Source organism: Streptomyces sp. NPDC030893, from assembly GCF_055571535.1.
In genome coordinates this window covers 168,169-225,061 of the sequence record NZ_JBVIFC010000002.1, presented here as the reverse complement: position 1 = coordinate 225,061, position 56,893 = coordinate 168,169, and the positions used below count along the sequence as shown (strand labels likewise).

The 56,893-nt window shown below is 72.8% G+C and carries 53 protein-coding genes (1 of these 53 cut by a window edge); 32 read left to right on the top strand and 21 right to left on the bottom strand.

Translation table 11 applies throughout. From position 1 onward, the window contains the following. A protein-coding gene (locus tag ACZ434_RS05745; RefSeq protein WP_468452196.1) for an ABC transporter substrate-binding protein crosses the window boundary here: on the top strand, positions 1-386 show its 3' end. Its footprint begins 580 nt before the window's first position; 386 of the gene's 966 nt are visible here — the last part of the coding sequence; the start codon falls outside the window, past its left edge; it ends in the stop codon at positions 384-386. Positions 387-421: 35 nt separating this feature from the next. On the opposite strand, the gene ACZ434_RS05740 is transcribed toward ACZ434_RS05745, so the two are convergent. After that, a complete protein-coding gene (locus tag ACZ434_RS05740; protein WP_468452194.1) occupies positions 422-934 on the bottom strand; it encodes a carboxymuconolactone decarboxylase family protein in 513 nt (170 codons plus the stop codon). Positions 935-980: 46 nt separating this feature from the next. Between ACZ434_RS05740 and pdxR the strand changes: the two genes are divergently transcribed. From pdxR to ACZ434_RS05720, 4 genes are all read left to right on the top strand, one after another. Continuing rightward, complete coding sequence (gene pdxR / locus ACZ434_RS05735; protein ID WP_468452192.1) at positions 981-2,366, top strand: MocR-like pyridoxine biosynthesis transcription factor PdxR; 1,386 nt, start codon at positions 981-983, stop codon at positions 2,364-2,366. Positions 2,367-2,533: 167 nt separating this feature from the next. Next, a complete protein-coding gene (locus ACZ434_RS05730) occupies positions 2,534-2,896 on the top strand; it encodes a hypothetical protein (RefSeq protein WP_468452190.1) in 363 nt (120 codons plus the stop codon). A 7-nt stretch (positions 2,897-2,903) separates the two neighbouring features. Continuing rightward, positions 2,904-4,088 (top strand): glutathionylspermidine synthase family protein, encoded by a 1,185-nt coding sequence (locus ACZ434_RS05725; protein ID WP_468452188.1) that lies wholly within the window; start codon positions 2,904-2,906, stop codon positions 4,086-4,088. Between the two features lie 261 nt (positions 4,089-4,349). After that, positions 4,350-5,795, top strand: a complete 1,446-nt coding sequence (locus ACZ434_RS05720; RefSeq protein ID WP_468452186.1) for a glycine hydroxymethyltransferase — start codon at positions 4,350-4,352, stop codon at positions 5,793-5,795. Between the two features lie 70 nt (positions 5,796-5,865). Here the strand turns inward: ACZ434_RS05720 and ACZ434_RS05715 are convergent, their stop codons facing one another. The 3 genes from ACZ434_RS05715 to ACZ434_RS05705 form a co-directional block, all read right to left on the bottom strand. After that, on the bottom strand, positions 5,866-6,537 hold the full coding sequence (locus ACZ434_RS05715) for a hypothetical protein (protein ID WP_468452917.1): 672 nt from the start codon (positions 6,535-6,537) through the stop codon (positions 5,866-5,868). A 199-nt stretch (positions 6,538-6,736) separates the two neighbouring features. Then, positions 6,737-7,645: a hypothetical protein gene (locus ACZ434_RS05710; RefSeq protein WP_468452184.1), complete on the bottom strand. Its 909-nt coding sequence runs from the start codon at positions 7,643-7,645 to the stop codon at positions 6,737-6,739. Continuing rightward, positions 7,642-8,199: an RNA polymerase sigma factor gene (locus ACZ434_RS05705; protein ID WP_468452182.1), complete on the bottom strand. Its 558-nt coding sequence runs from the start codon at positions 8,197-8,199 to the stop codon at positions 7,642-7,644. The genes ACZ434_RS05710 and ACZ434_RS05705 overlap by 4 nt, the downstream gene beginning before the upstream one ends. Positions 8,200-8,330: 131 nt before the next feature. On the opposite strand from ACZ434_RS05705, the gene trpS reads away from it, so the two are divergent. Continuing rightward, complete coding sequence (gene trpS / locus ACZ434_RS05700) at positions 8,331-9,344, top strand: tryptophan--tRNA ligase (RefSeq protein ID WP_468452180.1); 1,014 nt, start codon at positions 8,331-8,333, stop codon at positions 9,342-9,344. Between the two features lie 195 nt (positions 9,345-9,539). Continuing rightward, a complete protein-coding gene (locus ACZ434_RS05695) occupies positions 9,540-10,118 on the top strand; it encodes a 2'-5' RNA ligase family protein (RefSeq protein WP_468452178.1) in 579 nt (192 codons plus the stop codon). 25 nt (positions 10,119-10,143) lie between these two features. Here the strand turns inward: ACZ434_RS05695 and ACZ434_RS05690 are convergent, their stop codons facing one another. Both ACZ434_RS05690 and ACZ434_RS05685 read right to left on the bottom strand, forming a co-directional pair. Beyond that, on the bottom strand, positions 10,144-10,899 hold the full coding sequence (locus ACZ434_RS05690; RefSeq protein WP_468452176.1) for a decaprenylphospho-beta-D-erythro-pentofuranosid-2-ulose 2-reductase: 756 nt from the start codon (positions 10,897-10,899) through the stop codon (positions 10,144-10,146). Between the two features lie 19 nt (positions 10,900-10,918). Next, entirely contained in the window at positions 10,919-12,274 is a 1,356-nt protein-coding gene (locus ACZ434_RS05685; RefSeq protein WP_468452175.1) for an FAD-binding protein, read from the bottom strand. Between the two features lie 133 nt (positions 12,275-12,407). On the opposite strand from ACZ434_RS05685, the gene ACZ434_RS05680 reads away from it, so the two are divergent. Genes ACZ434_RS05680 through ACZ434_RS05665 form a run of 4 tightly spaced genes read left to right on the top strand, consistent with a single transcriptional unit; the run spans position 12,408 to position 15,242 of the window. After that, entirely contained in the window at positions 12,408-12,941 is a 534-nt protein-coding gene (locus ACZ434_RS05680; RefSeq protein ID WP_468452173.1) for a phosphatase PAP2 family protein, read from the top strand. Beyond that, on the top strand, positions 12,938-13,900 hold the full coding sequence (locus ACZ434_RS05675; RefSeq protein WP_468452171.1) for a decaprenyl-phosphate phosphoribosyltransferase: 963 nt from the start codon (positions 12,938-12,940) through the stop codon (positions 13,898-13,900). Before ACZ434_RS05680 ends, ACZ434_RS05675 begins: the two co-directional genes overlap by 4 nt. Further along, positions 13,897-14,334, top strand: a complete 438-nt coding sequence (locus ACZ434_RS05670; protein WP_468452168.1) for a GtrA family protein — start codon at positions 13,897-13,899, stop codon at positions 14,332-14,334. The genes ACZ434_RS05675 and ACZ434_RS05670 overlap by 4 nt, the downstream gene beginning before the upstream one ends. After that, complete coding sequence (locus tag ACZ434_RS05665) at positions 14,322-15,242, top strand: YihY/virulence factor BrkB family protein (protein WP_468452166.1); 921 nt, start codon at positions 14,322-14,324, stop codon at positions 15,240-15,242. The genes ACZ434_RS05670 and ACZ434_RS05665 overlap by 13 nt, the downstream gene beginning before the upstream one ends. Here ACZ434_RS05665 and ACZ434_RS05660 read toward each other — a convergent pair. After that, positions 15,190-16,464: a D-alanyl-D-alanine carboxypeptidase family protein gene (locus ACZ434_RS05660; RefSeq protein WP_468452164.1), complete on the bottom strand. Its 1,275-nt coding sequence runs from the start codon at positions 16,462-16,464 to the stop codon at positions 15,190-15,192. The genes ACZ434_RS05665 and ACZ434_RS05660 overlap by 53 nt on opposite strands. Before the next feature lie 172 nt (positions 16,465-16,636). Between ACZ434_RS05660 and ACZ434_RS05655 the strand changes: the two genes are divergently transcribed. The 3 genes from ACZ434_RS05655 to ACZ434_RS05645 are packed head-to-tail and all read left to right on the top strand — an operon-like array spanning position 16,637 to position 18,793. Then, entirely contained in the window at positions 16,637-16,888 is a 252-nt protein-coding gene (locus tag ACZ434_RS05655) for an SCO4848 family membrane protein (RefSeq protein WP_468452162.1), read from the top strand. A gap of 22 nt (positions 16,889-16,910) precedes the next feature. After that, positions 16,911-18,248 carry a metallophosphoesterase gene (locus ACZ434_RS05650; RefSeq protein ID WP_468452160.1) on the top strand — a complete coding sequence of 446 codons (1,338 nt, stop codon included), beginning with the start codon at positions 16,911-16,913 and terminating at the stop codon, positions 18,246-18,248. Between the two features lie 32 nt (positions 18,249-18,280). Beyond that, positions 18,281-18,793, top strand: a complete 513-nt coding sequence (locus ACZ434_RS05645; RefSeq protein WP_468452158.1) for a cysteine hydrolase family protein — start codon at positions 18,281-18,283, stop codon at positions 18,791-18,793. A 6-nt stretch (positions 18,794-18,799) separates the two neighbouring features. Here the strand turns inward: ACZ434_RS05645 and ACZ434_RS05640 are convergent, their stop codons facing one another. Both ACZ434_RS05640 and ACZ434_RS05635 read right to left on the bottom strand, forming a co-directional pair. Continuing rightward, a complete protein-coding gene (locus ACZ434_RS05640) occupies positions 18,800-20,218 on the bottom strand; it encodes a sensor histidine kinase (protein ID WP_468452156.1) in 1,419 nt (472 codons plus the stop codon). A gap of 71 nt (positions 20,219-20,289) precedes the next feature. Beyond that, positions 20,290-20,979, bottom strand: a complete 690-nt coding sequence (locus ACZ434_RS05635) for a response regulator transcription factor (protein WP_468452154.1) — start codon at positions 20,977-20,979, stop codon at positions 20,290-20,292. Positions 20,980-21,143: 164 nt separating this feature from the next. On the opposite strand from ACZ434_RS05635, the gene ACZ434_RS05630 reads away from it, so the two are divergent. Beyond that, the gene (locus ACZ434_RS05630) at positions 21,144-23,564 is read left to right on the top strand and encodes an MMPL family transporter (RefSeq protein ID WP_468452915.1); all 2,421 of its coding nucleotides are present in this window, start codon (positions 21,144-21,146) and stop codon (positions 23,562-23,564) included. Here the strand turns inward: ACZ434_RS05630 and ACZ434_RS05625 are convergent. From ACZ434_RS05625 to ACZ434_RS05595, 7 genes are all read right to left on the bottom strand, one after another. Next, a complete protein-coding gene (locus ACZ434_RS05625) occupies positions 23,557-24,345 on the bottom strand; it encodes a TetR/AcrR family transcriptional regulator (protein WP_468452152.1) in 789 nt (262 codons plus the stop codon). The two genes, ACZ434_RS05630 and ACZ434_RS05625, sit on opposite strands and share 8 nt — an antisense overlap. A gap of 145 nt (positions 24,346-24,490) precedes the next feature. Continuing rightward, positions 24,491-25,117: a Uma2 family endonuclease gene (locus tag ACZ434_RS05620; protein ID WP_468452150.1), complete on the bottom strand. Its 627-nt coding sequence runs from the start codon at positions 25,115-25,117 to the stop codon at positions 24,491-24,493. Between the two features lie 159 nt (positions 25,118-25,276). Next, positions 25,277-26,056, bottom strand: coding sequence for a succinate dehydrogenase iron-sulfur subunit (locus tag ACZ434_RS05615; RefSeq protein ID WP_006133444.1), 780 nt, complete (start codon positions 26,054-26,056; stop codon positions 25,277-25,279). Beyond that, a complete protein-coding gene (sdhA, locus tag ACZ434_RS05610; RefSeq protein ID WP_468452148.1) occupies positions 26,056-27,810 on the bottom strand; it encodes a succinate dehydrogenase flavoprotein subunit in 1,755 nt (584 codons plus the stop codon). Before sdhA ends, ACZ434_RS05615 begins: the two co-directional genes overlap by 1 nt. Before the next feature lie 19 nt (positions 27,811-27,829). Then, positions 27,830-28,312, bottom strand: a complete 483-nt coding sequence (locus tag ACZ434_RS05605; protein WP_468452146.1) for a succinate dehydrogenase hydrophobic membrane anchor subunit — start codon at positions 28,310-28,312, stop codon at positions 27,830-27,832. Positions 28,313-28,317: 5 nt separating this feature from the next. Further along, positions 28,318-28,698, bottom strand: a complete 381-nt coding sequence (sdhC, locus tag ACZ434_RS05600) for a succinate dehydrogenase, cytochrome b556 subunit (protein WP_189558301.1) — start codon at positions 28,696-28,698, stop codon at positions 28,318-28,320. 179 nt (positions 28,699-28,877) lie between these two features. Further along, positions 28,878-29,477, bottom strand: a complete 600-nt coding sequence (locus ACZ434_RS05595) for a 2-oxo-4-hydroxy-4-carboxy-5-ureidoimidazoline decarboxylase (RefSeq protein ID WP_468452913.1) — start codon at positions 29,475-29,477, stop codon at positions 28,878-28,880. 269 nt (positions 29,478-29,746) lie between these two features. Here ACZ434_RS05595 and ACZ434_RS05590 point away from each other — a divergent pair, with 269 nt between their 5' ends. From ACZ434_RS05590 to ACZ434_RS05555, 8 genes are all read left to right on the top strand, one after another. Then, positions 29,747-31,303, top strand: coding sequence for a beta-N-acetylhexosaminidase (locus ACZ434_RS05590; protein WP_468452911.1), 1,557 nt, complete (start codon positions 29,747-29,749; stop codon positions 31,301-31,303). 113 nt (positions 31,304-31,416) lie between these two features. Next, positions 31,417-31,923: a hypothetical protein gene (locus tag ACZ434_RS05585; RefSeq protein ID WP_468452143.1), complete on the top strand. Its 507-nt coding sequence runs from the start codon at positions 31,417-31,419 to the stop codon at positions 31,921-31,923. 107 nt (positions 31,924-32,030) lie between these two features. After that, positions 32,031-32,588 carry a hypothetical protein gene (locus ACZ434_RS05580; protein ID WP_468452141.1) on the top strand — a complete coding sequence of 186 codons (558 nt, stop codon included), beginning with the start codon at positions 32,031-32,033 and terminating at the stop codon, positions 32,586-32,588. Positions 32,589-32,705: 117 nt separating this feature from the next. Further along, positions 32,706-33,104, top strand: a complete 399-nt coding sequence (locus tag ACZ434_RS05575) for a hypothetical protein (RefSeq protein ID WP_468452139.1) — start codon at positions 32,706-32,708, stop codon at positions 33,102-33,104. A 713-nt stretch (positions 33,105-33,817) separates the two neighbouring features. Then, positions 33,818-34,435: an RNA polymerase sigma factor gene (locus tag ACZ434_RS05570; RefSeq protein ID WP_468452137.1), complete on the top strand. Its 618-nt coding sequence runs from the start codon at positions 33,818-33,820 to the stop codon at positions 34,433-34,435. A gap of 215 nt (positions 34,436-34,650) precedes the next feature. After that, on the top strand, positions 34,651-35,469 hold the full coding sequence (locus tag ACZ434_RS05565; RefSeq protein ID WP_468452135.1) for a hypothetical protein: 819 nt from the start codon (positions 34,651-34,653) through the stop codon (positions 35,467-35,469). 380 nt (positions 35,470-35,849) lie between these two features. Next, positions 35,850-36,524, top strand: a complete 675-nt coding sequence (locus tag ACZ434_RS05560; protein WP_468452133.1) for an RNA polymerase sigma factor — start codon at positions 35,850-35,852, stop codon at positions 36,522-36,524. Continuing rightward, positions 36,524-37,540: a hypothetical protein gene (locus tag ACZ434_RS05555; RefSeq protein ID WP_468452131.1), complete on the top strand. Its 1,017-nt coding sequence runs from the start codon at positions 36,524-36,526 to the stop codon at positions 37,538-37,540. Before ACZ434_RS05560 ends, ACZ434_RS05555 begins: the two co-directional genes overlap by 1 nt. 188 nt (positions 37,541-37,728) lie before the next feature. Here ACZ434_RS05555 and ACZ434_RS05550 read toward each other — a convergent pair whose 3' ends face one another. Continuing rightward, a complete protein-coding gene (locus tag ACZ434_RS05550) occupies positions 37,729-38,613 on the bottom strand; it encodes a L,D-transpeptidase family protein (protein WP_468452129.1) in 885 nt (294 codons plus the stop codon). 297 nt (positions 38,614-38,910) lie between these two features. Here ACZ434_RS05550 and ACZ434_RS05545 point away from each other — a divergent pair, with 297 nt between their 5' ends. Both ACZ434_RS05545 and leuE read left to right on the top strand, forming a co-directional pair. Then, complete coding sequence (locus ACZ434_RS05545; protein WP_468452127.1) at positions 38,911-40,509, top strand: acyl-CoA mutase large subunit family protein; 1,599 nt, start codon at positions 38,911-38,913, stop codon at positions 40,507-40,509. 63 nt (positions 40,510-40,572) lie between these two features. Next, the gene (leuE, locus tag ACZ434_RS05540; RefSeq protein WP_468452125.1) at positions 40,573-41,223 is read left to right on the top strand and encodes a leucine efflux protein LeuE; all 651 of its coding nucleotides are present in this window, start codon (positions 40,573-40,575) and stop codon (positions 41,221-41,223) included. On the opposite strand, the gene ACZ434_RS05535 is transcribed toward leuE, so the two are convergent. Beyond that, on the bottom strand, positions 41,206-42,342 hold the full coding sequence (locus ACZ434_RS05535) for an acyltransferase family protein (RefSeq protein WP_468452123.1): 1,137 nt from the start codon (positions 42,340-42,342) through the stop codon (positions 41,206-41,208). The two genes, leuE and ACZ434_RS05535, sit on opposite strands and share 18 nt — an antisense overlap. Before the next feature lie 221 nt (positions 42,343-42,563). Here ACZ434_RS05535 and ACZ434_RS05530 point away from each other — a divergent pair, with 221 nt between their 5' ends. Together ACZ434_RS05530 and ACZ434_RS05525 are read left to right on the top strand one after the other, a co-directional pair. Continuing rightward, a complete protein-coding gene (locus ACZ434_RS05530; protein WP_468452121.1) occupies positions 42,564-44,024 on the top strand; it encodes a glycosyltransferase family 29 protein in 1,461 nt (486 codons plus the stop codon). Further along, positions 44,021-46,354 (top strand): glycosyltransferase, encoded by a 2,334-nt coding sequence (locus ACZ434_RS05525; protein WP_468452119.1) that lies wholly within the window; start codon positions 44,021-44,023, stop codon positions 46,352-46,354. Before ACZ434_RS05530 ends, ACZ434_RS05525 begins: the two co-directional genes overlap by 4 nt. Before the next feature lie 68 nt (positions 46,355-46,422). Here the strand turns inward: ACZ434_RS05525 and ACZ434_RS05520 are convergent, their stop codons facing one another. From ACZ434_RS05520 to ACZ434_RS05510, 3 genes are all read right to left on the bottom strand, one after another. Further along, a complete protein-coding gene (locus tag ACZ434_RS05520; RefSeq protein ID WP_468452117.1) occupies positions 46,423-47,406 on the bottom strand; it encodes a class I SAM-dependent methyltransferase in 984 nt (327 codons plus the stop codon). A 130-nt stretch (positions 47,407-47,536) separates the two neighbouring features. After that, positions 47,537-48,937, bottom strand: coding sequence for a polysialyltransferase family glycosyltransferase (locus ACZ434_RS05515; RefSeq protein ID WP_468452115.1), 1,401 nt, complete (start codon positions 48,935-48,937; stop codon positions 47,537-47,539). Then, a complete protein-coding gene (locus ACZ434_RS05510; RefSeq protein WP_468452113.1) occupies positions 48,934-49,914 on the bottom strand; it encodes a glycosyltransferase family 2 protein in 981 nt (326 codons plus the stop codon). The genes ACZ434_RS05515 and ACZ434_RS05510 overlap by 4 nt, the downstream gene beginning before the upstream one ends. A 198-nt stretch (positions 49,915-50,112) precedes the next feature. On the opposite strand from ACZ434_RS05510, the gene ACZ434_RS05505 reads away from it, so the two are divergent. The 5 genes from ACZ434_RS05505 (at position 50,113) to ACZ434_RS05485 (ending at position 56,678) form a co-directional block, all read left to right on the top strand. Further along, entirely contained in the window at positions 50,113-51,420 is a 1,308-nt protein-coding gene (locus tag ACZ434_RS05505) for a DUF6716 putative glycosyltransferase (protein ID WP_468452111.1), read from the top strand. A 35-nt stretch (positions 51,421-51,455) separates the two neighbouring features. Continuing rightward, positions 51,456-53,081 carry a cytidylyltransferase domain-containing protein gene (locus ACZ434_RS05500; RefSeq protein ID WP_468452109.1) on the top strand — a complete coding sequence of 542 codons (1,626 nt, stop codon included), beginning with the start codon at positions 51,456-51,458 and terminating at the stop codon, positions 53,079-53,081. A 14-nt stretch (positions 53,082-53,095) separates the two neighbouring features. Beyond that, entirely contained in the window at positions 53,096-54,034 is a 939-nt protein-coding gene (locus ACZ434_RS05495) for an N-acetylneuraminate synthase family protein (protein WP_468452107.1), read from the top strand. A 46-nt stretch (positions 54,035-54,080) separates the two neighbouring features. Continuing rightward, a complete protein-coding gene (locus ACZ434_RS05490; protein WP_468452105.1) occupies positions 54,081-55,154 on the top strand; it encodes a hypothetical protein in 1,074 nt (357 codons plus the stop codon). Positions 55,155-55,448: 294 nt separating this feature from the next. Further along, complete coding sequence (locus ACZ434_RS05485; protein ID WP_468452909.1) at positions 55,449-56,678, top strand: M20 family metallopeptidase; 1,230 nt, start codon at positions 55,449-55,451, stop codon at positions 56,676-56,678. Positions 56,679-56,893 lie beyond the last annotated feature (215 nt).

Sequence of the window (56,893 nt, the reverse complement as noted above, 5' to 3'; positions counted from 1 at the left end):
CCGGCTCCGAGGCCGCGCAGATCACCCAGATCAGACAGTTCGCCAAGGAGAAGAAGCCCTTCCTCACCTACTGGTACACCCCCCAGTGGCTGTTCGAGCAGGTGCCGATGACCGAGGTGAAACTGCCCGCGTACGAAGAGGGCTGCGACGCCGACCCGGCGAAGGTCGCCTGCGCCTACCCGGTCACGCCGCTGCAGAAGTACCTCAACGCCGACTTCGCGAAGAACGGCGGCGAGGCGGCGGAGCTGCTCAAGAACTTCAAGTGGACGACCGAGGACCAGAACGAGGTCTCCCTGATGATCGCCGACCGGAAGCTGTCACCGCAGGAGGCGGCCGAGAAGTGGGTGGACAGCCACGAGTCCGTCTGGAAGGAGTGGCTGCCCTGACCCTCACGTAGGCGTGGAGGCGGTCCCGGCGGCCGTCATCCGTGCTGTCGCTGTCCCGGCTGGTAGTGCCCCGGCGTCATACGACACGTCACTCCGAACCGGTTCCACGCGTTGATCACCGTGATGGCGGCGATCAGCTGGGACAGCTCCGCCTCGTCGAACCGCGCGGCGGCCCGCTCGTACACCTCGTCGGGCACGAAGCCGGACGTCAGCTCGGTGACGGCGTCCGTCAGCTCGATCGCCGCGAGCTCCTTCTCCGTGTAGAAGTGCCGCGACTCCTCCCACGCGGCGAGCTGCACGATCCGCTCGACGCTCTCACCGGCCGCGAGGGCGTCCTTGGTGTGCATGTCCAGGCAGAAGGCGCAGTGGTTGATCTGGGAGGCGCGGATCTTCACCAGCTCGTACAGCGCGGGGTCGAGGCCCTTCTTGGCGGCCGAGTCCAGCCGGACCATCGCCTTGTAGACCTCGGGAGCGTGCCGGGCCCACTCCAGCCGGACGGGCGGCTCGGCGGCGAAGGGCTCCGCCGGGGTGGTTTCGGTGTTCGTCATGGATCGAGCCTAGGAGCGGGGCAGCCCAGGAGTATGGTCCAGTTCCATGGCGGACCGCTGGGCCACTTTCGGCATCGACCTTCATCTCGACCCGGCCGGGCCCGGCCTGCGCCGTGGTCTGACCGACGCCCTGCGGGAGGCCGTCCGCACCGGCCGTCTCGCACCGGGCACCCGGCTGCCCTCCTCCCGCTCCCTCGCCGCCGACCTGGGCATCGCCCGCAACACCGTCGCCGACGCCTACGCCGACCTGGTCGCCGAGGGCCGGCTCACCGCACGGCAGGGCTCCGGCACCCGCGTCGCCGACCGGGCGGTCCCCGGCCCGCCGCCCACCGCCCGCTCCCCCCGGCGGGCGCCCGGCCGCCTCCCGTACAGCCTCCTTCCCGGCACCCCCGACCTCGCGTCCTTCCCCCGGGCCGAATGGCTCAAGGCCACCCGCCGCGCCCTCGCCGCCGCTCCGCACGACGCCTTCGGCTACGGCGACGCACGCGGCCGTCCCGAACTGCGCGCCGCGCTCGCGGACTACCTGGCACGCGTCCGGGGCGTGCGCGCCGACCCCGAACGCCTCGTCGTCTGCTCGGGCTTCGCCCACGGCCTGCGCCTCCTCTGCGAGGTCCTGCACGACCGCGGCGCCCGCACCCTCGCCGTGGAGTCCCACGGCCTGGACGCCCACTGGAACCTCGCCACCCGCTCCGGCCTGGACACCGCCCCGCTGCCCCACGACACCCTCGGCACCCGCGCCCAGGACACGGGCGACGCCGACGCGGTCCTCCTCAGCCCCGCCCACCAGTTCCCCCTGGGCGGCGCCCTGCGCCCCGAGCGCCGGGCCGCGGTGGTCGACTGGGCCCGCCGCACCGGCGGACTGATCCTGGAGGACGACTACGACGGCGAGTTCCGCTACGACCGCCAGCCCGTCGGCGCACTCCAGGACCTCGACCCCGACCACGTCGTCTACCTCGGCACGGCCAGCAAGTCCCTCGCCCCGGGCCTCCGCCTGGGCTGGATGGTGGTGCCCCCGTCGCTGCTCCCCGCCGTCGAGGCCCACGGCGGCGGCCTCTCCGTCGGCGTCGTCGAACAGCTCACCCTCGCCGAATTCCTCACCTCCGGCGCCTACGACCGCCACGTCCGCGCCGCCCGGCTGCGCTACCGGCGCCGCCGCGACGCCCTCGTCCAGGCCCTCGCCGACCGGGCACCCGACGTCCGCGTCACCGGCATCGCGGCCGGCCTGCACGCCGTCCTCCGACTGCCGCCCGGCACCGAGCAGTCCGTCGTCCAGGCCGCCACCTGGCAGGGCCTCGCCGTCCTCGGCCTCTCCCGCTTCCGTCACCCCGCCGCCGGCACCACCGGGCACGACGCCCTGGTCGTCGGCTACGCCACACCACCGGACCACGCCTGGACGGCCACCCTGGAAGCCCTGTGCAGGGCACTGCCCTGACGCACCAAGGGCGCATTCCGCACCAAGCCCCCCAAACGGACGGTGCCGCGGGGGCGGCAGCCGGGGGCCTCCTGTGTGCGGTGGGCGGGTGGTCTCTAGGCTGTCCGCCGCGAGCCGGGAGCGGACAAGGCCCCGGCGGACGGTGACAGCGGCACACAGGGGGAATCATGGCGCAGACGCGACGGCGGTTGCGGTCCAGCACGGTGGTGCTCGGGGGCATGGGGGTGCTCGCGGCGGCACTGTCGGCCTGCGGATCGGACCCGGACCGGCGGTGTGTGGACCGGGACAGCTACGACTACCTCAACGGCTACAAGGTCGTCGCCGACAGGAACTGCAAGACCGGTTCCTCTTCCTCCGGTTCTTCCTCCTCCGGTTCCCTCGGCAAGGGCAAGTCCCGCGGCGGCGACGCCGACTGGTACTACGACGCCGACGTCAGCGGCGGTTACGCCGAGCACGGCACGTTCAGCCGCAGCGAGGCCGTCGACCGGGGCGGCTTCGGCTGCTCGGGCTCCGGCAGCGGCGGCGGCTGAGCGGCTCATGGAACGGCGCACCATCGAGCCCCGCCCCGGCTGGCAGGAGACCGTCGAGGAGCAGGGGCTCATCTATCCGCTCACCCGCTATCCCGACGGGTCGCTGCGCCCCTACTGGGACGAGAGCGCCTACTACGTCTTCTCCCTGGAGGAGGTCGAGGCGCTGGAGGAGGTCGTCGAGGAGCTGCACCACCTCTGCCTCGCGGCGGCCGAACACATCGTCACCGCCGACCGCTTCGCCGACCTCGGCATCACCGACCCGCGGATCGCCCGCGCCGTCACCGAGGCCTGGCACCGTCGCGCCGAACTTCCGACGGTCTACGGCCGCTTCGACCTCCGCTACGACGGCACGGGCCCCGCGAAGCTGCTGGAGTACAACGCCGACACCCCCACCTCCCTGGTGGAGGCCGCCTCGCCCCAGTGGTTCTGGATGGAGGAACGCTTCCCCGGCGCCGACCAGTGGAACTCCCTCCACGAACGCCTCGTCGACGCCTGGCGGAAGCAGGCCGGTCTCCTCCCGCCGGGCAGCCCCCTGTACTTCGCCCACTCCTCCGCCGACGAGCTCGGCGAGGACCTCATGACGGTCGCCTACCTCAAGGAGACCGCCGAGCAGGCCGGCCTCGACACCGACTGGCTCTCCATGGAGGAGATCGGCTGGGACCGCCTCTCCCGGCGCTTCGTCGACAACGGGCTCCGCTTCATCCGCAGCATCTTCAAGCTGTACCCCTGGGAGTGGCTGACCACCGACCGCTTCGCCGACCACGTCCTCGACACCCTCGACAACGGCGGCGGCACCGGCTCCACCCTCTGGATCGAGCCCGCCTGGAAGATGCTCCTCAGCAACAAGGCACTGCTCGCGATCCTCTGGGAGCTCCACCCCGGCCACCCCAACCTCCTTCCCGCCTACCTCGACGGCCCGCGCGAACTCGCGGACACCACCGGCTGGGTCGCCAAGCCCCTCCTGGGCCGCGAGGGTGCCGGAGTGACCGTCCACGAGCCCGGCACGGACCCCGTGCTCCGCGACGAACCCTGCTGCTACCAGCAACTGGCCCCCCTGCCCACCTTCGACGACCACCACGTCGTCCTCGGCACCTGGATTGTCGAGAACGAACCGGCAGGTCTCGGCATCCGGGAATCCTCCGGCCTCATCACAGACGAATACGCCCGCTTCCTGCCCCACGTGATCCTGTAAATCCTCGCCGCGTGGGCGCGACCAGCCCCCACGCACCCCCAGCCGCCACCGGCGTCAACAACGCGGACGCCGTCGCCCGCATGATGGACGCCTCCCCGTGACACTCCGTGCCACCCGGTACCCTGACGTCGGGCCGTGACTGGCGCGCAGAGATGGAGCCCACCATCGGGAAGCGGCCCCCGACCCCGCGACCCCCGGGGACCGGACCTGTGCCGTGCGCCTGGGCCGACCCGAACGCCACACCCACGTCCGGAGGTCCTCGTGTCCGCAGACATCACCCCCGCTTCCACCGCCTTCCGCTCCGCCCTCGACGTGATCCGCGCCGTCGAGCCGCGGGTCGCCGACGCCATCGGCCAGGAGGTCGCCGACCAGCGCGAGATGCTCAAGCTGATCGCCTCGGAGAACTACGCCTCCCCGGCCACCCTCCTCGCGATGGGCAACTGGTTCAGCGACAAGTACGCCGAGGGCACCGTCGGCCGCCGCTTCTACGCCGGCTGCCGCAACGTCGACACCGTCGAGTCGCTCGCCGCCGAGCACGCCAAGGAGCTCTTCGGCGCCCGCCACGCCTACGTCCAGCCGCACTCCGGCATCGACGCCAACCTGGTCGCCTTCTGGTCCGTCCTCGCCCAGCGGGTCGAACTGCCCGCCCTGGAGAAGGCCGGGGTCCGCCAGGTCAACGACCTCTCCGAGGCCGACTGGGCCGAGCTGCGCCGCGCCTTCGGCAACCAGCGCATGCTCGGCATGTCCCTGGACGCCGGCGGCCACCTCACCCACGGCTTCCGTCCCAACATCTCCGGCAAGATGTTCGACCAGCGTTCCTACGGCACCGACCCGGCGACCGGCCTGATCGACTACGAGGCGCTGCGCACCTCCGCCCGCGAGTTCAAGCCGCTGATCATCGTCGCCGGCTACTCCGCCTACCCCCGTCTGGTGAACTTCCGGATCATGCGCGAGATCGCCGACGAGGTCGGCGCCACGCTCATGGTCGACATGGCGCACTTCGCCGGTCTCGTCGCCGGCAAGGTCCTCACCGGCGACTTCGACCCCGTGCCGCACGCCCAGATCGTCACCACCACCACCCACAAGTCGCTGCGCGGCCCGCGCGGCGGCATGGTGCTGTGCGACGACTCCCTGAAGGACCAGGTCGACCGCGGCTGCCCGATGGTCCTCGGCGGCCCGCTCCCGCACGTCATGGCCGCCAAGGCCGTCGCCCTCGCCGAGGCCCGGCAGCCCGCCTTCCAGGACTACGCCCAGCGCATCGTCGACAACTCCCGCGCCCTCGCCGAGGGCCTGATGCGCCGCGGCGCGACCCTGGTCACCGGCGGCACCGACAACCACCTCAACCTGATCGACGTCGCCACCTCCTACGGCCTCACCGGCCGCCAGGCCGAGGCCGCCCTGCTCGACTCGGGCATCGTCACCAACCGCAACGCCATCCCCGCCGACCCCAACGGCGCCTGGTACACCTCCGGCATCCGCATCGGCACCCCCGCGCTGACCACCCGCGGTCTGGGCACCACCGAGATGGACGAGGTCGCCGGCCTGATCGACCGCGTCCTCACCTCCACCGAACCCGGCACCACCAAGTCCGGCGCTCCCTCCAAGGCCTCCCACGTCCTCGACGGCAAGGTCGCCGACGAGATCTCCCGCCGCGCCACCGACCTGGTCGCCGGCTTCCCGCTGTACCCGGAGATCGACCTCGGCTGAGGCGTCGCGCCCGCTCCCGACCCGTCCCACGGCGGTCCGGTCCCGTACCGGGCCGCCGTGCGCGCCGTCGTCAGACGTCCAGCAGCTCCTGCCGCGGACCGGGGTCGTCCTTCCGCCGCTGGACCAGCCGTGCCCCATACGGGCGCAGCACCAGGGCCAGTGCCGCTCCGGCCGCCAGGCCCGGTATCGCCCACCACCAGTCGGTGTCGTCGCGCGGCACCGTCGCGGCGCGGGTCTCCGGGGCCTCCTGGGCCGCCGCGGCCGTACCCTCGTCCGATTCCGGGTCGGCCTGCGCCGTTTCCCACGGCGCCGGGTAGACATCGGAGACCGGCCCGGTGCCTCTCGCCTCGCCCATCACCCCCAGCTCGGACAGGAACTTGTACACATCCGAGGAGTTCCCGGCACGGTGCCAGGAGCCGTTCGGCGACTCGGGGACGTGCGCGGCGGTGTGTATCCATACGTCTTCGTCCGGGAGCCCCACGAAGACCCGGTCCACGCGCCACGGCGTCACGTCGTGCACCATCCAGGTCACGTTGATCAGCCGGGCCGAGGGGGAGATGGCCCCGGGCGGCCTCTCCCGGGTGCCCTTGCCCGCCGGGCCGAGCAGCCGCTCCAGCTCGCCGTATCCCTTGTCGGAGTGGTACAGCGACGCCGTCTCCTCGCTCCCCGGTGAGGTCACCAGCACGCTCGTCGGCCCTCCGGCGGAGGCCGGCGAGGCACCCCACACCGTCAGGGCCAGCACGACCGTCAAAGCCGCCGCACTCGCCGTCAGTCGGCGAACACTGCCCTTCCACCCGCTCCATCCGCGCATCCGGACCCCCACTCGGCCGGTCGATCCCCGTGCGGCCCGCCCACGAGCCGCCTGTCACTTCTGGTACACCGCCCGGCCCGCCGGGGTTCCCATCCGGTCCGCCACAGATTCCCGGACCCCGCCCGCCCGGCTACCGGCCCGCACCTTCCCCCGCCGCCGCCGCCCCCGCCGCCCCTTCGACCGCCTTCGCGATCTCCAGCGCCCGCGCCTTCGACGCCACCCCCTCCAGCCGCAGCGTCACCCCGTGTGCGGCCACCCCCTCGCCGTCCGCGCCCCCGTGGGACCACAGCAGCGTCGGCCCCGCCGTGCGCTCCGCCCGGGTGAACCGGTGACCGTCCGTGCCGACGATCCAGAAGCTCAGCACATGCGGCCGCGAGAACCACAGGACCGGATCCCCGCCCCCGTCCCCGTCCCCGTCCCCGTCCCCGCCGAGGGACAGCCACTCCGGCTGCTCCCGGACGCTCTTGACGAAGGTGACGTCCAGGCGCCCCGGGAACTCGTCCAGCCGGATCGTCCGCCCCCGCTCCCGCCAGCACAGGCTCACCAGGGTCCGCCCCCGCGGCAGCCCGCTCACCGTCACCGCGTCCGGAGTGCCCAGCGCCTTGGGCACCAACGGCGCGAACCCGGCCCGCCGCTCCGCCTCACCGAGCGACACCGACCGGCCGCAGCCCGGCACCTCCGCCCCCGGGGAGGGCACCGCCGACGGGTCGTACCGCACCTCGACGCCGCCGAACCCGAACCAGTCGGTCACCGCCGCCCGCACCGGGGGCGTCAGCGCCAGCACCGTCAGCAGCCCGCACAGCGCGGCGACCAGCGACCGCCACCGCGCCCGCGCCCAGCGCCGCACCGTCCGCCACCGCGCCCCCGCACCCGCCGGCTCCGCCGCGGGCACCGGCAGCTCCTCGGCGAGTATCTGCCCCAGTACCCGCTCCACCATCGACTCGGACCCCGCGGCCCCGCCCGGCCCGTCCAGGGACCGGCCGAAGGCCCGCAGCTCCTCACGCAGCCGCTCCGCCTCGCCGTCGTACCGCTCGCTCATGCCGTCCCGCCCCCTTCCCGGGGCCGGAAGTCCGGCAGCAGGCGCTCCAGCTTGCGCAGGGCGCGGTTCAGCCGGGACTTCACCGTGCCCCGGGGCCAGCCCAGGGCCAGGGAGGTCTCCCGCTCGTCCATCTCCAGCAGATAGCGGTAGGTGACGACCAGCCGGTGCTCCTCGCTCAGCTTCCCCAACGCGGCCGCGAGCGCCCCGCGGCGCTCCGTCTCCAGCGTCGCCACCGCCGGATCGGCCGATTCCGGTATCACGGGCTCCGCCTCCACGAATGCCGCCTCACGGCCGGCGAGCGTGTTCCGCCGCACCGCCGCGCGCACTGTGTTCCTCGTCTCGTTGGCCACGATCGACAGCAGCCACGGCCGGAACGCCATGCCGTCCCGGAACCGGCCCAGCGCGCAGTACGCCTTCACGAAGGCCTGCTGCACCACGTCCTCCGCGTCCGACCCCGCCCCGAGCGCGGCGGCCGCCCTGAGCGCGATGCCCGTATGGGCCCGCACCAGCTCCGCGTACGCCTCCGGCTCTCCGGCGCGTACGCGTGCGATCACCGCGGCCTCATCGACGATGCGGCCCCCCTCCCGCGTCCTCACACTCTTGTTACACCGCCGGGCACGGTTCGGTTCCCATCTGTTTCCGGTCGGTTCCCGACCGCCCCCGGGGAACTGAGAGAATGGTGAGCATGGCGACTGACCGACCCCGCGTGCTCTCCGGAATCCAGCCCACCGCAGGCTCGTTCCACCTAGGCAACTACCTCGGCGCCGTCCGCCAGTGGGTGGCCCTGCAGGAGACCCACGACGCGTTCTACATGGTCGTCGACCTGCACGCGATCACGCTTCCGCAGGACCCGGACGTGCTGCGCGCCAACACCCGGCTCGCCGCCGCCCAGCTGCTGGCCGCCGGACTGGACCCGGACCGCTGCACCCTGTTCGTCCAGAGCCATGTGCCCGAGCACGCCCAGCTCGCCTGGGTCATGAACTGCCTCACCGGCTTCGGCGAGGCCTCCCGCATGACCCAGTTCAAGGACAAGTCCGCCAAGCAGGGCGCCGACCGGGCCTCCGTCGGACTGTTCACCTACCCGATCCTCCAGGTCGCGGACATCCTGCTCTACCAGGCCGACGAGGTGCCGGTGGGCGAGGACCAGCGCCAGCACATCGAGCTCACCCGCGACCTCGCCGACCGTTTCAACGGCCGGTTCGGCGAGACCTTCCGGATGCCGAAGCCGTACATCCTCAAGGAGACGGCGAAGATCTACGACCTCCAGGACCCGTCGATCAAGATGAGCAAGTCGGCGTCCACGCCGAAGGGCCTCATCAACCTCCTGGACGAGCCGAGGACGACCGCCAAGAAGGTGAAGAGCGCGGTCACCGACACCGACACGGTGATCCGCTACGACGTCGTGGAGAAGCCCGGGGTGAGCAACCTGCTCACGATCTACTCGACCCTCACCGGAGCGGACATCCCCGAACTGGAGGAGAAGTACGCCGGCAAGGGCTACGGTGCGCTCAAGACGGACCTCGCCGAGGTCATGGTCGAGTTCGTGACCCCGTTCAAGGAGCGCACCCAGCAGTACCTCGACGACACCGAGACCCTCGACTCGATCCTGGCCAAGGGCGCGGAGAAGGCGCGTGCCGTCGCCGCGGAGACCCTCGCGCGGGCGTACGAGCGGGTCGGCTTCCTTCCCGCCAAGCACTGAACCGGCGCTGAACCGGCCCACGGCGGCGATCCGTACCACCGCACAGCGCCGCACATCACTCCGGTTGCGCCTGCCCGCATCCGGGTCGTGGCCGTACAGTCGATGACAGGGTGACCGTTCCGGCGGTCACCCCGCACCACGCCTCACCGCCAAGCTTCACCACCGCGCTTCACCACCACAACGACAGGAGACGACGTGGGGACCGTAACGATCGGCGTGTCGATCGCGGTCCCGGAGCCTCACGGCAGCCGGCTTCAGCAGCTGCGCGCGGGCTTCGGCGACGCCGCGGCTCACGGCATCCCCACGCACGTCACCCTGCTGCCGCCGACGGAGGTCGGCGACACCGACCTGGCGGCCGTCGAGTCGCATCTGAGCGAGGTCGCCGCGGCCGCCCGCCCGTTCCCCATGCGGCTGTCCGGCACCGGCACCTTCCGGCCGCTGACGCCGGTGGTGTACGTCCAGGTCGTCGAGGGCGGCGCGGCGTGCACCTGGCTGCAGAAGCAGGTCCGTGACGCCTCCGGCCCGATGGCGCGCGAGCTGCAGTTCCCGTACCACCCGCACGTCACCGTGGCGCACGGGATCGACGAGGCGGCCATGGACCGGGCCTACGAGGAGCTCGCCGACTACGAGGCCCAGTGGCCCTGCACCGGCTTCGCGCTCTACGAGCAGGGCGCGGACGGGGTGTGGCGCAAGCTGCGCGAGTTCCCCTTCGGCTCCCTCGTGGTGCCCCCGCAGGCCGGGCGGGCGGACCTGGGCTCCGTCTCCGCCCACTGACCCCGCCGCCGCCGCCCGCCGGCAGTCACACCGGCAGCCGCCGGAACACCCCGCGCGGCAGGTGCCGCAGCGCCGACATCACCATCCGCAGCGCTCCCGGCACCCACACCGTCTCCGCGCGGCGCCGCAGTCCCAGCTCCACGGCCGCCGCGACCGCCTCCGGGGTGGTGGCCAGCGGCGCCTCGGGCAGCCCGGCCGTCATCCGCGTCCGCACGAAACCGGGGCGGACGACCATGACGTGCACGCCCGTGCCGTACAGCGCGTCCCCGAGGCCCTGGGCGAAGGCGTCCAGACCGGCCTTGCTGGAGCCGTAGATGAAGTTCGCGCGGCGGGCCCGCTCGCCCGCGACGGACGACAGCACCACCAGGGAGCCGTGGCCCTGTGCCTGGAGCGCGCCCGCGCACACCAGGCCCGCCGAGACCGCGCCGGTGTAGTTGGTCTGCGCGACCCGTACCGCGGCCTCGGGGTCCCGTTCGTCGTGGGCCTGGTCGCCGAGGGTGCCGAAGGCGAGCAGCACCACGTCGATGTCGCCCTCGGCGAAGACCTTGCCGAGCGCGTCCCCGTGGGCGGCGGGGTCGAGCGCGTCGAAGGCGACGGTGCGCACCTCGGCGCCGAGACCGCGCAGCTGTCCGGCGGCCTCGTCCAGGCCGGGGGAGGGGCGGCCGGCCAGCCACACCGTGCGGGTGCGGCGGGCGATCAGCCGCCGCGCGGTGGCGAGCGCGATCTCGGAGGTGCCACCGAGGACGAGCAGGGACTGGGGGAGGCCGAAGGCGTCCTTCACGACAGCTCCTAGAGGGTGCCTAGAGATGGAGGCGGCGGGACAGGTCGGAGGTGAACACACCGCGCGGGTCCAGTGCGGCGCGCAGCGCGCGGAAGTCGTCCAGACGGGGGTACATCGCGGCGAGCAGTTCCGGACGCAGCCGGGAGTCCTTGGCGAGGTAGACGCGCCCGCCCGCACCGGCCACCTCCTCGTCGAGTTCGTCGAGGAAACCGCCGAGTCCGGGCAGTGAGGCCGGGATGTCGAGGGCCAGGGTCCAGCCCGGCACGGGGAAGGACAGCCAGCCCGGGTCGGCCTCGCCGAAGCGCTTGAGGACCGCGAGGAAGGACGGGCAGCGCCGCTCGGAGATCCGGCGCACGATCCGGCGCAGGGCGTCCTCCCGGCCGTGCCCGACGACGAACTGGTACTGCACGAAGCCGCCCCGGCCGTAGACCCGGTTCCAGTGCGGCACGCCGTCCAGGGGGTGGAAGAAGGCGGGGATCCGCTGGAGCTGCCCGGTCCGCGCGCGGGGCGCCTTGCGGTACCAGAGCTCGTTGAACAGCCCCACCGTGGTCCGGCTGAGCAGGCCCTCGGGGACGAAGGAGGGGGCGGCCGGGAGGCGGGAGGTGCGGAAGGCCAGGGGTTCCCTGTGCACACGTGTGCCGCGCGGCAGCGCGTCCAGGGGCGCGTGGTCGCCGCGCGTGAGCACCGCGCGGCCGGTGGCCCGGCCCCGGGCCAGCAGATCGATCCAGGCGACCGAGTAGCGGTAGCGGTGATCGGTGTCGGCGAGACGGGCCATCAGGTCGTCGAGGTCGTCCGCGCGTTCGGTGTCGACCGACATCAGGGACGTCTCGACCGGCTGGAGCCGGATCGTCGCGGTGAGGATCACCCCGGTCAGGCCCATGCCGCCGGCGGTCGCCTCGAACAGCGGCGTGCTCGGTACGGCCGTGACGACCTCGCCGTCGGCGGTGAGCAGGTCCAGGGAGAGCACGTGGCGGGAGAAGGAGCCGGAGACATGGTGGTTCTTGCCGTGGATGTCGGCGCCGACCGCCCCGCCGACCGTCACATAGCGCGTGCCCGGCGTCACCGGCACGAACCAGCCGAGCGGCAGCAGCACCTCCATCAGCCGGTGCAAGGAGACGCCCGCGTCGCACACCACGGTGCCGTCGTCGGCGTCGATCGCGTGCACCCGGTCCAGGCCCGTCATGTCCAGCACCGCGCCGCCCGCGTTCTGCGCCGCGTCCCCGTACGCCCGCCCCAGGCCCCGCGCGATGCCGCCGCGGGCGCCGCACTCCCGGACGGCCAGGGCGGCCTCCTCGTACGTCCGTGGGCGGATCAGCCGGGCGGCGGTGGGAGCGGTGCGGCCCCACCCCGTGACGGGAACGGTGTCGGCAGGCATGACGGCGACCGTATCGCCCGTATGTGACTCATTGGTTTTGAAACGTCATCCCCGTCCCCGAAACGGGTGATTAATGGGATGTCGCTCAATAGTGGCGGAATTCCGGACCGTCAAGGGTGAACAGTGGGTCCACATGGACGACCACCACGACCTCCCGCGCCCCCGCGGTCTGCACGGCATGGACCACCGGATCGTCGCCGCGCTCAGAGCGTGCGGCACGGACCCGCGCGTGGCCGGTGCCGCGCGTGCCCTGTCCTGGGCGGGGGAGCACGGGGCGCTGTGGCTCGCGGCGGGCCTCACCGGCGCCGTCCTGGACCGCCCCCGGCGCGCCGCCTGGCTGCGCGGCACCGCCCTCACCGCGGGCGCCCACGCCGTCAGCATGGGGGTGAAACGGGTCGTGCGCCGACCCCGCCCCGCCCATGTCGAACCCCTCGTCGGCACCGTCGGCCGGCATTCCTTCCCCAGTTCGCACGCCACCTCCGCCGCGGCCGCCGCCGTGGCCTTCGGCGCGCTCGGCGCCCGCGCGGTGCCTCCGCTGGCCGCCGCCGTGTGCGTCTCCCGGCTGGTGGCCGGTGTCCACTACCCCTCGGACGTGGCGGCCGGGGCCGCCCTGGGCGCGCTCACGGCCCGGCTCGGCGCCCGCTGGATGGCGGGAGGCCCCGCGTGACCGACACCGCCCTCCTCCACGACCACGACCACGGCCAGGACCGCACCGACCGGCAGCAGGCGCCACCGCCCCGCGCGGGCGGCCTCCTCACGGGGCTGCTCAGAACCGCGCGCCCCAAGCAGTGGGTCAAGAACGTCCTGGTGATCGCCGCCCCCGCCGCCGCCGGTGAACTGTTCTCCGCCGGCGCCCCGGCCCGGCTCGCCCTGGTCTTCGTCCTGTTCACCGCCTGCGCCTCGGCCGTCTACCTCGTCAACGACGCCCGCGACGCGGCGGCCGACCGCGCCCACCCCACCAAGTGCCGACGCCCGGTCGCCGCGGGCCAGGTCCCCGTACCCGCCGCCTACGCCGCCGGGGCCGTCCTCGGCGTCCTCGCGCCGCTCGCCGCGGCCCGGCTGTGCGGGCCGGAGGTCGCCGCGCTGCTGACCGCGTACCTCGCCATGCAACTGGCGTACTGCGTCAGCCTCAAGCACGTCCTCGTCGTCGATCTCGCCGTCGTCACCACCGGCTTCGTGATGCGCGCGGTGGCCGGCGGGCTCGCCCTCGGCATCCCGCTGTCGCGCTGGTTCCTGATCACCACCGGGTTCGGCGCGCTGTTCATGGTCGCGGCCAAGCGCTACTCGGAGGCCGTGCAGCTGGCCGGCAAGGAGGGCGCCACGCGCGCGCTGCTCACGGAGTACACCACCGGCTACCTGCGCTTCGTGTGGCAGCTCGCCGCCGCCGTCGCCGTCCTCGGCTACTGCCTGTGGGCCCTGGAGGACGGCGGGGGACCGCACACCGGGACGCTGCCGTGGCAGGAGTTGTCCGTGGTCGCCTTCGTCCTCGCCGTCCTGCGCTACGCCGTCTTCGCCGACCGCGGGACCGCCGGCGAGCCGGAGGAGGTGGTCCTCGGCGACCGCGCGCTGGCCCTCATCGGCGTGGTGTGGGCGGCGATGTACGCCCTGGCGGTGGCCGACTGGTGAGGGACCGTCTGCTCCGGCACCGGCGGGAGCTCATCGGGTTCGCCACCGCCGGTCTGCTCGCCTACGCCGTCGACCTCGCGCTCTTCCTGTACCTGCGCGGCCCCGCCGGACTCGACCCGCTCACCGCCAAGGCCCTCTCCTTCGTCGCCGGCTGCTCGGTCGCCTACGTGGGCAACGCGCACGGCACGTACCGCGGCACACGTGTGCGCGGCGCGCGCCCCTACGCGATGTTCTTCGCGGTCAACCTCGCGGGCGCCGCCGTACAGCTGCTCTGCCTCGCCGTCAGCCACTACGGGCTCGGTCTCACCTCCCGGCGCGCGGACGTCCTGTCCGGGGCGGTGGTCGGCATGGCGCTGGCCACCGGTGTCCGGTTCTGGGGCACGCGAACATTGGTCTTCCGCAATGCGGGCAGAGTCCGCTCATGGACTGGCTGAAAAAGCTCCCCGGTGTGGGGCCGTGGGTGACCAGGGCGATGCTCACCCACGCGTGGCGGTCGTACGAGCGTCTGGACCGCGTGCACTGGACCCGGCTGGCCGCGGCGATGACGTTCCGCAGTTTCGTCGCCCTGTTCCCGCTGCTCACCGTGGCCGCCGCGATCGGCGCCGCCACCCTCGGCCAGGACCAGCAGGACGCCCTCCAGGACAGGATCACCGAACAGGTGCCCGGCATCTCCGACCAGATCGGGGATCTGGTGCAGAACGCCGGCACCGTCGGCCTCATCGCCGGCGCCGTTCTGCTGTTCACCGGCGTCAGCTGGGCCGGTGCCATGCGCGACTGCCTCCGCGCGGTGTGGGAACTGCCCGACGAGGAGGAGAACCCCTTCCTGCGCAAGGGCAAGGACACGGGGGTCCTCGTCGGGCTCGGCGGCGCGCTCCTGCTCACCCTCGCCGCCTCCGCCGTCGCCTCCGCGCTGGTCGGCCGGATCAGCGACGCGATCGGCCTGGAGAAGGGCGGCTGGGGCGGCATCGTCCTGCAGCTGGCGGCGTTCGCCGTCGCCGTGGGCGCCGACTTCCTGCTGCTGCTGTACGTCCTCACCCTGCTGCCCGGCGTCGAACCCACCCGGCACCGGCTGTTCGTCGCCGCGCTCACCGGCGCGGTCGGCTTCGAACTGCTGAAGCTGCTGCTCAGCGGCTATCTGCAGGGGGTGGCCGCGAAGAGCATGTACGGGGCGTTCGGCGTCCCCGTGGCCCTGCTGCTGTGGATCAACTTCACCACGAAACTGGTTCTGTTCTGCGCCGCCTGGACGGCGACACCGAGCAAGCAGGACGAGGCGGAGGGGACGGCCGGCGTCACGGACGGGGGCGGCGGCGCACCAGGTCCGGCAGCGGCCAGCGCCGGTTGACCAGGAACGCGCCGCCCGCGAGCAGCGCGAGCACCCCGCCGGTGATGCCCAGGGCGACCCCGACGCCGTCGGTGCCGCCGCCCGCCGGGGCGCTCGCCACCGGCTTCGAACCGGCCCCGGCACCCCCGGCCTCACCGGGGGAGGCGGACGGACCCGGCCGCGCACCGGCCTGGACGGCGCTCTTCGGGGGCACCAGCTCACCGACCGGCTCGACCTTGCCGGCCGCCTTGAACCCCCAGTCCAGGAGTCGCGCGGTCTCCTTGTAGACCCCGTTGGACTCGTCCTTCTCCGGGTTCATCACGGTGACCAGGAGCACCTTGCCGCCCTGCTCGGCGACACCGGTGAAGGTGGCGCCGGCGTTGGTGGTGTTGCCGTTCTTCACACCGGCTATGCCCTGGTAGACGGGCACGTCGGAGTCGCCGCTCAGCAGCCGGTTGGTGTTCTGGATCTCGAAGGACCCGCGGGCCTTCTTGCCCTTCTTGTTCTTCTTCGTCTCGCCCGGGAACTTCGCCCGGACCGTCGAGGCGTACTCCCGGAAGTCCTTCTTCTGCAGCCCCGAGCGGGCGATCAGCGTCAGGTCGTACGCCGACGACACCTGCCCCTCGGCGTCGTAGCCGTCGGGGCTGACCACGTGCGTGTCGAGGGCCTGGAGCTCCTCGGCCTGCTCGTTCATCTCCCTGACGGTGTTCTCGACGCCCCCGTTCATCGCCGACAGCACGTGCACCGCGTCGTTGCCGGAGCGCAGGAACACCCCCAGCCACAGGTCGTGGACCGTGTAGGTCTCCTCCTCCTTGATCCCGACCATGCTGGAACCGGACCCGACCCCGGCCAGGTCGGAGAGCTCCACCTTGTGCTGTGTGGTCTTGGGCCACTTGGGCAGCAGCGTGTCCGCGAACAGCATCTTCAGCGTGCTCGCCGGGGCCAGCCGCCAGTGCGCGTTGTGCGCGGCGAGCACCTCGCCGGACTCGGCGTCGGCGACGATCCAGGACCGGGCCGACAGTTCCTTCGGCAGGACCGGCACCCCGCTCGCCGGATTGACCTGGGTGCCCGGCTGCCCGAGCCGTGAGCCTCCCACCGTGGACATCGTCGCCGGGGGAGTGGCCGACGGGGTGGTGGTCGGCTTGGGGGCCGCCAGGGCGACGGGCGCGGTCAGCGCGGTGGACAGCAGGACCGTGGAGGCGATCAGCAGTGAACGCCGGACGGTGTTCTCGGGTGCGGGCACGAGCGGAAACGTACATGCCACATCCGAGGATGTCCCGCCCCGGTCCCCACCCCGGGCAGGGATCCGGACAGCGGCCGGTGATACTGGAGCCATGCCGCGCTCGTCCGGGGGACAACCTCCGGACCCCCGGCCGACCGCGGGAGCCCGGTGCCGCGATGAAAGGTCTGTTTCGGTGAAGCTCAGCCGCCCCGTCTCCTGGTTCCTGCTCGCCTTCGGGGTGTGGAGCTGGTTCATCTGGATCACTTTCGTCAGGAACCTGGTCAAGGACGGCAGCGGTCTCGCCTTCGAGGACGGGAATCCCACGGCGTACTTCTTCGTTCATCTGACGCTCGCCGTCGTCTCCTTCGTATTGGGGACGATCATCGGGGGCATCGGGTTGCGCGGACTGCGCGCACTGAGCCGGACGTCACGGACGACGTCGTAACGGAAAGCAGGAACACCGCACCGTGGTCATCGTCTTCGTACTCATCGCGCTGCTGGTCCTGGCCGTCCTGGTGACGGCCAACTGGTACGTGTGGCGGCGCCTGTTCCGGGACACCACGCGGGGCCCGGGGGCGGTGCGCCGGGCGGGTGCGGTGGTGCTCGCCGGCGGCTGGGTGCTGACCGTCGGCGCGTTCGTCGTCGGCCGGTCGGAGGCGCCCTTCTGGCTCCAGCAGACGCTGGCCTGGCCCGGGTACCTGTGGCTGGCGGTGTCCCTGTACCTGCTGCTGGCGGTGGTCGCGGGCGAGCTGGTGCGGCCGGTGCTGCGCCGGGTTCTGGAGCGCCGGGACCGGGCGGCGGCGGCGACGGCCGTACCGGCGGAGGTACCTGCGAAGCCCGAGGCGATACCGGCGGGCCAGGGAACGGGCCCCGCACAGGGCACCGGGCCGGCCGACGCGCCGGAAGCATCCGGAGCGGCGGGAGCGTCCGAAGCCCCTGACACGCCGGCGGCCCCGGAAGCTGCTGCTCCGGCGGCCGGTCCCTCGCGCCGGCTCTTCGTCTCCCGTGTCGTCGGAGGGGCCGCCGCCGCGGCGGCCCTGGGAACGGTCGGCTACGGGACGTACGGGGTGCTGCGCGGGCCGAGCGTGAAGCGGGTCACCGTTCCGCTGGCCAAGCTGCCCCGCGCGGCGCACGGTTACCGCATCGCCGTGGTCAGCGACGTCCACCTGGGACCGGTGCTCGGGCGGGGGTTCGCGCAGAAGGTCGTCGACACGATCAACTCGACCCAGCCGGATCTGATCGCGGTCGTCGGGGACCTGGTGGACGGCAGCGTGAAGGACCTCGGGCCGGCCGCGGCGCCGCTCGCGCAGCTGAGGGCCCGGCACGGTTCGTTCTTCGTCACCGGCAACCACGAGTACTTCTCGGGCGCCGAGCAGTGGGTCGAGGAGGTACGGCGGCTCGGGCTGAACCCGCTGGAGAACGCGCGGACGGAGTTGCCGCACTTCGACCTCGCGGGCGTCAACGACGTGGCCGGCGAGACCGAGGGGCAGGGCCCGGACTACGCCCGGGCGTTGGGGGACCGGGACCGGGAGCGCGCGTGTGTGTTGCTGGCACATCAGCCCGTGCAGATCCATGAGGCCGTGGACCATGGGGTGGATCTCCAGCTGTCCGGCCACACGCATGGGGGCCAGCTGTGGCCCGCGAACCTGGTCGCGGGTGCGGCGAATCCGACCCTGGCGGGACTGGACCGGTACGGGGACACCCAGCTGTACGTCAGCCGGGGCGCGGGGGCCTGGGGCCCGCCGACCCGGGTGGGGGCGCCGTCGGACGTCACGGTGATCGAGCTGGCGTCGCGGCAGGCGTGAGCTGCCCGCCGGGGGAGGGGGGAAGGACGCCTGTGCGTACGGCACTCGTACGGGTCGATCTCCAGCGGTGGATCGTCGACATGGAGTGGGAGCCGGCCGGCGGCGAGGAGGTCGTCGCGGCGTGCGGCAGGCTCCGGGAGCACTTCACCCCCGTCGTGCTCGTGCGGTACGTGCGTGCCGACGGGGCGGACGGCGGAATCTCGGCGGACGCCAACCGGCTGGTCCCCGGTGCCGGGCCACGGGCCGGTGACCATGTGGTGACCAAGCACGGCCTCGACGCCTTCGAGGGCACCGAACTGGCCGGCGTACTGCGCCGGGAGCGGATCACCGAGGTGGTGGTCGCCGGTCTGTCCACCGCGCACGGTGTCGCCGCGACGGCCACGACGGCGCTGCGGCTGGGCCACGGTGTGGTGGTCGTCGAGGACGCCACCGCGAGCCCGGACACGGCCCGGCACCGGGAGGCCCTGGACCGGCTCACCGCCCTCGGCGCGCGCACCGCGCGGGTCGCCGAGCTCACGGCACCGCGCCCGCACGGCCCCGCGTGACCCGGTTCAGCCGGCCCCGACGCCCTCGGCGGCCCGTGCCGCCGTCCCGTCCCGGGCCGCGTGGTCGGGCAGCGTCACCGTGACGGTCAGGCCCTCGCCCGGAGCCGTGTCCACCGCCACCTCACCCCCGTGCGCCCGCACGACGCCCTGCACGATCGCCATGCCCAGACCGCTCCCCGCGCCCCCGCCGGCCCGGAAGAAGCGGTCGAAGACGCGGGCCGCGTCCTCCGGCGCGAGCCCCGGCCCCTCGTCCGCCACGGACAGCCGCACCTCCCCGTCCCCGCGGACCACCGCCAGCCGCACCGGCACGTCCGCCGGGGTGTGGGTGCGCACGTTGCCCAGCAGATTGCCCAGCACCTGCCGCAGCCCCGCCTCGTCCGCGCGCACCGGCACCGAACCGCCGGCGTCCACGTCCACCGGACGCTCCGGCTGCTGCATCCGCAGATCCTCCGCCGCGTCCCGCACCAGCCGGCACACGTCCACGTTCCGCAGCCGCAGTTCGGGACGCTGGTCCAGCCGGGCCAGCATCAGCAGCTCGTCGACCAGCCGGGCCATCCGCTCGGACTCCGCCGTCATCCTGTCCCACGCCCGCTTGCGCTCCGTGGGCTCGCGCAGCATTCCCCGGTCGTACAGCTGGAGGTAGCCGCGTATCGCGGCCAGCGGTGTGCGCAGCTCGTGCGAGGCGTCGGCGACGAACCGACGCAGCTGGGCGGCGCTGCGCTCGCGCGTGCGGTACGCCGACTCCACCTGCTGGAGCATCGAGTTGAGCGCGAGCCGCAGCTGCTCCACCTCGAGGATCGGGTCCCGGCTGGAGGGCACCCGCCGGGTCAGGTCGCCCTCCGCGATCGCGGAGGACGTCTCCACCATGTCCTCCAGCGGCCGCATCCGGCGCCCCACGCTGAACATGGTCAGACAGGCCAGCACCGCCAGCAGCAGCGTGCCGATCGCCAGGTCGAGCTTGACCGCCTTGGTGACGCCCTCGTGCACGGACTCGGTGGAGCCGGCGATCACGATGCGGGTGCCGTCCGCGAGCTGTGCGGCGGTGACCCGGTAGGCGGTGCCGCGCACGGTGACGTCGCGCGGCTCCGGGTCCCGGATCAGCGCCCGCGCGTCGCCCACCGCGTCCGCCAGGGCGCGCTGGGCGTCGGTCGGCGCGAAGCCGAGGATCCCGACGGGCTCGCCCCGGGCGTCCACGGCGGCGAAGATCGAGTCCGGGTCGGCCTCCAGGTTCCAGTCCGGGTCCACCCGGTCACGGACGAAGCTCAGCGCCCTCAGCGAGTCGATCTGCCGCAGCGTCAGCTCCGAGCCGCCCAGCGAGTCCCGGGTCCCGGTCAGTTCGGCGTCGATCTGGTCGAGCAGGTAGTACCGCATGCCCAGCACGCTCACCACGGTGGCCGCGACGATGCCGAGCGCCAGCAGGACCACGTTGGCCAGGGTCAGCCGGCCGCGCAGCGAGTGAACGCCCCGACCGCAGCGCGGCCTTCGCGGAGGGAGCCTCACGTCAGCCCGTACCCGACGCCGCGCCGGGTGGTGATCAGCGGGGGGCCCAGTGTGTCGAGTTTGCGCCGCAGGTAGCTGATGTAGGTCTCGACGACGGTCGATTCGGCCGGGGCGTGCTCGTACTGCCAGACATGGCGCAGGAGTTGTTCCTTGGGCACGATCCGGCCGCCGTTGCGCACCAGGAACCGCAGCAGGGCGTACTCGGTGGGGGTGAGCTCGACCGTGCGTCCCGCGCGGCGCACCGAGTACGTCGTCTCGTCGAGCTCCAGGTCGCCGTGGCGCAGCGGAGCCCGCTGCGGCAGTACGTCGGCGGGGCGGGTACGGCGCAGTACGGCGGTGATCCGGGCGACGACCTCGTCGATGTTGAACGGTTTGGTGATGTAGTCGTCGCCGAAGCCGAGCGCGCCGACGACCTCGGCGGGTGCGTCCCGCGCGGTGAGGAACACCAGCGCCAGCTCCGGCCGCCGGGCACGCAGTTGACGCCCCAGGGCCCGTCCGTCCCCGTCCGGCAGCATCACGTCGAGCAGGGCCGCGTCGGGACGTGTGTGTTCGGTCAGCGCGAGCGCCTCGCGGACCGTGCCCGCGGTCATGACCTCGAAGCGGTGGTAGCGCAGGGCGATGGCGAGGACGTCCGCGATGCTCTCCTCGTCCTCCACGACCAGCACGGTGCCGGGAGCTGTCGTCATGCCCCCAGTATCGGCGTGCACGGCCCCTGCCGTACGGGTTGCCGCCTTGGAGTTCCTTGAGAGTCCCGCCCGAGTCGTGTCGCCGCGCGGGCCCCGCCGTCGATTCTGCTGCCCAGGACCTGGGGGACCGACCGATTCGACGAAGGAGCTGGAACGTGGCGGCATTGGCACGCTGGTGCTATCGGCATCGGCTGGTGGTCCTGTTGCTGTGGGTGGGGGCGCTGCTCGGACTGGGGGTCTCGGCGAGCAGCGCGGGCACGAACTACGCGGAGGTCTTCTCGCTCCCGGACACCGACTCCAAGCGGGCGTACGACCTGATGGAGCGGGCCTTCCCGGAACGCGCGGGCGACACCGACACCGTGGTGTGGAAGGTCGACGAGGGTTCCGTGCGCGACGACTCCGTACGGTCCCGGATCGAGCCGGCGCTGGCGGAGATCGGGCGGATGGAGGGCGTCGGCGACGTCACCGGCCCGTACGGCGAACGGGGCGCGGCGCAGATCAGTGAGGACGGACGGATCGCCTACGCGCAGGTCACGTTCGCCGAGCAGGCGGACGCGGTGCCGAAGGACCTGGTCCAGGACGTCGTCGACACGGCGCGGGGCGCCGGGGGCGACGGGGTGCGGGTGGAGCTGGGCGGCCAGGCCATCACGCGCATCCAGGCGCCGCCGACGGGCACGGCCGAACTGGTCGGCATCCTGGCGGCCGCCGTCGTCCTGTTCGTGGCGTTCGGCTCGCTCTTCGCGATGCTGCTGCCGATCGTGGTCGCCGTCTTCGGCGTCGGCACCGGCATGTTCGGCACCCAGCTGCTCAGCCATGTCACCGACGTCCCCGAACTCGCCACGCTGCTCTCCACGTTGATCGGGCTCGGCGTCGGCATCGACTACGCGCTGTTCATCGTCACCCGCCACCGGCGGGGCATCCTGCGCGGCGCCGACCCGGAGGAGGCGGCGGTCACCGCCCTCAACACCTCCGGCCGCGCGGTGCTGTTCGCCGGCGGCACGGTGTGCATCGCGCTCGCCGGGATGCTGGTGACGAACCTGCGCTTCCTGGACGGCGTGGTCATCGGCACCTCGCTGACCGTCGTGCTGAGCGTGCTCGCCGCCGTCACCCTGCTGCCCGCGCTGCTCGGGCTGCTCGGGCACCGGGTGCTCAGCCGCCGCCAGCGCCGCGGGCTCGCGGCCACCGGCCCGCGGACCGAGGCGGTGAGCGGTCTCGCCGCGCGCTGGTCCGCCACCGTGGAGCGCCGCCCGCGTTCCGTCGCCGTGCTGGCCGTCGTGCTGATGGCCGCGCTCGCGGTCCCGCTGCTCTCCCTGCGGCTGGGCACCGTGGACCAGGGCAACGACGACACCTCCATGACCACCCGGCAGGCCTACGACCTGCTCGCCGAGGGCTTCGGGCCCGGCTTCAACGGGCCGCTCCAGGTGGTCGTGGACGGCGAGGCGTCCGAGGGCCTGGTGACGGCCGTGCGGGAGACCGAGGGCGTCGCCCAGGTCGCGGCGGTGCCGCCCGCGAACGGCGTGAGCGTCCTCCAGGTCGTCCCCACCACCTCACCGCAGGACGTGGAGACCGACCGGCTCATCGACACCCTGCGCGAGGAGGTCATTCCCCGGGCGGGTGCCGAGGCCCATGTCGGCGGGGTGACCGCGGTGTCGAAGGACTTCGCGACGGTGACGGGGGAACGGCTGCCGCTGTTCGTCGCCACCATCATCGGCCTGGGCTTCCTGCTCCTGCTGCTGGCGTTCCGCTCCGTGGTGGTGCCGCTGACGGCCGCCGTGATGAACCTGCTCGCGGCGGCGGCCTCCTTCGGTGTCCTCGTGGCGGTCTTCCAGTGGGGCATCGGCCTGGACGTGCTGGGGCTCGGCCAGGAGGGCCCGATCGCGTCGTTCCTGCCGATCATCATGCTGTCGCTGCTGTTCGGCCTCTCCATGGACTACCAGGTGTTCCTGGTGAGCCGGATGCACGAGGAGTGGGTGCACACCCGGGACAACGCCCGCGCGGTGCGCGTCGGCCTCGCGGAGACCAGCCGGGTCATCAACTCCGCCGCCCTCATCATGGTCTGCGTCTTCCTCGCCTTCGTGCTCAGCGGCGACTACGGCGCCGCCATGGCGGGTGTGGGCCTGGCCGCGGCGGTCGCACTGGACGCGTTCATCCTGCGCACCGCGCTGGTCCCGGCCGTGATGCACCTGCTCGGGAAGTCCAACTGGTGGCTGCCGGCCGGACTGGACGAGCGGCTGCCGCATCTGGCGGTCGAGCCGAAGGAGGAGGAGACCGAGGTGCCCGCGCCCTCCGGCGTCCCGGGCGGCGGCGGCCCCTCCACGGTCGTCCACGGTTTCGTGCGCACCGTCGACGGTGAGCCCGTCGGGGGCGCTGCCGTCACCCTGACGACCTCCGGGGGCCGCCGGGTGGACGGGGTCGTCTCGCTCGCCGACGGCGCGTACATCGTCTCCGTACCGGCGCCGGGCACCTATCTGCTCGCGGTCACGGCGACCGCGCACGGCTCCCGTGCGGCACACGTGACCGTGGCGGAGGGGCCGCTGGTGCACGACGTGGAACTGCTGCCGGGTGAGGTGGACGCCGTCAACTGACGGTGCCGGGGCGCCCGTCGTCGTCGGCGGGCGCCCCCTGCTCCGTGGGGGCCGCCTTCCTCGCGGGATCGGGAAGCGCCTTCGTCATCCCGGGCAGGAACTCCGTGAACAGCTCGTGCACCTCGCGGACCAGGGGCCGCAGCACCCGGAAGCGGGCCAGGGCGACACCCCGCGCGGTGAGCCGGGCGCCCCGCTCGGCGAGCCGGTAGCTGCGCTCCCGGCCCTCCGTACGGTCGAAGATCCAGTACAGGCAGAGCCCCATCTGGGAGAGCCACATCAGCTCGGGCAGGATGTCGCGCAGCTCCGCCGGCACCTTGGTCCTCGTCCCGGCCAGCACCGCCCGGTGCACGCTGATCGCCTCCACGCGCGCGTGCTCCGACTCGGGGGAGAAGGGGCTGAGCGGGCTGTCCGGGTCGGCCGCGTTCTTGAAGAACTGCACCGCGAACTCGTGGTACGGCGTGGCGATGTCCAGCCACGCCTTCAGCACGCCCGCGAGCCGCGCCTCCAGGTCGGTCTCCCGGGCCAGGACCTCCCGGGTCGCCACCTGGTGCTCGGCGGCGATCCGGTCGTAGAAGCCCTGGATCAGGTGTTCCTTGCCCTCGAAGTAGTAGTACGCGTTGCCGACGGAGACGCCGGCCTCCTTGGCGATGGCCCGCATGGTCGTCTTGTCGTACCCGCGCTCCTGGAACAGCCGCATGGCCGTCTGGAGGATCAGGGCTCGGGTCTGCTCGGACTTGCTGAGGGTGGCGCCGTCGTCGGGGCCGTCGTTCTTCGCGGGCACGGGAACAGAGCCTAACGCCAGGGCCCGGCACCCCACGGCGCGGTGCGGGTACCGGCGTCGCAGCTCGGCGGGGGAGCTCCGGCCGCCGGCGGTCGCGCGGCGCCCCCAGGGTGACGATCCAGGTGGCCCCGCCCCGGCTTACGCCTCAGTCAGCCTTACGGGGCTGCCCGGCCCGGAGGATCTCGGCCACGTCCAGGGTGACCTTGGCGCCGATGGAATCGGGGAGGGTGACCTGCTGGCCGGGGGAGTGGAAGCGGTGGGTGGCGTACTCGCTTCCGGTGGGGTCCGTCAGGACGTGGATGCGCTGATGCTTGCGGTCGACGACGACATAGACGGGGACCTTCGCCTCGGCGTAGGCGGCGACCTTGGTCCTCAGGTCGGTCTTCCAGTTGCTGGAGGTGACCTCCAGGACGAGGCGGAAGCAGACCGGGTCGTAGGAGTTGCTCTCGACGAGGTGGTCGTGGAGGTCCGCGTCCACCACCGCAAGGTCAGGAATTGCGTAGTCTTCGGTGCCGGTCGGCAGCCAGAGACCGACGCCCTGGACCACTTTGGAATCCGCGCCGTGCAGGCCGGCGGTCACGAACGGCAACATGAGGTCGGTCAGGACTACGGCGTGCGGGCCGTCCGGTGGCGGGGTCACGAGGAGCTGGTCTCCGATGATCTCGACGCGGTAGCCCGGAAGGCGGTCCATGAGAAGGTTCGCCTCCGCGATCAGCGGACGTTCGTCGTGGGACCGCTCGTAGTGGGGCCGCTCGACGGATGCTGCGGACATCGCGTGCCTCCTGGGGGCTGGTGTCGAGACCATCATCGTAGGGCGGTGGACGCCCTCACGTCCGTCTCATGCACGTTCACCCAAACGTGTGGCATATGCCAGAAGGCCCCGTCTCCAGCGGAAACGGGGCCCTCGTGGGCGTACGGCGAACGGCGTGTCTCAGTAGCGACGGGTGATCAGCGCGCGCTTCACTTCCGCGATCGCCTTGGTGACCTCGATGCCGCGCGGGCAGGCGTCCGTGCAGTTGAAGGTCGTGCGGCAGCGCCAGACGCCGTCGCGGTCGTTGAGGATCTCCAGGCGCTGCTCGCCGGCCTCGTCACGCGAGTCGAAGATGAAGCGGTGCGCGTTGACGATGGCCGCCGGGCCGAAGTACTGCCCGTCGTTCCAGAACACCGGGCACGAGGACGTGCACGCGGCGCACAGGATGCACTTGGTCGTGTCGTCGAAGCGCTCGCGGTCCTCGGCGGACTGCAGCCGCTCACGCGTCGGCTCGTTGGTGTCCTTCGTGATCAGGAAGGGCATCACGTCCCGGTACGCCTGGAAGAACGGCTCCATGTCCACGACCAGGTCCTTGAGGACCGTCAGGCCCTTGATGGCCTCGATCGTGATCGGCTTCTCGGGGTTGATGTCCTTGATCAGCGTCTTGCACGCCAGGCGGTTCTTGCCGTTGATCCGCATGGCGTCGGAGCCGCAGATGCCGTGGGCGCAGGAACGGCGGAAGGTCAGCGTGCCGTCGAGATCCCACTTGATCTTGTGCAGACCGTCGAGGACGCGCTCCTTGGGGTCGATCTCCAGCTGGAAGTCTTCCCAGGTCGCCTCCGCCGAGACCTCCGGGTTGAACCGGCGGATCCGGAAGGTGACGGTGATGTAGGGGGAGTCGGCGAAACCGGGCTCGGGGGAACCGGCCGCGTCCGCCTTGTCCAGAACGGGGGTAGCCATCAGTACTTACGCTCCATCGGCTGGTAGCGGGTCTGGACGACCGGCTTGTAGTCCAGACGGACGGTCTCGGTGCCGTCGGCGCCGACCTCGCGGTACGCCATCGTGTGACGCATGAAGTTGACGTCGTCGCGGTTCGGGTAGTCCTCGCGGTAGTGACCGCCGCGGGACTCCTTGCGGGCCAGTGCCGAGACGGCCATGACCTCGGCCAGGTCGAGCAGGTTGCCCAGCTCGACGGCCTCCAGCAGGTCGGTGTTGAACCGCTTGCCCTTGTCCTGGATGGCGACGTTCTTGTAGCGCTCGCGCAGCTCGGCGATCTTCTCGACCGCCGTCTTGATCGTCTGCTCGGTGCGGAACACCATCACGTTGGCGTCCATGGTGTCCTGCAGCTCACGGCGGAGCTCGGCCACCCGCTCGTTGCCGGTGGAGGAGCGCAGCCGCTCGATCTGCTCGACGACGAGGGACTCCGGGTTCTCCGGCAGCTCGACGAACTCGGCCGTCTGCGCGTACTCGGCCGCCGCGATACCGGCCCGCTTGCCGAACACGTTGATGTCCAGCAGCGAGTTGGTGCCCAGCCGGTTGGCGCCGTGCACCGACACGCAGGCGACCTCGCCGGCCGCGTACAGGCCCGGCACGACGGTGGTGTTGTCCGCCAGCACCTCGCCCTGGACGTTGGTCGGGATGCCGCCCATCGCGTAGTGCGCGGTGGGCTGGATCGGGATCGGGTCCGTGTACGGCTCGATGCCGAGGTAGGTCCGCGCGAACTCCGTGATGTCGGGCAGCTTGGCGTCCAGCTGCTCCGGCGGGAGGTGGGTGAGGTCCAGGAAGACGTGGTCGCCCTCGGGACCGCAGCCGCGGCCCTCGCGGATCTCCGTGTAGATGGAGCGCGAGACGACGTCACGCGAGGCGAGGTCCTTCATGACCGGCGCGTACTTCTCCATGAAGCGCTCGCCGTCCTTGTTGCGCAGGATGCCGCCCTCACCGCGGGCGCCCTCCGTCAGCAGGATGCCCATGCGCCAGATGCCGGTCGGGTGGAACTGGAAGAACTCCATGTCCTCCAGCGGCAGCCCGCGCCGGTACACGGCCGCCTGGCCGTCACCGGTCAGCGTGTGCGCGTTCGACGTCACCTTGAAGAACTTGCCGGTGCCGCCGGACGCGTAGATCACGGACTTCGCCTGGAAGACGTGGATCTCGCCGGTGGCCAGCTCGTAGGCGACCACACCGGCGGACTTCTTGACGCCGTCGACCTCGGTGATCAGCTGGTCCAGGACGTAGAACTCGTTGAAGAACTCCACGCCCTCCTTGACGCAGTTCTGGTACAGCGTCTGGAGGATCATGTGACCGGTGCGGTCGGCCGCGTAGCAGGACCGGCGGACCGGCGCCTCGCCGTGGTTGCGGGAGTGACCGCCGAAGCGGCGCTGGTCGATCGTCCCGTTGGGCGTCCGGTTGAACGGCAGGCCCATCTTCTCCAGGTCGAGGACGGAGTCGATGGCCTCCTTCGCCAGGATCTCGGCGGCGTCTTGGTCGACCAGGTAGTCACCGCCCTTGACCGTGTCGAAGGTGTGCCACTCCCAGTTGTCCTCCTCCACGTTGGCCAGCGCGGCGGCCATGCCGCCCTGCGCGGCGCCCGTGTGGGAGCGGGTGGGGTACAGCTTGGTCAGGACGGCGGTGCGGCTGCGCTTCGTCGACTCGATGGCCGCGCGCATGCCCGCGCCGCCGGCGCCGACGATGACGGTGTCGTACTTGTGGATCTTCATATCTCTCGCAGCCCCGTGCCTAGCGGATGTTCGGGTCGAAGGTGAAGATCACCAGCGTGCCCAGCAGGATGGTGAACACCGTGGCGGTGTAGAGCAGGCCCTTGAGCCACAGCCGGGTGTTCGGCCGCTCCGCGTAGTCGTTGATGACCGTACGCAGGCCGTTGGCGCCGTGCAGCATCGCCAGCCACAGCATCAGCAGGTCCCAGACCTGCCAGAACGGCGAGGCCCAGCGGCCGGCCACGAAGGCGAAGCCGATCTTGGAGACGCCGCCGTCCAGCACCAGCTGGATCAGCAGGTGGCCGATGACCAGGACGACCAGGACGACGCCGGACAGGCGCATGAACAGCCAGGCGGCCAGCTCGAAGTTGCCCCGGGTGCTCTTCGGGGTCTTCTTGGTCCGCTTGCGGGGCGGCTCGATGACCGGCGCCGGGTTGTCGACGGAGTAGAGCGGGGCGCCCTCGACGGGGCCGACGCCCGAGGCGGAGGTGTCAATGGTGGACATGGGCGTCAGCTCCCGAACAGTTCACGAGCGGCGTGGCCGAGGACGGGGTAGATCGCCCCGAGCATCAGCACGGCCCACAGGGCGACGACGGTCCAGAGCATCTGCTTCTGGTAGCGGGCGCCCTTGACCCAGAAGTCGACGGCGATGACACGCAGACCGTTGAGCGCGTGGAAGAGGATGGCGGCGACGAGGCCGTACTCCAGCAGCGCGACGATCGGCGTCTTGTACGTGGCCACGACGGTGTCGTAGGCCTCAGGGGACACGCGCACGAGGGCGGTGTCCAGCACGTGAACGAACAGGAAGAAGAAAATGAGGACGCCGGTGACTCGGTGAGCCACCCAGGACCACATTCCTTCCCGGCCGCGGTACAGCGTTCCAGCCGGCACGGAAATTTCCTCCGGGAGCGGGGTTCGGGGCCGCGCCGGCTTTCCTTGTCGGTCGGGCCCGGCCGGGTACGGTCCACCGGCCCCCAGCATGGTAGCGATGAGTGCCTGCGGCGCTTACGGGGGGCCTGCCGGTGTGATCAAACTTGCACTCGAAGGGGTGCGAGCCCCGTCGCCGGCGGCTACCGGGGTGGCGCTTTGTCGCACATGCCGGGTGCGGGTCCTTCCGTGGCCGGTCGCGCAGTTCCCCGCGCCCCCAGGGCGTCGACCAACCGTTCTCTTGCCAGGCGGCGGAGTTGCTCCGCGGCTACGGCGCGTTCCTCGTCCGGATCGTTCGCCAATCGTGACCGGATGTCCGTCAGGACGCGGTCCAGGGCCTCTTCCTCGGGGACCCCGTCCAGGGCGATGACGAATACGTGTCCGAATTTGGCCTCGTAGGCCGCGTGCGCGGCGTTCAGGGCCGTGTGGGCGGCCGTGTAGGTGTCCTCGGGGAGGGCCGGCAGCGACTCCGCCGTCAGGGCCTCCGCCAGTTCCTTCGCGGAGAGGTCGTACGTCGCCTCGTCGGAGGCCGCCAGGAGGGAGGCCACATCCGGATACGGGCGGTGGCCGGCGACGCGCAGGGCCCAGCGCAGGCTGCGCAGGCAGCCCAGAAGGGCGCGCTCGGCGTCCTGGGCGGGGGCGGTGTTGAACCGCTCCAGCGGGGACGGGGTGCCGGGCGCGCCGCGGGACTGCGCGGGTATGGCGACTCGGCCGGGGAGGTCTGGGAGACGGTGCGCAGGCAGCGTGGGTCCTCGTGGGCGTCGCGTGTGTGTCGATGGAAGATGCTGTGAGAGTTGTGACGTCACGTTACCGAGTGCGCCCGGGAGGTGTCCGTTCGGTACCCCGAATTCACCCGGACGGCAGAGTTTGAAGTCGGCTCGTGGACGCGTCTCACCCGAACGGGTCGTACGTTGGCGGGGTGAGTCGGCACAGGCAGCGCAGGCAGCAGGGACAGCACGGGCGTCGTTCGGTGGCGGGGCTGCCGCGGGAGCGGCGGGTACTGGTCGCGGCGGTGGCCGCGGGCGCGCTGGTGGCCGCGGGCGGTGTGGGCGTCGGGCTGTGGGCGGCCTCGGGCGACGACGGCTCGTCCGCCGGCTCGACGGCGGCGTCCACCACGGAGAGCCCCGGCCCCACCCGGTCCTACCCGCTGTCGGAGGCGCCGCGCACCATACCGGCCGTCCGCGAGCACACCGCGGAGCGCGGCCCGGGCTGGCGCCCCGCGCGTGAGCACCGGGTGGTCGTGGCGGATCCGGCGCTGGCCGACGAGGGCCGGCTGACCGCCGGCGAGCTGGGGCTGACGTACGCGGGCGAGCGGGACGACGAGCGGGCCGGGGACCTGCGGCTGGAGCTGAACCGCGACGCCGGCGCCAACCCCGAGTCGTACACGATGACCGTGCGGGACGGACGCGTCACCGTGGCCGCCCCCGCCGAGGCGGGCGTCTTCTACGGCACCCGCACCCTCAAGCAGGAGATAGCGGGGGCCGGCACCGCCCCCGAGGGCGTGGTGCGCGACGAGCCGGCCAAGCAGCGCCGCGGGATGATGCTGGACATCGCGCGCAAGCACTACAGCGCCGACTGGATCGAGGACCGGATCCGTGAACTCGGCGACCTGAAGTTCAACGAGATCGGCCTGCACTTCTCGGACGACCAGGGCTTCCGCATCGAGTCCGACTCGCACCCGGAGATCGTCTCCGAGCAGCACCTGACCAAGGCGCAGGTCAAGAAGATCGTCGACCTGGCGGCGAGCCGGCACATCACCGTCGTCCCGGAGATCGACTCGCCCGGACACCTCGGCGCGGTCCTCGCCGCCCACCCGGACCTCCAGCTGCGCAGCGCGAGCGGCCGGGCGGTGCGCGGCGCCATCGACATCTCCGAGCCCGGGGCCGCCGAGATCGTCGACGATCTGCTCGACGAGTACGCCGGACTCTTCCCCGGCGGCCAGTGGCACCTCGGCGGTGACGAGTACCAGGCGCTGGTGGTGTCCGACCCCGAGGCGTCCTTCCCGGACCTCGCCGCCGCCGCGCGGGAGAAGTACGGCCCCGGCGCGAGCGTCGAGGACCTGACCACCGGCTGGCTGAACGACCGGGCCGCCACCGTCCGCGCCCACGACCGCACGCCCCGCGCCTGGAACGACGGGTTCTTCCGGGACGGCTCGGTGCGGGCCGACGAGGACATCCAGGTCGCCTACTGGACCGGCAAGGAGATCGGCGCCCGGCAGCCGGCCGAGTACCTGCGCGAGGGCCGCGAGGTCATCAACTACAACGACGAGTTCCTCTACTACGTGCTCGGGGAGCCGCTGACCTTCGTCTACCCGACGGGGGAGCGGATCTACGAGCAGTGGACGCCGCTGGTGCTGCGCGGCACCAGCCCCGTCCCGGAGCGGTACGACGACCAGATCCTCGGCGGATCCTTCGCCATCTGGGGGGACCTGCCCCGCTCCCAGACCCAGGAGCAGGTCGCGGCCGGCATCCGCATGCCGCTGCGGGCGACCGTGCAGAAGCTGTGGAACCCGGGCGAACCCGAGCTGTCCTGGACGGAGTTCCGGAAGCTGGCGGACGAACTGGGCTGACCTCCGCCTCCCCGCGGCCGGTGGCGAATTGCCGCATAAGCCTGCGAACCCCCGTGCGACTGTGGTGGTGTTTTCGGTGATCCGAACCGACGCACCGGGGGGAACACCAGCACATGGGCTACTGGGGGTATTTCGTCGTGGGCCGCGGGGAGCGGCCGCTCGCCGAACTGGAAGCGCTGGCCGGCGCCGCCGACGGCCTGACCCTGCGCACCTCGGCACCGGACGGATGGCAGGTGTGGGAGTACCCGGGCGGCGAGGGCGACATCGGGAACATGAACGACCTGGCCCGGGAGACGGGGGCGCCCGCGCTGTTCGGCTACGTCATGGACAGCGACTGCGTGGTGGTGGAGGCCGCGTCGCCGGAGAGCGGGGCGTGGACGACGTGCCTGGCGCGGACCGCCATGGCCGGCTACCTGGACGGGCAGCAGGAGGGGCTCACGGTCGACGACTACTTCCTGGAGCCCGCCGACGCCGCCGAGCGCGCCGTCTTCTGGGCCGAGGAGGCGGGGCACACCGTGTCCGCCGGGGAAGTGGCCGAGGTGCTGACCGCCGACCCCGACCCGGTGGCCGAAAACCTTTTCTTCCGTCTCCTCGACCGGCTCGGTGTGGTGCCCGAGTGACACTCCCGGCCCACTGCACGCAGTAAGGGGAGATGCGGGCTCCGTGAGGGATGAGGCCCGTACAGGGCCTCAAAGGGGCCTGTGACGACCCGCAGAGGGAGGCGTGGATGAGCCTGGTGGAACTGATCGCGCAGGCCGACGAGCGCGGGCTGGCCGTGAGCGGGTTGGCTTGTTTGGATCGGTGCGTGCCGCTGCTCGGCGGCGACGACGAGGTGGTGCGGCCGCTGTGGGCGAGCCTCGCGGAGGACGCCGCCCCCGGCGACTGGGCCGAACGGCTGGAGCAGACGCGCGGCAAGCTGGACGCGGTGGCCGACGGCGCGCGGGAGTGCGAGGTGCTCGCCCGGCGGATGCTCGCCACCGCACCCGGGGAGCGGTCCGCCGCCGCGCTGCGGGAGTGGGCCGACGACTGTTCCGTCGCCGCGCTGCGCATCCACCGGCTGCTGGACGGTGCCGCCGATGACGCCGGGCTCGCCGACGCCTGCCGTGGAGGCGCCGCGGAGGGCCTGTCGCCGCTGCTCGCCGCCGAACTGCGCCGCCAGACCACCGTCCTGGAACTGATGTCGGCGCACGGCCCGGCGGGGCTGCGCGGCGCGCTGGAGGTGTCGACGGAGGGGCGGCGGGTGCTCCGCGCCGCGGTGTCCCGCCGCAGCCGCAGGGACGGCTGAGGCACGCCGCGGGCGCCCGGGGCGGGAGATCCTGTGACCATCCCGGGGCGGTCCCGGGAACCGGGTGACGAAACGGTTCGCCGCAGCGCTCTTCAGGATGTGACGACTGCGACGACTGTGACGACACAGCAGGAGACCAGGCCCTCGGCCGCGACGAAGCCGGCCCGCTGGGCGGCGGACGCGGTGGCGGCGATGCGCGAAGGAGCACGGCTGCGCCTCGACTACTCGGCGCGCAGTCTGTGGAGCGTCGACCGGACGATCGAGGACATCCGCCGGGAGGCGGCCCCGTTCGCCGCCGTGGAACTGGTGCTGCGCGGATTCGGGGCGTACGCGGGTGAGGTGATCGTGCGTCAGTCCGGGGGCGAGTGGTGGGCCTCCGGCGGCGACCACTGGGTCCGCACCCCCGACGGCCGCCTCTGGGACCCGATCGACGAGGCCCGCCGCTGCTACACCGGCGAGGGCTCCCTGCGCCTGCTGTGCCGCGACGCCTGCGGGTCCGCTGCCGCGGGGCGGTAGGGATGGGCCGGCCGGGCCCGCGCGGACGACGGCGCGAGGGCCGGGGCCTGACGGGCGGTTCGGCCGGGCGCCGGGGGCAACCGGACGGACCGCGCTGCGCGCGGCGGCCCGGCGCCCGTGAGGTGCTGACGGCGCCCGGTCGCCTCACGCGCGTGAGCGCGGCGAGGGCGGTTCGCCCGGTTGGCGTCGCGCGTACGCGGGCCGGCCGGCCCGGTCGCCTGGTGTGCGCGACCGGCCCGCGGGGCGGCACGTGTGGCGAAGCCCGGGGGCCGGGGCGCCCGTGGGGTGTGACGGGGTTCGGTGGCTGCGTCGCCGGTGCCGGGACGGTTGGTGCGAGTGGGCGTGGTCGGGTTGGGGCGTGGGCGCAGTCCGACGGCCCGTCGACGTGGCGCGCTCGCGTCCTGGGCGGTGGCCGACCGGCCGGGCCGAGGGACAGCGGGGGAGGACGGCCGGAGCGGAACCCGGAGTCCCCCGCGCGCCGTGCCGTCCGCGACGAGACGCCGCGCCCGGTGCCCCGTGCGTCCGGGCGCCCTGTGTCAGCGGCGCCCCGCGAGGCCTGCGACCTGTGGCGTCACCGGCTCAGGCGGGGCTGACGGGCTGTGACACATTCGTGGTGGCGGACGCTGATGACCGTGGGGGTGTGAGCTCCGTCGGACGTGCTCACGCCAAGCGAGCTCGGCGCGCTACCCGCTCGGTACGGACGAGGACGGTTCTTGGGCCACGGAGGGGAATCCCGCCGCACACAGGCGTACGACGGGGAACTGGGCGCGGCCGTCGCGCGGGCCCAGAAGGGGGACGAGGCCGCCTTCGCCGTGGCCTACCGGCTCGTGCAGCCGGGGCTGCTCGCCTATGTGCGCGGCCTCGTCGGGGACGAGGCCGAGGACGTGACCTCGGACGCCTGGCTGGAGATCGCCCGCGACCTGGGCCGCTTCAAGGGCGACGGGGCCGGCTTCCGGGGCTGGACGGCGACGATCGCCCGGCACCGGGCGCTGGACCATCTGCGCCGGCAGCGGGTGCGGCCCCGGCCGTCGGCGCTGGAGCAGGACGTCCTCGACCTGCCCGGACCGCAGAGCACCCACGACCAGGCCATGGAGGCCCTGTCCACCGGGCACGCCCTGGAGCTGGTCGGGAGGCTGCCGCGGGACCAGGCCGAGGCCGTGCTGCTGCGGGTGGTCGTCGGCCTCGACGGCCCCGCCGCCGCGCGGGTCCTCGGCAAGCGGCCGGGCGCGGTACGGACGGCCGCGTACCGGGGGCTGAAACGGCTGGCCCAGCAGCTCGGCGTCGACGGTGTGACGGATGACGGGCCGCGGACGCTGGGTGAGTCGACATGAACGCCGGCCGGCCCGGCGGGCGGCGCGGTGACGCCCGGCCCGGACCGTCCGGACCCGGCGGGCCGCGGCGGCCCCCGCGCGCCGGGCGCTGAACAGGCCGGACCGGCGGAACGTATCCGTCGGTCGGACACCACCGCCCGCGCGGGCGGACCGGACGGGTGCGCAGGGCCGGAGCACGTGGGAACGAGCGGGATCGAGCAGGGACGGGAACGTACATGGGTGAACGGCAGAGCGGCGGCGGACCGGCCGGCCGTCGGCGTGCGCACCCCGGCGACCCGCCGGCCGCGCCGAGCGGCCCGGGCCGCCTCTCCGCCACCGTCGACACCGACGGCGTGGAGGCGCTGCTCGCCGCCGCCCTGATCCGCGAGGTGGACGCGGGGGCCGAGCAGCGGGCCGTCGCCGCCTTCCTTGCGGCCCGCGAAGCGGGAGCACAGGGCGCGCGCACCCGGCGCCGGGACGACTGGCGGGCCCGTCGGCCACGGCTCGGCAGCACCTCGCTCAAGGCCACGCTCTCCGTCCTCGTCGCCGGGCTCACCCTGAGCGGGGTCGCGGTCGCCGGGATCGGCGCGACGGACCCGTCCCCGGAACGCCCCGCCCCCGCCCCCGCGCGCACCCACGCGCCGCCGTCCGCCGGCGCCCCGGCCGCTCCGGGGTCCGCCGCCCCGGAGGCCGGTTCCGGCCGGACGGAGCCGGACCGCCCCGGGAGCGCCGGGGACACCGAGGCCCGGTGCCGGGCCTTCGAGCGGGCCGGGGGGCGCGGCAGGGCGCTGGAGTCGACGGCCTGGAAGCGGCTCACGGAGGCCGCGGGCGGCGCGGCGCACGTCGAGGCGTACTGCGCCGAACAGCTGGAACAGGACACGGTGCGCAGGCCCGTGAGCCCCCCGACACCGGGGAACAAGAGCACCGGCCGGGCCGGCGGGGCCGAAAACAGCTCCTCCGGCGGTGCGGGCGGCAACGCCGGACGCGCGGGGGGCAACGGCCGGGACGGCGACCCCGGCGGGAGTGCGGGCAGGCAGGGCACCGGAAAGCCGTGACGTACGCCGTCGGCGGCCGTCAGCAGGGAAAACCCCCGCTCGCGCACACTGTCGCCGAGGCAACGGCCGAGGCCGCCACCCCCCACAGGAGAGGCCCCGGCCGTCGCGCGGCACGGGCCGCGCGGCGACCCGTACCCTCTACAGCGCCCGGAGTGCGTTTTCTGTCACACCCTCCGTGTCACGGGTTAGTTGCATCTTGGACGGACATGGACGGGCAGAGGATTCAGGCCGTAACGTGCCTTTCGCGCCAGGCCGCAACCGGGACACATGACCACGACCACCGCGGCCTAAAGACCGCAACCATCATTTGAGTGACCACGACGGCGAGCAACCCGGCCCGCGAGAGCGGCGCCGGCTGAGGCGCAGAAGGGCGCGCGTGTGTGCTGGGGGACGACGCGGAGCTGACCGCCGCGGTGCGTGCGGCACAGGACGGGGACGAGACCGCGTTCCGGACTGTGTACCGCACGGTGCACCCACGGCTGCTGGGGTACGTCAGGACACTGGTCGGCGAGCCCGACGCGGAGGACGTGACCTCGGAGGCATGGCTGCAGATCGCCCGTGACCTGGAGCGGTTCACCGGCGACGCGGACCGTTTCCGCGGCTGGGCCGCCCGCATCGCCCGCAACCGGGCGCTGGACCACATACGGATGCGGGGACGCCGGCCCGCGATCGGCGGCGACGAGACCGAGCTCACCGGGCGGCCTGCCGAGTCCGACACCGCCGGGGAGGCGATGGAGGCGCTGGCCACCGACGGCGCGTTCTCCCTGATCTCCCGGCTCCCGCACGACCAGGCCGAGGCCGTCGTGCTCCGCGTGGTGGTGGGCCTCGACGCCAAGAGCGCGGCCGAGACGCTGGGCAAGCGCCCCGGCGCCGTACGCACGGCCGCGCACCGTGGCCTGAAACGGCTGGCCGAATTGCTGGGTGACGATCCGGAAGCCCAACCGGAATCCGCCGGGGTGCTCGACGCACTTCCTCCCCAGAGAGAACCACGCCGTCGTACGGTGACGTCCGCGAGTGTGACGCAGATGCGAACGCGGACGCAGAAGGACATGTGATGGCCGATGAGCAGCACCGGTGGCTGGACCGCGGGACCGCGGAGCGTCTGCTGAGCGGAGAGCCACCCGAAGCTGCCGATCCCGGCACCCGTGACCAGGCCGAACGTCTCGCCCGAACACTCCGCGCGCTCTCCGCCCCACCCCCTTCCGTCGACGGGGAGCTTCCCGGGGAGGCGGCCGCGCTGGCCGCCTTCCGCGCGGTGCGGGAGGAACGGGAGGGACGGGCCGGCGCCGGTCGCCCCGACGGGACGGAGCGTCCCGGCGACGGGCTGGTCCGCATAGGTACCCCGCGCGACGATCGTTCCGGAACGCCGGGCGGACCCCGCCCGCCGCGCGCCCTGCGGCTCGGGCTGGCCGCTTCACTGGTGGCCGGGATGGTCGGGGGTGCCGCCGTCCTGGGCGGCGCCGGGGTCCTGCCGTCGCCGTCCGGCGACACCGGGGCGGACCCGGCGGCCTCCGCGAACGCCACGCATCCCGAACGCCCGCTGCTCTCGCCCCCGCCGGAGACGGACGGGGCGGCGCCCGGAGGACGGCAGCCGGACGGGGAGTCGGGCCGCGGCGACGCCGGGGCGCCGGCCCGGTCCGGCGGGGACACCGGCGCGGGCGGACCGGACACGTCGGGGGAGCCCGGCCCGGACTCCGGTGACCCGGCGGCCCGTCACGGCCACGGCGGGAAGCGGATCGACTCCGCCTGCCGCGCGTGGCGCGACGGCAAGTCCCTGAACGGCGAGCGCGAACGCCTCCTGGAGGACGAGGCGGGCGGCCCCGCCCGGGTCGGCCCGTACTGCGAGGACCTGCTGTCGGCCGGCCGGGACGGCGCCGAGTCCTCGCTCCGCCAGGGCAAGGGCTCCGAGAAGGACCCGGACAAGAGCGGGCACAAGGGCAAGGACAAGGGCAAAGACGAGAGCAAGGGCAACAGCGACAAGAAGGACAAGGGCGACAGGAGCGGCCAAGGCGCCGACCATGGCCGCGCCTCCGGGAACGCCCCTGGGAACGCCCCCGGGAAGAGCCCCTGACCTGCATCTTTGTTGATCGCTGAATCTTCTTCGCCGGCAGGTGTGACACTTCCGGCCCTCGTGACGCAGTAATGAGTGAGCCGACTGGTCATCGGCCGTCGCACGGAGCCGGGGTTCCCCCCGTACCTACGGCTCGTGCACCTCGGCGCGGGCGGGACACGTTCCCCCGGTCCCGCCCGCGCCCCTTCTCACCAGTGCACGACGACCTTGTCGCCGTCCCTCACCTGCGCGTACAGCCGCGCGATCGCCTTCTCGTCCCGTACGTTGACGCAGCCGTGCGAGGCACCGGCGTACCCCCGCGCGGCGAAGTCGGCCGAGAAGTGCACGGCCTGGCCGCCGCTGAAGAACATGGCGTACGGCATGGGCGAGTCATAGAGCGTGGACACATGGTGGCGGGACTTCCAGTAGACGCGGAAGACACCCTCACGGGTCGGTGTGTACTCCGATCCGAAGCGCACCGGCATCGTCGACACCGTCCGCCCGTCGATCATCCAGCGCAGGGTGCGGCTCGACTTGCTGATGCACAGCACCCGGCCGGTCCGGCAGCGCGCGTCGGGCGCGTCGGCCGGCTGGCCGCCCATCAGATACAGCTCCCACCTGCCCGGCTCGCGCGTCATCGCGAGCAGCCGCTGCCAGGTGACGCTGTCGGTCACCCCGGTCCTCGGCAGTCCGCGCTTGCCCTGGAAGCCCCGTACGGCCTTCGCCGTCGGCTCGTCGTAGGTCCCCGTGGGCCCGTGGAAGATCCAGGCGACCTGCCGCAGCCGGGCCTGGAGCTCGCGTATGTCCCGCCCCGAGTCCCCGGGGGACCACAGCACGCGCGGTGCAGGGCGGGCCGTCGGACCGCCCGGAGCGGACGCCTCCCCGGCGTCTCCGTCCGCCCGCGACGACGGCGGCCTCTGCGACGGCGACGGCGACGCGGACGCCGTCCGGCCCGGCACCTCGATCCGCACCGGCGACCCGCCCTCCCCGCCCGCGCCCGCGGGCCGCACCGTGCAGCCGGCCGTACCCGCCGCGAGAGCGGCGAGTGCCGCGAGACCGGCAACCCCCGCCCTCCCCTTGCCCGTTCCCCGCACCCCGGCCCCCCGTCGCCCCACCGGACCCGCGCCCGGTCGTCCCCCTGAGTCGTACCCCTGAGGTGACCGCCGTCGAACCAAGGGGCATGGTGGACTGTGACCGGAAGACGACCGCCGGGGTGGGTGCTGTGAGCGGGGTCCCATCGCGGCTGTGAGGAAGGTCCCAGCGTGTGACTCTCCACCGGGCCGCACGCGCACCGCTACAGTCCGTCAAAGGGTCGGCCTGTACTGGCGGGTAACTGGCGGGATGGCGGGCGATCAGATCGAGCGACGCTGCTCAGCGGGAGGCATCACACCATGGCGCGCGAGTCGGGCAGTGCCCGGTCCACCGAGAGCGGACTGCCCATCGAACCGGTCTACGGGCCGGACGCCCTCGAGGGCTGGGACCCGGCCGGGAAGCTGGGCGAGCCGGGGTCGTACCCCTTCACCCGGGGCGTGTACCCGACGATGTACACGGGCCGGCCGTGGACGATGCGCCAGTACGCCGGTTTCGGCACGGCGACGGAGTCCAACGCCCGGTACCAGCAGCTGATCGCCAACGGCACGATGGGCCTGTCGGTCGCCTTCGACCTGCCCACCCAGATGGGCCACGACTCCGACGCCCCGATCGCCTCGGGTGAGGTCGGCAAGGTGGGCGTCGCCATCGACTCCATCGACGACATGCGGGTGCTGTTCGGCGGGATCCCGCTGGACAAGGTCTCCACGTCGATGACGATCAACGCCCCCGCGGCCCTGCTGCTGCTCCTCTACCAACTGGTCGCCGAGGAGCAGGGCGTGAGCGCCGACAAGCTCACCGGCACGATCCAGAACGACGTGCTGAAGGAGTACATCGCGCGGGGCACGTACATCTTCCCGCCCAAGCCCTCCCTGCGGCTGATCGCCGACATCTTCAAGTACTGCCGGGCCGAGATCCCGAAGTGGAACACCATCTCGATCTCCGGCTACCACATGGCCGAGGCGGGCGCGTCCCCCGCGCAGGAGATCGCCTTCACCCTCGCCGACGGCATCGAGTACGTCCGTACGGCGGTCGCGGCCGGCATGGACGTGGACGACTTCGCCCCGCGCCTGTCGTTCTTCTTCGTCGCGCGTACGACGATCCTGGAGGAGGTCGCCAAGTTCCGCGCGGCCCGCCGGATCTGGGCGCGGGTGATGAAGGAGGAGTTCGGCGCGAAGAACCCCAAGTCGCTGATGCTGCGCTTCCACACGCAGACGGCCGGGGTGCAGCTGACGGCCCAGCAGCCCGAGGTGAACCTGGTCCGCGTCGCCGTCCAGGGGCTGGGCGCGGTGCTGGGCGGCACCCAGTCGCTGCACACCAACTCCTTCGACGAGGCGATCGCCCTCCCCACCGACAAGAGCGCCCGGCTCGCCCTGCGCACCCAGCAGGTCCTCGCCTACGAGACGGACGTGACCGCGACGGTCGACCCCTTCGCGGGCTCCTACGTCATCGAGAAGATGACCGACGACGTGGAGGCGGCGGCGCTGGAGCTGATGGGCAAGGTGGAGGACCTCGGCGGCGCGGTCAACGCCATCGAGCACGGCTTCCAGAAGAACGAGATCGAGCGCAGCGCCTACCGCATCGCCCAGGAGACCGACTCCGGCGAGCGGGTCGTGGTCGGCGTCAACCGCTTTCAGCTCGACGAGGAGGAGCCCTACGAGCCCCTGCGCGTCGACCCCGCCATCGAGGCCCAGCAGGCCGAACGTCTCGCGCGGCTGCGCGCGGAACGCGACCAGCAGGCCGTCGACACGGCGCTGGCCGCCCTCAGGAAGGCCGCCGAGGGCGAGGACAACGTCCTGTACCCGATGAAGGACGCGCTCAGGGCCCGGGCGACGGTCGGCGAGGTGTGCAACGCGCTGCGGGAGGTCTGGGGCACGTACGTGCCGAGCGACGCGTTCTGAGCACCCGTTCCGGTGACCGAAATCATGGGGAGGAGTGTCGTACCCGCGTGCGACACTCCCTCCATGTTCGGCGTCACCGACCTCCCCACCTACCTGGCAGGGCTCGTCCTCATCATCCTGCTGCCCGGCCCCAACTCGCTCTACGTCCTCTCCGTGGCCGCCCGCAAGGGCGTGCGCACCGGCTACGCGGCCGTGGCCGGCGTCTTCACCGGGGACGCCGTGCTGATGACGCTGGCGGCGCTCGGCGCGGCCTCCGTGCTCACCACCACACCGCTGCTGTTCCTGGTGGTGAAGTACGCCGGCGCCGGCTACCTGGCGTGGATGGCGTACGGCATGCTGCGCTCGGCGTGGCACATGTGGCGCACGCCGGGCGGGCCCGCACCGGCCGAGGTGCCCGCGGTCGCGCCCGCCGAGGAGCGGCCCTACCGCCGCGCGCTGGTGGTGTCGCTGCTCAACCCGAAGGCGATCCTCTTCCTGATCTCCTTCTTCGTGCAGTTCGTCGACCCCGGCTACGCCTATCCCGTGCTGTCCTTCCTCGTCCTCGGACTCCTGCTCCAGACGGCCAGCTTCCTGTACCTGTCGCTGCTCATCTTCGGCGGCACCCGCCTGGCCGCGATGTTCCGCCGCAGGCGGCGGCTGGCCGCCGGAGCCACCTCGGCCGCGGGCGCCCTCTTCCTGGGCTTCGCAGCGAAGCTCTCACTGGCCGCTCCGTAGCGACCGCCCGGACAGCCACGCCCGTAGCCTCGGGGTCAGCGGCCGTTCCACCGTACGGTGCAGCAGCCAGGCGAGGAGCAGCATCGAGGCGACCGTGAGCGCGAAGGTCTGCGCCGAGGCCAGGCCCAGGCCGCGGTGCAGCCCGTGGATCACCACCCAGCCCAGATGCTCGTGCACCAGGTAGAACGGGTACGTCAGCGCCCCCGCCACCGTCAGCCAGCGCCAGTCCACCCGGTTCAGCCACCCCAGGGCGACCGCGGCCACCGCCGCGAAGCCGAGGGCGACGACCAGGACGATGCCGAAGGTGGTGCGGTGGGCGAAGGCGTCCGGGTCGGAGGCGTTCCACAGCTCGCCCACGGCGTAGTGCTGCCCGATCAGGAAGCTCACCACCGTGATGCACCAGCCGTGGGCGTCCCGCCGGTCGCGGTGGACGAGGTACAGGCCGATCCCGCCGATGAAGAACGGGGCGTACTCCGGCATCAGCACCAGGTCGAGCAGCGGCTCGCGCGCGGCCCGGGCCGGCACCGACGCCAGCAGCCAGCCGCCGCAGAACAGCAGGACCCGCCGGCGGTTCGCGCCGGGCAGGACGACGAACAGCGCGAAGAGCGCGTAGAAGCGGAGCTCCACCCACAGCGTCCAGCACACGCCCAGCACCCGGTCCGCGCCCAGCGGCTGCTGGAGCATGGTCAGATTGACGAGGGCGTCGCTCGGCGACACCGCGTCGTAGGCGACCACCGGCAGCGCGAACACGGCCGTGACCAGGACGACCGCCGCCCAGTAGGCGGGCATCAGCCGGGAGACCCGGGAGGCGGCGAACGACGTCGGTGACCGGCCCCAGCCGCTCATGCAGATGACGAACCCGCTGATGACGAAGAAGACCTGCACGCCCAGGCAGCCGTAGGCGAAGAAGGCGTGCAGGGTGGGGAACTGCTCCCTGGGCGAGCTTCCCCAGGCCTCGGTGACCGCGCCGCCGCGGCCCCCGTAGTGGTAGGCCGCGACCATGAGGGCCGCGACCAGGCGCAGCCCGTCCAGGGCGCGCAGCCGCGCCGCACGACGCGGCGCCTCCGCTTCCGCCTCCCGGGCCGTGCCCGGTACCGGGCGGGTGATCGTGCTGGTCAACGAAATCCCCTGCGTTCATCGTCCTGGCCGCGCGTACGCCAGCACGCTAGACCGCCGCACCGGCGCGGTCCCGCCCCCGGGCCGACGATTCCTCACCCGGACGCGACGCGTTCACCTCGGGGTCGTTTTGGCTTCCTACATTCTCTCGACGCCCCCACCCGGAAGACATCACGACCCGACGCCGTCCCGCGGACGGCGGCCGGTTCCGCACAAGGAGTGCCATGACGACGGTCCACCACAGACGGGCACGTGCGCGAGGAGGGGAACTGGACGACTGTCTGCGGGCCTGCGCGGTGCACAGCGGCAAACTCGTCGGCAGCACCGACCGCCACCGCACCCGGCTCGCCGAGCGGCTGCGCAAGCTGCTCGCCGTGCACGCCACCGGCGCCACCCCGGAGCCGGCGCCCGCACCGGGCGGCGCGGCCGCCCGGCTCAAGCGGGCCGTGAAGGGCGCGGCGACTCCCCCTTCCGGCCTCTCCGGTGAGCTGCTGGACGCCCTGCTCGCCGTCGCCGACAAGGCCCTCGAATGCGGCTACGACGACGAGCTGGACCTCGCCCTCCTCATCAGCGACACCGTGCTCGCCCGGCGCAAGAGCTCCCGGGCCGGCTGGCGGCTGCGCGCCCGCCTGATGGAGGCCTTGGGCGACGAGACCGAGGCCGTGGCCGCCTACGAGCGGTACCTGGCCCTCACCGACGACGACGGCTTCGGCGTGCGCGCCAAGGTCGCCGGACTGCGCTCCGCGGCGGAGAAGGAGCAGGAACTGCTCGCCCTGCTGCGCCACCAGTGCCCGCGGGCCGGGGAGTTCGCCCGCGGACCCGCCACCGACGTGTGGGCGGAGGGCCTGGCCGCGCATGCCGTGGGGGACTGGGCCGAGGCCGAGCCGCGCATGGTGGGAGCGCTCCTCGCCCTGGCCGCCGAGCGGGCCCCGACGGCCGACCGGCAGGAACTGCTCGGCCAGTACCTGGACCTGCGCACCGCCCGGGACGGCGACCTCCCGGCCCTCACCGAGGCGCTCGCCCTCTACGCCGAGCAGCGCCGCACCCGGATGCGCGGCCCCGTCGCCGACCCGACCATCGGCGGAGTGCGGTGGATCGGCCTCGGCGAGTTCCGCAACGAGATCGCCGGCAAGTCGGTCTGCCTGGTCGCCAACTCCGGCCGCGTCGGCTCCAGTTCGCTGGGCGCCGAGATCGACGGCTACGACCTGGTGGTGCGCTTCAACTCGTACCGCATCGACCCGGCGCACACCGGCAGCCGGACCGACGTCCACGCCACCATCCACAAGCACGGCTTCAACTGGGACCAGCGGGTCACCACCCGGCTCGTCTTCGGCGGCATCTCCGGGGACTGGAAGCACTCGCTGCGCAACCGTCTCGTGCCGGGCGCCCAGCGGTTCCTCGGCGACGAGTCGCTGCGCTGGCCCGTGCGCAACATCGGCAGGCTGGGCACCGACGCGTGGACGGGCATCCCCACCACCGGCTTCAACATGCTGTTCCTGCTGGACTTCCTGGACGTCAGCCCCACCCTCGACCTGATCGGCTTCGACTTCTACGAGAGCGGCGCCTACCGCGTTCCGGAGGCCATGAGGATGCCGATCACGTCCGTGCACGAGTACACCAGCGAGAAGGAATGGGTCATGCGGCGGGCCCAGCGAGTGACCGACATGAGGATTTCCCTGCGATGACCACGACCTTCCCGGCCGGCGCCACCACCTCGCGGTCCCCGGCCCCCTCGTCGGCCGCGCTCACCGGCAAACGGCGCGTCGCCTTCGCGTCCTACGTCGACGAGAACTACCTGCCCGGCTTCCTCGCCCTGCTGCGCAGCCTCGCCCTGTCCAACCCGGGGGTGTGCGAGGACTTCGTCGTCCTCCACGACGACCTGCGCCCCGGCTCCGTCGCGAAGATCCGCGCCCTGCACCCGCGCATCGTGCTGCGCCGGGTGAACGCCGCCCACTACGACGCGTACCGGAAGGGCGACCAGGACAACTACCTCGTCCGCAAGGCGTACTTCATCCTCGACGTCTTCCGGATCCGGGACTACGACACGGTCATCACCCTCGACACCGACATGGTCGTCCTCGGTGACCTGAGCGAACTCCTCGCGCTGCGGGAGGGGCTGGCGGCCGTGCCGCAGTTCTTCCACGGGCAGCACAAGCTCAACTCCGGCCTGCTGGTGATCCAGCGCGAGTACCTCACCGACGCCTTCTGCGCGAAACTCGACGCGACCGGACGCGGCGGGGACTACGAACTCGACAAGCACGACCAGGGCATCCTCAACGCCGTCCTGGACGGCGACTTCGTCCGGCTCGACGCCCGCTACAACTTCGTCAAGCGGCGCCTGTCCGGCGATCTGCCGGTGCCCGACGACACGGCGATCCTGCACTTCACCGGGCGGCACAAGCCCTGGCAGGGCGGCGAGGCCGGCTACGGGCAGGCGGAGGAGCGCTGGCGCGGATTCGACCTGTCCGACGCCGACTTCCACGCCGCCTACCTGGCGTCCTCCGGGGGCCTCCACCACGACCTGCTGGTGCACTTCGGCACCCCGCACGTCGCGCGCACCCAGGACGTCGAGTGTGCCCGCAAGGTCGCCGCCGCGCACATCGCCGCCGGCGACTACCAGGACGCCGTCGACATCCTGAGCAGCGTCCACATCCCGCTCGACGAGGCCTGGCCGCACGAGGTGCTCGGCCACGCCCTGATGAGCGTCTCCCGCTACGAGGAGGCCAGGGCGCGGCTGCTGCTGGCCACCTCCGCCCCCAACCGGGCCGCCACCGCCTACGGCCGCCTCGCCCAGATCGCCTGGGTGCACGGCGACGACGCGGAGGCCCTGCGGTACGCCACCGCCGGCCTCTCCGTCGACCCGACCCACCGGCCGAGCAGGCTGTGGGCGCAGCGCGCCGGCACCGTGCCCGCCCAGGAGCAGGGCAGCCCACAGGAGCAACTGGCGCACGTCGCCTTCTACATGGACCGGCAGGGCAACGCCGGCGACAAACTCCTCCCGGAGACCGTGCGCCTCGCCTTCGGCGCGGACACCACCTCCAGGAGCTGGCACTCCGTCCACGCCCACCGCCTGTTCGACGAGGCGGCCCTGGAACGGGTCAACGCCCGGCGCGGACTGGTCATCGGCGGGGGCGGGCTGTTCATCCCGGACACGATGCCCAACGGCAACAGCGCCTGGCAGTGGAACGTGGCCGACGAGCGGCTGCGCGGCATCGACGTGCCGGTCATGGTGTACGCGGTGGGGTTCAACGCCTTCGACGGGCAGTCGTACCGGGCAGGGCGGTTCCGGGAGAGTCTCCGGCTGCTGGTGGAGAAGTCCGCGTTCTTCGGACTGCGCAACCACGGCTCCATCGCGAAGGTACGGGCGATGCTCCCGGACCACCTGCACGACCGGGTCCGTTTCCAGCCCTGCCCCACCACGGTCAGCCGTCAGCTCGTGCCCGGCTGGAGCGACCCGGCACAGCGGGAGGACACCGTCCTGCTGAACGCCGCCTACGACCGGGCCGGGCTGCGCTTCGGCCACGACTACGGCCACTTCCTCGCGGAGATCGCCAAGGCCGTGCGCGGCATCGGCGCGCACACCGAGGTCCGCTGCGTCGCCCACTCGCTGGACGACGAGCGGATCGCCTTCGACCTGCGCCGCGAGCACGGCATCTCGCTGCCGGTCATCCCGATGTACGACTTCGGCAACGACGCCATCCGCGACCTGTACGCCAGGACCCGGCTGGTGATCGGCATGCGCGGACACGCCGGGATGATCCCGTTCGGTGTGGGCACACCGATCATCAGCCTGATCTCCCACCCCAAGATGGCGTACTTCCTGGCCGACATCGAGCGTCCCGAATGGGGCATCTCCGTGCACGAGCGGAACCTGGGCGCCCTGCTGACCGAGCGGGCGGTCGGCATCCTGGACGCCCACGCGGCGACCGTCGCCGACGTCCACGAGCGCCAGCGAACGCTGTGGAAGGTCACCGAGGACAACGCCGCCGACCTGCGGAGGATCCTCGGAGCCTGACACGGGGTGAGCCCCCGCGGCCGGCGACCGCGGGGGCTCACGCACGCGGGCTCAGCGGCCCACGGCCTTCAGCGGCCCACGGCCTTCCTCACCAGCCGGGTCAGCCGGGAGCCGCCGTGCTCGGCCCGGTCCTGCTCGTAGGCCCTGCGCAGCTGCTCGAAGTGGTCGGCGCGGGTGCGGCTCAGATACGCGTCGGAGGTCAGCGGCCGGGCGATCGACCAGGCCCGGCGGTGGTCACCGGCGTAGTGCGCGGTGTAGGCCTTGGCGAACTCCAGGACCGGCTTGAAGGGGATGCCGCCCGTGTGGTCGAGGTCGATCCGCTCCTGGACGGCGGAGATCAGCTCCAGCTTCTCGTCGACGGAGTAGGAGTCCTCCGCGACGGCCGTCAGCACGTGCCCGGGGATCGGGCGGACCACCTCGAAGGCGAGCGTGGAGCGGATCGGCGGCCCGGCGATCTCGATGTAGGGCAGCAGCGCGCCGGTGCTGTGGTGCAGCCACGGCAGCCGGGGCCCGGCGAAGTCCTGGTGCAGCACCACCGAGCCCGGGCGCAGCCGGGTCAGGAACCGCTCGGCCACGCACCGGAACACCCGTGCCGTCTTGGCGATGTCGACGTGCAGGAACTCGACGGGGCTGGTGTCCCCGGGGCCGGAGGTGTTCCAGAGGTCCCCGGCATGGATCTCCAGGAACGGCAGGAACGGCTCCAGCCGCCCGCGGAAGTCGTCCAGGAAGGAGTTCTCGCCCGCCGGCCTCGCCCCGTCGGTGAAGAACTTCTCGCTGGCGAAGGTGCCCTTGCCCACGCGGAAGAAGTCGTAGGCGTGCAGCCGGCCCGTGCGCTCGTCGAAGACGGGGCTCTCCCGCAGCCCGAGCGCCAGGGCGTAGGTGGAGCCGCCCCCGCCGGAGCCCAGTTCGACCAGCCGGTCCTCGCCGGTGAGGTGATGGCGTCCCAGCAGATAGAGGAACCGCAATTCCCAGGTGCTCACCTGGGAATAGGGCAGGGTGTCCGGCAGCCGGACGTCGTCGAGGAGCGGAAAGAGCCGGCCGAGTTTCGTCATGAATGCCTCACGAATGGGACGCGCCGGAGGGGGACGGCAACGCGCTGTCGAATACATGAGCGTTGATACACCAGGGATTGCGCGGGGAATTCCGTCGTCGTGCGAATGTCCGGTGGGTTTCACCCGCCGTTCACCGGGGGCGCGGGGGCCGATTCCGGCGTGCCACCGCCCGCCGCAGGCCGCGTGCCGTGCGCGCGACCCGCCGTACGGTGGCGTTGCGCGGCAGGAAGGCGAGCCGGGCCGGTACTCCGCCCGGCAGCCCCAGGGACGTCAGCCGCCGCTTCGTGAAGTACACCCGGGTCTCGTCGGCCGGCCGCGTCGACAGATGGCGTTCGGCCCCGGCCCGCAGCCCGGTGAGGATCTTCGGCTGCATCGCGTACCCGACGGCCCGCAGGAGTTCGGCGAGCGCCTCGGTGTCCATGCCGCGGCGCCGCTCGGCGACGGCCGCGCGGTCGTCCGGCGCGGGCAGCAGCGCGTGGACGATCGTGACGGGGACGCGGTTGCTGTTCTCGTACGGCGACAGCCGGGCCAGCAGCGTGTCCGTGCCGACCCGGGCCACCGGCAGGCCGTACAGCTCGGAGGCGGTGAGCAGCGCCGTGGAGAAGCAGCCGACGACCAGCGCCGGACGCGTCCGCTGGTAGAGCACCTCGGCGAGGACCGTGGTGTCCAGCACCGTCAGCTCGGCGCCGAGCACCCCGGCCTCCCGCTCCAGGCCGCGGATGAAACGCGCCGGGGCCGTGGGGTGCGGCTTGAACAGCACCCGGCTGTGGCCCAGCTCCACGGCGCCCCTCAGCATCCGCACATGCAGGTCCTCCTCCTCCTCGGTGGAGAGGATGCCCAGCGCGGACAGGTACTGGCCCAGCAGCAGCGCCGGCCCTTCCGCCTCCGGCAGCCCGGCGCCGGTGTCGGCCGGCCCGGCGCCGGTGTCGGCCAGCCCGGCGCCGGTGTCGGCCAGCTCGGCGAGCACCTTGGTGAACGCCGGCGTCGGCACCACCTCCGGCGCGACGCCGAACTCGGTCAGCAGCAGCGGCCGCAGCCCCGGCACCAGGTCCAGGTGGAGCAGGCGCTCCACCCGGGTGCCGACCAGCGGATCGATCTTGTTGCGGGTGGGGCCGTAGCTCATCAGGCCGTCCGCGTAGACGGTGACCGGCGCGTCGGTGAAGATCCGCGTCACCGCCAGGGCCGGGTCGACCTGGATCGACTCCACCGCGAGCGACACGTCGTCGTCGCCGATGTCCCAGGCCAGCCGCAGATACCGTTCCCACAGGGGCACGTCGTCCGGGCGCGGGTCCCAGCCGCCGGGATGGAAGGGGAAGACGGCCTCGTTCCACGACACCACGTCGTCGAACCGGGTCCGCAGCCGCTCGAACCCGGGCATCTCGTCGAGGGAGGGCGTCGTCTCCGGCGTCACCGCGTTGTTGGAGACCAGCAGGATCCGCCGGCCGGCGGGCGCGAAGCAGCCCGAGTCGAGAGCGGCGGCGAGCGTGGCGGTGCCGTACAGGGTCGACGCCATGAAGATCTGGGTGCTCACGCCGCCACCTCCGCGCCCGGCACCGGGCGGCGGCGCAGCCGGCGCAGCCGTCCGGCCCGCTCGGCGTCCATCGAGCCGAGCGCCTCGTCGAGCACGTCCTGCGGCATGCGCCGCAGGGCGGCCGCGCTCATCACCTTCAGCCTCCCGGCCACCGACGGCTCGAACCGGTCGGCGGCGCCCAGGTGGTGGGCGATGATGGCGCAGTAGGTGCGCACGGCCTTCGGCAGCAGCACCGCCGCCTCCGGGTCCCGCGCGGTCTCCTCGACCACCTGGTCGAAGGCGCGGACGAAGTCGAGCTGCCGGGCGTCGCCGATCTGCGTCAGCGACGAGCTGACACCGCGCCGGTAGAAGACCCCGAGCAGGCCGGTCACCGCGAAGGACTCCGCCTCCCGGTGCAGCCGCCAGATCCAGGGCCGGTCCTCCGCCGTGCGCAGCCCGTCGGTGAAGTGCAGCAGGCCGCGCTCGGCCAGCCGGCGGTGGTAGATGCCCGCCCAGGCGTAGGCGTAGTCGACGGACGTGGTCCGGTGGGCGGGCAGGATCGCCTCCCGCGGGCGCAGCACCACATTGCGCCGGCCGTGCGGGACCCGGTGCACGGTGCGGGCCCGCGCCGTGCACTGCACATGGTCGGTGCGGACGAAGTCGCAGCCCAGCCCCTCGGCCGCGGCGACCAGCCGGGCGTAGTGGCCGGGCGCCAGCCAGTCGTCGCCGTCCAGGAAGGTCAGGTACTCGCCGCGGGCCCGGTCGATGCCGGTGTTGCGGGCGGTCGCCAGACCACCGTTCCGCTCGTGCCGGACCACTACCGCCCCCGGCAATTCGTGCTCCGCGCGGGCGAGCAGATCCGCGGTCCCGTCGGTCGAACAGTCGTCGACGAGAAGGAATTCGAAGTCGTCACGCGCATTGGCGCGCAGACTCCGCAGGGCGTCGAGGGCGTATTGCCGCACGTTGTAGAACGGCACGATCACGGAAAGCTTCGGCACCTCCCCCACGTTAGGAGAGCACCGGCCGGGAAAACTTTCCGGTGTCCGTACACCGGGTGAACTCGCTGTGTCGGAATGGTGCACCGAACGCGCTTCCGGGAAATCCGCGGGCCGGTTCCGCATTCGGTGGCATGTTGTTAACTTCTCGTTGATTCACGGTTGGGCCCCGCCTAGAATTCGCTTCCTAGCGTCGTCGACGTGCCAGCAAGTGCAACGAAGCCTCTCCGGGTCGCGGTCCTCGCGGATTCCGACACCCGGTGGAAATGGGGCGCGCTCACCGCCAGCCGCGTCGCGCCGCGGGAGATCCGGACGGACGGATACCTCCTGCGGGGCCGCGCCACGCCCACCGCCCGCCAGCTCGGCGAGGTCGGCGTCCGCGCGGACTCCCTCCGGGAGGTCACCGCGGCCGGGTTCCTGCGCGCGATGCGCGAGGAGCCGTACGACATCCTCGTGCTCGCCCTCGTCGGCGGGGGTGTGCAGGCGATGCTGCACGGCCTGGGGCGCGTCTGGGAGGACCGGACCGACCGGCCCGTCGTCGTCACCGGATACGTCGGCGTCGTCTACGAGAAGCTCGCCGACGGCCTGCTGCTGCGCCACGGCGCCGACCTGGTGCTCGCCAACTCCCGCCAGGACGCCGAGCGTTTCCGCGCCGTGTACGAGGGAGTGGGCGCCGACGCCTCCTCGGTGACCGAGGTCGCGCTGCCGTTCCTCGGCGGGGCTCCCTACACCGGCGAACGCGACCCGTACACCGTGGTGTTCGCCGCTCAGCCCTCCGTCCCGGAGAGCCGTGAGGACCGTACGTACCTGCTGAACCGGCTGGTGGGGCACGCCCGCCGGCACCCCGGGCGCGAGGTGCTGCTGAAGCTGCGCTCCAAGCCCGGCGAACACACCACCCACATCGAGGAACTGCCCTACCAGAAGCTCGCCCAGCGGCAGGACCTCCCCGCCAACGTCCGCCTGGTCCACGGGCACATGGGCGAGGTCCTCGACCGGACCGACCTCCTCGTCACGGTCAGCTCCACGGCCGCCCTGGAGTCCCTGCACCGCGGCATCCCGACCGCGGTCCTCACCGACCTCGGCATCCGGGAAGCCCTCGGCAACCACCACTTCGTCGGCTCCGGCTGCCTCACCTCCTGGGACCGGCTCGACGACGGACACCGCCCGGAGCCCGATCCGGAGTGGGTCTCCCGGCAGGGCGTCGCGGGGGACGGCTCGTACGGGACGGCCTTCGACACGGCCCGCGAACGCATCGCCGCACTGCTCGGCCGCACCGGCGGACTTCCGCCGCTGACCCCGTACTACACGCCCGTCACCGCGCCCGGCTACCTGCCCCGCGTCCTCGCCCGCCACCACCTCCGCCCCGACGGCACCCCGCTGCCCGGCGCGCCCGCCGCCGGCCGGGAGCCGGGACCGGTCCGGCAGATCGTGCGCCGGGCGGCGCGCGGCGCCTACCGGCACGGAGTGCAGCGCGTGGCCCCGGTGATCCGCCGGATGGGCGAGCTGTGACCGCCGCCCCGAACTCCGCCCGAGGAGCTGATCCCATGCCCACCTCCCCTGCCGTACGGCGGGTGCTCGCCGTGATCCCCGCGCGCGGCGGCTCCAAGGGAGTGCCCGCGAAGAACCTCGCCCCCGTCGGCGGCGTGCCCCTGGTGGCGCGCGCCGTGCGCGAGTGCCGGGCCGCGCGGTACGTCACGGACGTCGTCGTCTCCACCGACGACCAGGCCATCGCCGCCGCCGCGCGGCAGGCCGGCGCGGAGGTCGTGCTGCGGCCCGCCGCCCTCGCCGGTGACACCGCCACCTCGGAGGCGGCCGTCCTGCACGCCATGGACGCCCACGAGGCCCTGCACGGCACCCCGGTGGACGTCGTCCTGCTCGTGCAGTGCACCAGCCCGTTCCTGCGCCGCGAGGACGTCGACGGCGTGGCCGCGGCGGTCACCGACTCGGGCGCCGACACGGCGGTGACGGTCGCCCCGTTCCACGGCTTCCTCTGGCGCGACGCGGAGGCCCCGTCCGCCCCGGCCGGCGAAGGAACCGCTCACGGCACCGACCGGGCCGCCGCCCCCGTCGGCCCGACCACCGCGCCGCCCGCGGCCGGGCGCGCCAACACCCTCTCGGCGACCCCCTCCACCAGCACCGGCCGAACCGCCTCCGCCCACAGTGGCCGGAGCGCCGCCCCGACGGCCACCCCCGGCAGCGGCGGGGGTGCGGACGCTGGCCCGACCGCCGTCGGCACGGGTGGGGGTGCGGGCGCTGGCCCGTCCGCCGTCGGCACGGGTGGGGGTGCGGGCACCGGCCCGACGGCCGCCGACACGGGTGGAGCTGCGGGTGCTGACCCGTCCGCCGTCGGCATGGGTGGGGGTGCGGGCGTCGACCCGTCCGCCGCCTCCGACGCCGGTGGCCGGAGCGCCGCCCCGACGGCCGCCGCCGGAGGCCGCGGCGTGAACCACGACAAGGCCTTCCGCCCCCGCCGCCAGGACCGCCCCCAGGACCTCCTCGAGACCGGTGCCGCCTACGCCATGGACGCGGCGGGCTTCCGCGCGCACCGGCACCGCTTCTTCGGCCGCACCGAACTCGTCCGCACCGATCCGGCCCGCGTCCTGGAGATCGACGACCCGCACGACCTCGCCCGGTCCAGGGCCCTGGCCCCGCTGCTCGACGCGGACACGCCCGGCGGCCTGCCGACCGCCGCGGACCTCGACGCGGTCGTCCTCGACTTCGACGGCACCCAGACCGACGACCGGGTGCTGATCGACTCCGACGGACGGGAGTTCGTCTCCGTGCACCGCGGGGACGGGCTCGGCATCGCGGCCCTGCGCCGCAGCGGCCTGAAGCTGCTCATCCTGTCCACGGAACAGAACCCGGTCGTCGCCGCCCGCGCACGCAAGCTCAGGCTCCCCGTGCTGCACGGCATCGACCGCAAGGACCTCGCACTCAAGCAGTGGTGCGAGGAGCAGGGCATCGCGCCGGAGCGCGTGCTCTACGTCGGCAACGACGTCAACGACCTCCCGTGCTTCGCCCTCGTCGGCTGGCCCGTGGCGGTCGCGAACGCCCACGACGTCGTACGCGGCGCCGCCCGCGCCGTCACCACCCTCCGCGGCGGCGACGGCGCGATCCGGGAGATCGCCGGCTGGATCCTCGGCCCCTCCCTCGATTCCCTCCCCACGTAAGGAAACCCCCGGTCATGAGCACCAACTCCCGCATCCGCACCCTCGGTCCCCGCGAGGCCGGCCCCGGCCGCCCCGTGTACGTCACCGGCGAGATCGGCATCAACCACAACGGCGACATCGAGAACGCCTTCAAGCTGATCGACGCCGCCGCCGAGGCCGGCTGCGACGCCGTCAAGTTCCAGAAGCGCACGCCGGAGATCTGCACCCCGCGCGACCAGTGGGACATCGAGCGCGACACCCCCTGGGGCCGGATGACGTACATCGACTACCGCCACCGCGTGGAGTTCGGCGAGGACGAGTACCGCCAGATCGACGCCTACTGCCGGAAGAAGGGCATCGACTGGTTCGCCTCCCCGTGGGACACCGAGGCCGTCGCCTTCCTGGAGAAGTTCGACGTGCCCGCCCACAAGGTCGCCTCCGCCTCCCTCACCGACGACGAGCTGCTGCGCGCCCTGCGCGCCACCGGCCGCACGGTCATCCTCTCCACCGGCATGTCCACCCCGAAGCAGATCCGTCACGCCGTCGAGGTCCTCGGCAGCGACAACATCCTGCTCTGCCACGCCACCTCCACCTACCCGGCGAAGGCCGAGGAGCTCAACCTCCGCGTCATCAACACCCTCCAGCAGGAGTACCCGAACGTCCCGATCGGCTACTCCGGCCACGAGACCGGCCTGCAGACCACCCTCGCCGCCGTCGCCCTCGGCGCCGCGTTCGTCGAGCGCCACATCACCCTCGACCGCGCCATGTGGGGCTCCGACCAGGCCGCCTCCGTCGAGCCGCAGGGCCTGACCCGCCTGGTCCGCGACATCCGCACCATCGAGGCCTCCCTCGGCGACGGCGTGAAGAAGGTCTACGACTCCGAGCTCGGCCCGATGAAGAAGCTCCGCCGCGTCACCGGCGTGGTCGCCGAGGCGGAGATCGCGACGGCCGCGGGCGAACCGCTCTCCGTCTGACCCGCCCCCACCCCACCCACACGACGACGGGAACGGTCGTACGTCGATGAGCCCCCGCGCCGGCCGGCCCGGCCCCCACACCCTCGCCTTCGTCGAGAGCCCGGTACAGCTGCTCAACGTGCTGGAGTGGGCGCACGCGCACGCGCCCGGCGTGGGGCTCACCCTCGTGGTGCTGTCCCCGGTCGACCCGATGACCCGCGGCCAGCTGCGCCGGATGGCGGAGCTGGCCCGCGAGGAGGGCCACGAGGTCCGCTGGGAGGAGGCCCGCGCGGGTGCGGCCGCCCCGCTGGGCACCGTCGGCGGGCTGACCGGGCCGCTCCGCCGCGCCACCCGCGTCGTCCTGGGCGACCCCTTCTCGCGCTACGTCCAGCTGCTGCTGACCATCACCCGCGCCCGGGAGATCGTCGTCGTCGACGACGGCACGGCGACCATGGAGTTCGTCGGCCAGCTGGCCCGCGGCGAACGCCTGGTGCGCTGGCACCGCAAGGGCGGCCGACCCGGCCCCCGCGACCTCCTCCTCGCCCCCGTGTCCGCCGCCGCCCGGCGCCGGCTCACCCCGGGCGGGAAGCGCGCCGTGGAGGTCTTCACCGCCATGCCCATGGCGGACACCCCGCCCGGAGTCACCGTCCGCGCCCACACCTTCGCCTGGACCCGGGCCCGCTTCGGCCCGCCCCGGATCACCAAGGGCGCCGACCTGGTCGGCACCTCCCTGGTGGAGACCGGCGTGGTGGACGGCGACGCCTACCTGGAGGCCGTCCGCTCCCTGGCCACGACGCACGGCGCCCGCCGCTACTTCGCGCACCGCCGCGAGAACACCGACAAACTCCACCGGCTCGCGGTCGGGACGGGCCTGGAGATCGTCCGCCCCGAACTCCCCCTGGAGCTGATCGCCCGCCGCGGCCCCATCGGCCGCACCGTCCTCAGCTTCCCCTCCACGGTCGTCCACACCCTGCCCCTCGCCCTGACCGGCACGGACGTGCGCGTGACGGTCTGCGACATCGACCCGGCCTGGCTGACCGGAACGGCCTCCCCGCGCGCCCGGGGCTTCCTGTCCGGGGTGACGGACTCCGCGCGGGGCGTCCACCGGCTGCCGGCGGTGACGGCGCCCGTCCGGCCGTAGGCCCGTCCGGCCCCGCCGGTGTCCGCCAGATGAACCGGTCCGCGTGGGCTGGGCCGAGCGTGGTATCCGTGAAGAGGTGGATGGGTGCCGGAGCCACTGGTGCGACCGTGACCGAAATCACGATCCGGCAGGTCAAGAGGCCTTCACCCCGCGAAAAGAGCGGCCAGTTTACCCATCCCGGTTGACAGCTATGCATAGGGCAGCCGACTTTTCTTCGCCTGACGGGCTGATTTTTCTTGATCGAGGGTCGGTGGTCGGCTCCGGCGCCCTACTCTTCAAAGGGTGAAACCACTGATGTCACTGGAGTCCGAGGTCGACCTCCCCGGTGGAGCGGTGCTCCCCGGAGCGTTGCCCGAGGCCCTGCGTGCCGAGCTCGTCGCCTTCCGCCGCGACCTGCACATGCACCCGGAGCTCGGCAACCAGGAGTTCCGCACCACCGCCGCGATCAAGGAACGTCTGGAGCGGGCCGGCCTGCGGCCGCGCGTACTCTCCAGCGGGACCGGCGTGATCTGTGACATCGGAACCGACGACGAGGCCGGCACCGACGCGGCGATGCTCGCCCTGCGCGCCGACATCGACGGCCTGCCCATCCCGGACATGAAGACCGAGTGCGCCTACCGGTCCACCGTGCCCGACCGCGCCCACGCCTGCGGCCACGACGTGCACACCACCGTCGTGCTCGGCACCGGTCTGGTCCTCGCCGAACTGCACCGCCAGGGCCTGCTGCCCCGCCCCGTGCGGCTGATCTTCCAGCCCGCCGAGGAGGTGCTGCCCGGCGGCGCCGCCGACGTCATCGCGGACGGCGCGCTCGACGGCATCGGCCGGATCCTCGCCGTGCACTGCGACCCCCGCGTCGACGCCGGGAGGATCGGGCTGCGCCAGGGCCCCATCACCTCCGCCTGCGACCGGCTGGAGATCACCCTCGACGGCCCCGGCGGCCACACCGCCCGCCCCCACCTGACCACCGACCTGGTCACCGCCGCCGCCCGCGTCGTCACCGACGTGCCGGCGCTGGTCGGTCGGCGGGTCGACAGCCGCAGCGGACTGGCGGTCACCTGGGGCAGGATCGAGTCCGGCCACGCCCCCAACGTCATCCCGCAGCACGCCGAGATGTCCGGCACCGTGCGCTGCCTGGACCTGGACACCTGGCGGCAGGCACCCGACATCGTGGTCGCCGCCATCGACGAGGTGGCCAACCTGCACCGCGCCAAGTCGGAGATCAACTACGTGCGCGGCGTCCCGCCGGTCGTCAACGAGGCCGGCGCCACCGAGCTGCTGCGCGACGCGATGATCGCCCGGCGCGGGGTCGACTCCGTCGAGGACACGGCGCAGAGCCTCGGCGGCGAGGACTTCTCCTGGTACCTGGAGCGCGTCCCCGGCGCGATGGCCCGCCTCGGCGTCCGCACCCCCGGCGAGCGCACGATCCGCGACCTCCACCAGGGCGACTTCGACGTCGACGAACACGCGATCACGGTCGGCGTGGAACTCTTCACCGCAGCGGCCCTCCTGGACGCGTTGCGCTAGCCACCGGCGGCCTGGTTTCAGCCCTTCCGGCCGCTGAAACCAGCCCCTCCGGCGTTTGAGGAGCGGGGGTCCGGGGGCAGCGCCCCCGGGGACGGGACTGGGAAGGGGCGGCGGGGGCGAAACCCTCGGGCGCGAGCCCACCCGCACCGCCCGCCCAGGTCGGGGGTTGCCCGGGCGGGCGGTGCGTGCGGTGCTGCCCTTGCGCCTCGCAGCGC

What these genes read in the sequence shown, in the direction of transcription:
- sdhA (WP_468452148.1), bottom strand. Translation starts at nt 27,810, where the DNA reads ATGAAGATCCACAAGTACGACACCGTCATCGTCGGCGCCGGCGGCGCG.
- pdxR (WP_468452192.1), top strand. Translation starts at nt 981, where the DNA reads ATGGCGGACCGCTGGGCCACTTTCGGCATCGACCTTCATCTCGACCCG.
- ACZ434_RS05615 (WP_006133444.1), bottom strand. Translation starts at nt 26,056, where the DNA reads ATGGCTACCCCCGTTCTGGACAAGGCGGACGCGGCCGGTTCCCCCGAG.
- ACZ434_RS05580 (WP_468452141.1), top strand. Translation starts at nt 32,031, where the DNA reads ATGAGCCTGGTGGAACTGATCGCGCAGGCCGACGAGCGCGGGCTGGCC.
- ACZ434_RS05725 (WP_468452188.1), top strand. Translation starts at nt 2,904, where the DNA reads ATGGAACGGCGCACCATCGAGCCCCGCCCCGGCTGGCAGGAGACCGTC.
- ACZ434_RS05740 (WP_468452194.1), bottom strand. Translation starts at nt 934, where the DNA reads ATGACGAACACCGAAACCACCCCGGCGGAGCCCTTCGCCGCCGAGCCG.
- ACZ434_RS05555 (WP_468452131.1), top strand. Translation starts at nt 36,524, where the DNA reads ATGGCCGATGAGCAGCACCGGTGGCTGGACCGCGGGACCGCGGAGCGT.
- ACZ434_RS05665 (WP_468452166.1), top strand. Translation starts at nt 14,322, where the DNA reads ATGGACTGGCTGAAAAAGCTCCCCGGTGTGGGGCCGTGGGTGACCAGG.
- ACZ434_RS05500 (WP_468452109.1), top strand. Translation starts at nt 51,456, where the DNA reads ATGCCCACCTCCCCTGCCGTACGGCGGGTGCTCGCCGTGATCCCCGCG.
- ACZ434_RS05565 (WP_468452135.1), top strand. Translation starts at nt 34,651, where the DNA reads ATGGGTGAACGGCAGAGCGGCGGCGGACCGGCCGGCCGTCGGCGTGCG.
- ACZ434_RS05635 (WP_468452154.1), bottom strand. Translation starts at nt 20,979, where the DNA reads ATGACGACAGCTCCCGGCACCGTGCTGGTCGTGGAGGACGAGGAGAGC.
- ACZ434_RS05530 (WP_468452121.1), top strand. Translation starts at nt 42,564, where the DNA reads ATGACGACGGTCCACCACAGACGGGCACGTGCGCGAGGAGGGGAACTG.
- ACZ434_RS05545 (WP_468452127.1), top strand. Translation starts at nt 38,911, where the DNA reads ATGGCGCGCGAGTCGGGCAGTGCCCGGTCCACCGAGAGCGGACTGCCC.
- ACZ434_RS05605 (WP_468452146.1), bottom strand. Translation starts at nt 28,312, where the DNA reads ATGTCCACCATTGACACCTCCGCCTCGGGCGTCGGCCCCGTCGAGGGC.
- ACZ434_RS05495 (WP_468452107.1), top strand. Translation starts at nt 53,096, where the DNA reads ATGAGCACCAACTCCCGCATCCGCACCCTCGGTCCCCGCGAGGCCGGC.
- ACZ434_RS05585 (WP_468452143.1), top strand. Translation starts at nt 31,417, where the DNA reads ATGGGCTACTGGGGGTATTTCGTCGTGGGCCGCGGGGAGCGGCCGCTC.
- ACZ434_RS05525 (WP_468452119.1), top strand. Translation starts at nt 44,021, where the DNA reads ATGACCACGACCTTCCCGGCCGGCGCCACCACCTCGCGGTCCCCGGCC.
- leuE (WP_468452125.1), top strand. Translation starts at nt 40,573, where the DNA reads ATGTTCGGCGTCACCGACCTCCCCACCTACCTGGCAGGGCTCGTCCTC.
- ACZ434_RS05620 (WP_468452150.1), bottom strand. Translation starts at nt 25,117, where the DNA reads ATGTCCGCAGCATCCGTCGAGCGGCCCCACTACGAGCGGTCCCACGAC.
- ACZ434_RS05490 (WP_468452105.1), top strand. Translation starts at nt 54,081, where the DNA reads ATGAGCCCCCGCGCCGGCCGGCCCGGCCCCCACACCCTCGCCTTCGTC.
- ACZ434_RS05680 (WP_468452173.1), top strand. Translation starts at nt 12,408, where the DNA reads ATGGACGACCACCACGACCTCCCGCGCCCCCGCGGTCTGCACGGCATG.
- trpS (WP_468452180.1), top strand. Translation starts at nt 8,331, where the DNA reads ATGGCGACTGACCGACCCCGCGTGCTCTCCGGAATCCAGCCCACCGCA.
- ACZ434_RS05520 (WP_468452117.1), bottom strand. Translation starts at nt 47,406, where the DNA reads ATGACGAAACTCGGCCGGCTCTTTCCGCTCCTCGACGACGTCCGGCTG.
- ACZ434_RS05685 (WP_468452175.1), bottom strand. Translation starts at nt 12,274, where the DNA reads ATGCCTGCCGACACCGTTCCCGTCACGGGGTGGGGCCGCACCGCTCCC.
- ACZ434_RS05710 (WP_468452184.1), bottom strand. Translation starts at nt 7,645, where the DNA reads ATGAGCGAGCGGTACGACGGCGAGGCGGAGCGGCTGCGTGAGGAGCTG.
- ACZ434_RS05730 (WP_468452190.1), top strand. Translation starts at nt 2,534, where the DNA reads ATGGCGCAGACGCGACGGCGGTTGCGGTCCAGCACGGTGGTGCTCGGG.
- ACZ434_RS05485 (WP_468452909.1), top strand. Translation starts at nt 55,449, where the DNA reads ATGTCACTGGAGTCCGAGGTCGACCTCCCCGGTGGAGCGGTGCTCCCC.